At 43.1% G+C, this 57671-nt stretch carries 58 protein-coding genes, 1 pseudogene, 1 riboswitch and 1 other annotated feature (2 of these 61 only partly in view); of the genes and pseudogenes, 27 read left to right on the top strand and 32 right to left on the bottom strand.

Annotated elements, in window-relative coordinates; translation table 11 throughout:
- The 5 genes from cmoB to OCU28_RS04750 all read left to right on the top strand — a co-directional run.
- A protein-coding gene (cmoB, locus tag OCU28_RS04770; protein WP_261817197.1) for a tRNA 5-methoxyuridine(34)/uridine 5-oxyacetic acid(34) synthase CmoB crosses the window boundary here: on the top strand, positions 1-192 show its end. The gene continues 783 nt to the left of window position 1, outside the view; 192 of the gene's 975 nt are visible here — the last part of the coding sequence; its start codon lies off the left edge, out of view; its stop codon occupies positions 190-192.
- 171 nt (positions 193-363) lie between these two features.
- A complete protein-coding gene (locus OCU28_RS04765; RefSeq protein WP_261817196.1) occupies positions 364-1119 on the top strand; it encodes an ATP-dependent zinc protease family protein in 756 nt (251 codons plus the stop codon).
- A 32-nt stretch (positions 1120-1151) separates the two neighbouring features.
- Positions 1152-2657, top strand: a complete 1506-nt coding sequence (locus OCU28_RS04760) for an inactive transglutaminase family protein (protein WP_261817195.1) — start codon at positions 1152-1154, stop codon at positions 2655-2657.
- Positions 2658-2660: 3 nt separating this feature from the next.
- Positions 2661-3626, top strand: a complete 966-nt coding sequence (locus tag OCU28_RS04755) for an alpha-L-glutamate ligase-like protein (RefSeq protein ID WP_261817194.1) — start codon at positions 2661-2663, stop codon at positions 3624-3626.
- A gap of 161 nt (positions 3627-3787) precedes the next feature.
- Positions 3788-4678, top strand: a complete 891-nt coding sequence (locus OCU28_RS04750) for a PA4780 family RIO1-like protein kinase (protein WP_315972401.1) — start codon at positions 3788-3790, stop codon at positions 4676-4678.
- A 112-nt stretch (positions 4679-4790) separates the two neighbouring features.
- Here OCU28_RS04750 and OCU28_RS04745 read toward each other — a convergent pair whose 3' ends face one another.
- The 6 genes and pseudogenes from OCU28_RS04745 to cysS form a co-directional block, all read right to left on the bottom strand.
- Entirely contained in the window at positions 4791-5141 is a 351-nt protein-coding gene (locus OCU28_RS04745) for a hypothetical protein (protein WP_261817193.1), read from the bottom strand.
- Between the two features lie 112 nt (positions 5142-5253).
- Positions 5254-5535, bottom strand: a complete 282-nt coding sequence (locus tag OCU28_RS04740) for a putative quinol monooxygenase (RefSeq protein WP_261817192.1) — start codon at positions 5533-5535, stop codon at positions 5254-5256.
- Positions 5536-5563: 28 nt separating this feature from the next.
- A pseudogene (locus OCU28_RS04735) lies at positions 5564-5729 on the bottom strand (GFA family protein); the annotation flags it as partial.
- A gap of 55 nt (positions 5730-5784) precedes the next feature.
- Positions 5785-6168, bottom strand: coding sequence for a nuclear transport factor 2 family protein (locus OCU28_RS04730; protein WP_261817191.1), 384 nt, complete (start codon positions 6166-6168; stop codon positions 5785-5787).
- A 260-nt stretch (positions 6169-6428) separates the two neighbouring features.
- Positions 6429-7007, bottom strand: coding sequence for a thymidine kinase (locus OCU28_RS04725; RefSeq protein ID WP_261817190.1), 579 nt, complete (start codon positions 7005-7007; stop codon positions 6429-6431).
- 74 nt (positions 7008-7081) lie between these two features.
- The gene (cysS, locus tag OCU28_RS04720) at positions 7082-8461 is read right to left on the bottom strand and encodes a cysteine--tRNA ligase (protein ID WP_261817189.1); all 1380 of its coding nucleotides are present in this window, start codon (positions 8459-8461) and stop codon (positions 7082-7084) included.
- Positions 8462-8602: 141 nt separating this feature from the next.
- On the opposite strand from cysS, the gene OCU28_RS04715 reads away from it, so the two are divergent.
- The 4 genes from OCU28_RS04715 to OCU28_RS04700 all read left to right on the top strand — a co-directional run bounded on the left by OCU28_RS04715 (position 8603) and on the right by OCU28_RS04700 (position 11317).
- Positions 8603-9094 (top strand): peptidylprolyl isomerase, encoded by a 492-nt coding sequence (locus OCU28_RS04715; protein ID WP_261817188.1) that lies wholly within the window; start codon positions 8603-8605, stop codon positions 9092-9094.
- Positions 9095-9178: 84 nt separating this feature from the next.
- Positions 9179-9892 carry a UDP-2,3-diacylglucosamine diphosphatase gene (lpxH, locus tag OCU28_RS04710; protein WP_261817187.1) on the top strand — a complete coding sequence of 238 codons (714 nt, stop codon included), beginning with the start codon at positions 9179-9181 and terminating at the stop codon, positions 9890-9892.
- Between the two features lie 135 nt (positions 9893-10027).
- Positions 10028-10774 carry an EAL and HDOD domain-containing protein gene (locus tag OCU28_RS04705; protein ID WP_261817186.1) on the top strand — a complete coding sequence of 249 codons (747 nt, stop codon included), beginning with the start codon at positions 10028-10030 and terminating at the stop codon, positions 10772-10774.
- A 48-nt stretch (positions 10775-10822) separates the two neighbouring features.
- Entirely contained in the window at positions 10823-11317 is a 495-nt protein-coding gene (locus tag OCU28_RS04700; RefSeq protein WP_261817185.1) for a YchJ family protein, read from the top strand.
- Between the two features lie 61 nt (positions 11318-11378).
- On the opposite strand, the gene hisIE is transcribed toward OCU28_RS04700, so the two are convergent.
- From hisIE to OCU28_RS04655, 9 genes are all read right to left on the bottom strand, one after another.
- Positions 11379-12026, bottom strand: a complete 648-nt coding sequence (hisIE, locus tag OCU28_RS04695) for a bifunctional phosphoribosyl-AMP cyclohydrolase/phosphoribosyl-ATP diphosphatase HisIE (RefSeq protein ID WP_261817184.1) — start codon at positions 12024-12026, stop codon at positions 11379-11381.
- Positions 12023-12796 carry an imidazole glycerol phosphate synthase subunit HisF gene (gene hisF, locus OCU28_RS04690; protein WP_261817183.1) on the bottom strand — a complete coding sequence of 258 codons (774 nt, stop codon included), beginning with the start codon at positions 12794-12796 and terminating at the stop codon, positions 12023-12025. The genes hisIE and hisF overlap by 4 nt, the downstream gene beginning before the upstream one ends.
- Positions 12778-13515 (bottom strand): 1-(5-phosphoribosyl)-5-[(5-phosphoribosylamino)methylideneamino]imidazole-4-carboxamide isomerase, encoded by a 738-nt coding sequence (hisA, locus tag OCU28_RS04685; protein ID WP_261817182.1) that lies wholly within the window; start codon positions 13513-13515, stop codon positions 12778-12780. Before hisA ends, hisF begins: the two co-directional genes overlap by 19 nt.
- On the bottom strand, positions 13515-14129 hold the full coding sequence (gene hisH / locus OCU28_RS04680) for an imidazole glycerol phosphate synthase subunit HisH (RefSeq protein ID WP_261817181.1): 615 nt from the start codon (positions 14127-14129) through the stop codon (positions 13515-13517). The genes hisA and hisH overlap by 1 nt, the downstream gene beginning before the upstream one ends.
- A gap of 11 nt (positions 14130-14140) precedes the next feature.
- A complete protein-coding gene (gene hisB / locus OCU28_RS04675) occupies positions 14141-15214 on the bottom strand; it encodes a bifunctional histidinol-phosphatase/imidazoleglycerol-phosphate dehydratase HisB (protein WP_261817180.1) in 1074 nt (357 codons plus the stop codon).
- Between the two features lie 24 nt (positions 15215-15238).
- Complete coding sequence (gene hisC, locus OCU28_RS04670) at positions 15239-16288, bottom strand: histidinol-phosphate transaminase (protein ID WP_261817179.1); 1050 nt, start codon at positions 16286-16288, stop codon at positions 15239-15241.
- Positions 16289-16299: 11 nt separating this feature from the next.
- Positions 16300-17592, bottom strand: coding sequence for a histidinol dehydrogenase (hisD, locus tag OCU28_RS04665; RefSeq protein WP_261817178.1), 1293 nt, complete (start codon positions 17590-17592; stop codon positions 16300-16302).
- A gap of 3 nt (positions 17593-17595) precedes the next feature.
- Complete coding sequence (gene hisG, locus OCU28_RS04660) at positions 17596-18492, bottom strand: ATP phosphoribosyltransferase (protein ID WP_261817177.1); 897 nt, start codon at positions 18490-18492, stop codon at positions 17596-17598.
- A gap of 48 nt (positions 18493-18540) precedes the next feature.
- Positions 18541-18669 (bottom strand) — a sequence feature (His leader region).
- 155 nt (positions 18670-18824) lie between these two features.
- Positions 18825-20414 (bottom strand): Na+/H+ antiporter NhaC family protein, encoded by a 1590-nt coding sequence (locus tag OCU28_RS04655; RefSeq protein ID WP_261817176.1) that lies wholly within the window; start codon positions 20412-20414, stop codon positions 18825-18827.
- A gap of 88 nt (positions 20415-20502) precedes the next feature.
- Positions 20503-20685, bottom strand: a riboswitch (Lysine riboswitch).
- 374 nt (positions 20686-21059) lie between these two features.
- Between OCU28_RS04655 and OCU28_RS04650 the strand changes: the two genes are divergently transcribed.
- Complete coding sequence (locus tag OCU28_RS04650) at positions 21060-21476, top strand: H-NS family histone-like protein (RefSeq protein ID WP_261817175.1); 417 nt, start codon at positions 21060-21062, stop codon at positions 21474-21476.
- Between the two features lie 64 nt (positions 21477-21540).
- Here the strand turns inward: OCU28_RS04650 and OCU28_RS04645 are convergent, their stop codons facing one another.
- Positions 21541-22842, bottom strand: coding sequence for an inosine/guanosine kinase (locus OCU28_RS04645; RefSeq protein WP_261817174.1), 1302 nt, complete (start codon positions 22840-22842; stop codon positions 21541-21543).
- Between the two features lie 174 nt (positions 22843-23016).
- Positions 23017-25644, bottom strand: a complete 2628-nt coding sequence (gene topA / locus OCU28_RS04640) for a type I DNA topoisomerase (RefSeq protein ID WP_261817173.1) — start codon at positions 25642-25644, stop codon at positions 23017-23019.
- A gap of 268 nt (positions 25645-25912) precedes the next feature.
- Between topA and OCU28_RS04635 the strand changes: the two genes are divergently transcribed.
- Together OCU28_RS04635 and OCU28_RS04630 are read left to right on the top strand one after the other, a co-directional pair.
- Positions 25913-26164, top strand: coding sequence for a YciN family protein (locus OCU28_RS04635; protein ID WP_261817172.1), 252 nt, complete (start codon positions 25913-25915; stop codon positions 26162-26164).
- Between the two features lie 228 nt (positions 26165-26392).
- Positions 26393-27157, top strand: a complete 765-nt coding sequence (locus OCU28_RS04630) for a glucosaminidase domain-containing protein (RefSeq protein WP_261817171.1) — start codon at positions 26393-26395, stop codon at positions 27155-27157.
- Between the two features lie 81 nt (positions 27158-27238).
- Here OCU28_RS04630 and aroA read toward each other — a convergent pair whose 3' ends face one another.
- Both aroA and OCU28_RS04620 read right to left on the bottom strand, forming a co-directional pair.
- The gene (gene aroA, locus OCU28_RS04625; protein ID WP_261817170.1) at positions 27239-28522 is read right to left on the bottom strand and encodes a 3-phosphoshikimate 1-carboxyvinyltransferase; all 1284 of its coding nucleotides are present in this window, start codon (positions 28520-28522) and stop codon (positions 27239-27241) included.
- A gap of 133 nt (positions 28523-28655) precedes the next feature.
- A complete protein-coding gene (locus tag OCU28_RS04620) occupies positions 28656-29111 on the bottom strand; it encodes an outer membrane lipoprotein (RefSeq protein ID WP_261817169.1) in 456 nt (151 codons plus the stop codon).
- A 12-nt stretch (positions 29112-29123) separates the two neighbouring features.
- Here OCU28_RS04620 and aat point away from each other — a divergent pair, with 12 nt between their 5' ends.
- The 3 genes from aat (at position 29124) to infA (ending at position 30848) form a co-directional block, all read left to right on the top strand.
- Entirely contained in the window at positions 29124-29822 is a 699-nt protein-coding gene (aat, locus tag OCU28_RS04615; RefSeq protein ID WP_261817168.1) for a leucyl/phenylalanyl-tRNA--protein transferase, read from the top strand.
- Positions 29823-29829: 7 nt separating this feature from the next.
- Positions 29830-30528 (top strand): arginyltransferase, encoded by a 699-nt coding sequence (locus tag OCU28_RS04610; protein WP_261817167.1) that lies wholly within the window; start codon positions 29830-29832, stop codon positions 30526-30528.
- Positions 30529-30629: 101 nt separating this feature from the next.
- A complete protein-coding gene (gene infA / locus OCU28_RS04605; RefSeq protein ID WP_005600159.1) occupies positions 30630-30848 on the top strand; it encodes a translation initiation factor IF-1 in 219 nt (72 codons plus the stop codon).
- A 109-nt stretch (positions 30849-30957) separates the two neighbouring features.
- Here infA and clpA read toward each other — a convergent pair whose 3' ends face one another.
- Entirely contained in the window at positions 30958-33222 is a 2265-nt protein-coding gene (gene clpA / locus OCU28_RS04600; protein ID WP_261817166.1) for an ATP-dependent Clp protease ATP-binding subunit ClpA, read from the bottom strand.
- A gap of 58 nt (positions 33223-33280) precedes the next feature.
- Positions 33281-33601: an ATP-dependent Clp protease adapter ClpS gene (gene clpS / locus OCU28_RS04595; protein WP_261817165.1), complete on the bottom strand. Its 321-nt coding sequence runs from the start codon at positions 33599-33601 to the stop codon at positions 33281-33283.
- Between the two features lie 362 nt (positions 33602-33963).
- Between clpS and cspD the strand changes: the two genes are divergently transcribed.
- A complete protein-coding gene (cspD, locus tag OCU28_RS04590) occupies positions 33964-34185 on the top strand; it encodes a cold shock domain-containing protein CspD (protein ID WP_261817164.1) in 222 nt (73 codons plus the stop codon).
- 70 nt (positions 34186-34255) lie between these two features.
- Here cspD and OCU28_RS04585 read toward each other — a convergent pair whose 3' ends face one another.
- A complete protein-coding gene (locus OCU28_RS04585; protein ID WP_261817163.1) occupies positions 34256-35053 on the bottom strand; it encodes an alpha/beta fold hydrolase in 798 nt (265 codons plus the stop codon).
- Between the two features lie 336 nt (positions 35054-35389).
- Here OCU28_RS04585 and OCU28_RS04580 point away from each other — a divergent pair, with 336 nt between their 5' ends.
- A complete protein-coding gene (locus OCU28_RS04580; RefSeq protein WP_261817162.1) occupies positions 35390-36814 on the top strand; it encodes a basic amino acid/polyamine antiporter in 1425 nt (474 codons plus the stop codon).
- Between the two features lie 51 nt (positions 36815-36865).
- On the opposite strand, the gene OCU28_RS04575 is transcribed toward OCU28_RS04580, so the two are convergent.
- Together OCU28_RS04575 and OCU28_RS04570 are read right to left on the bottom strand one after the other, a co-directional pair.
- Complete coding sequence (locus OCU28_RS04575; protein ID WP_261817161.1) at positions 36866-37168, bottom strand: hypothetical protein; 303 nt, start codon at positions 37166-37168, stop codon at positions 36866-36868.
- Between the two features lie 193 nt (positions 37169-37361).
- Complete coding sequence (locus tag OCU28_RS04570; RefSeq protein ID WP_261817160.1) at positions 37362-39593, bottom strand: NADP-dependent isocitrate dehydrogenase; 2232 nt, start codon at positions 39591-39593, stop codon at positions 37362-37364.
- Positions 39594-39908: 315 nt separating this feature from the next.
- Here OCU28_RS04570 and OCU28_RS04565 point away from each other — a divergent pair, with 315 nt between their 5' ends.
- A complete protein-coding gene (locus OCU28_RS04565; protein WP_261817159.1) occupies positions 39909-40565 on the top strand; it encodes a pseudouridine synthase in 657 nt (218 codons plus the stop codon).
- Positions 40566-40764: 199 nt separating this feature from the next.
- On the opposite strand, the gene OCU28_RS04560 is transcribed toward OCU28_RS04565, so the two are convergent.
- The gene (locus OCU28_RS04560) at positions 40765-41028 is read right to left on the bottom strand and encodes a hypothetical protein (RefSeq protein ID WP_261817158.1); all 264 of its coding nucleotides are present in this window, start codon (positions 41026-41028) and stop codon (positions 40765-40767) included.
- A 167-nt stretch (positions 41029-41195) separates the two neighbouring features.
- Between OCU28_RS04560 and mnmA the strand changes: the two genes are divergently transcribed.
- The 3 genes from mnmA to purB all read left to right on the top strand — a co-directional run bounded on the left by mnmA (position 41196) and on the right by purB (position 44467).
- Positions 41196-42320 carry a tRNA 2-thiouridine(34) synthase MnmA gene (gene mnmA / locus OCU28_RS04555; protein WP_261817157.1) on the top strand — a complete coding sequence of 375 codons (1125 nt, stop codon included), beginning with the start codon at positions 41196-41198 and terminating at the stop codon, positions 42318-42320.
- A gap of 19 nt (positions 42321-42339) precedes the next feature.
- Positions 42340-42957 carry a high frequency lysogenization protein HflD gene (gene hflD, locus OCU28_RS04550; protein ID WP_261817156.1) on the top strand — a complete coding sequence of 206 codons (618 nt, stop codon included), beginning with the start codon at positions 42340-42342 and terminating at the stop codon, positions 42955-42957.
- Positions 42958-43096: 139 nt separating this feature from the next.
- Complete coding sequence (gene purB / locus OCU28_RS04545; RefSeq protein WP_261817155.1) at positions 43097-44467, top strand: adenylosuccinate lyase; 1371 nt, start codon at positions 43097-43099, stop codon at positions 44465-44467.
- A 49-nt stretch (positions 44468-44516) separates the two neighbouring features.
- Here purB and OCU28_RS04540 read toward each other — a convergent pair whose 3' ends face one another.
- From OCU28_RS04540 to OCU28_RS04530, 3 genes are all read right to left on the bottom strand, one after another.
- Positions 44517-45374 (bottom strand): CPBP family intramembrane glutamic endopeptidase, encoded by an 858-nt coding sequence (locus OCU28_RS04540; RefSeq protein WP_261817154.1) that lies wholly within the window; start codon positions 45372-45374, stop codon positions 44517-44519.
- A gap of 134 nt (positions 45375-45508) precedes the next feature.
- The gene (gene glgA / locus OCU28_RS04535) at positions 45509-46957 is read right to left on the bottom strand and encodes a glycogen synthase GlgA (RefSeq protein WP_261817153.1); all 1449 of its coding nucleotides are present in this window, start codon (positions 46955-46957) and stop codon (positions 45509-45511) included.
- 319 nt (positions 46958-47276) lie between these two features.
- Positions 47277-48326: a porin gene (locus tag OCU28_RS04530; RefSeq protein ID WP_261817152.1), complete on the bottom strand. Its 1050-nt coding sequence runs from the start codon at positions 48324-48326 to the stop codon at positions 47277-47279.
- Positions 48327-48833: 507 nt separating this feature from the next.
- Between OCU28_RS04530 and dinG the strand changes: the two genes are divergently transcribed.
- The 5 genes from dinG (at position 48834) to xthA (ending at position 53316) form a co-directional block, all read left to right on the top strand.
- Positions 48834-50903, top strand: coding sequence for an ATP-dependent DNA helicase DinG (gene dinG / locus OCU28_RS04525; protein ID WP_261817151.1), 2070 nt, complete (start codon positions 48834-48836; stop codon positions 50901-50903).
- An 18-nt stretch (positions 50904-50921) separates the two neighbouring features.
- On the top strand, positions 50922-51701 hold the full coding sequence (locus OCU28_RS04520; RefSeq protein ID WP_261817150.1) for a sulfite exporter TauE/SafE family protein: 780 nt from the start codon (positions 50922-50924) through the stop codon (positions 51699-51701).
- Between the two features lie 9 nt (positions 51702-51710).
- Positions 51711-52259 carry a primosomal replication protein gene (locus OCU28_RS04515; RefSeq protein ID WP_261817149.1) on the top strand — a complete coding sequence of 183 codons (549 nt, stop codon included), beginning with the start codon at positions 51711-51713 and terminating at the stop codon, positions 52257-52259.
- Positions 52259-52432: a pleiotropic regulatory protein RsmS gene (rsmS, locus tag OCU28_RS04510; RefSeq protein ID WP_390623797.1), complete on the top strand. Its 174-nt coding sequence runs from the start codon at positions 52259-52261 to the stop codon at positions 52430-52432. The genes OCU28_RS04515 and rsmS overlap by 1 nt, the downstream gene beginning before the upstream one ends.
- 77 nt (positions 52433-52509) lie before the next feature.
- Positions 52510-53316, top strand: coding sequence for an exodeoxyribonuclease III (xthA, locus tag OCU28_RS04505; protein ID WP_261817148.1), 807 nt, complete (start codon positions 52510-52512; stop codon positions 53314-53316).
- A gap of 62 nt (positions 53317-53378) precedes the next feature.
- Here the strand turns inward: xthA and OCU28_RS04500 are convergent, their stop codons facing one another.
- The 4 genes from OCU28_RS04500 to OCU28_RS04485 form a co-directional block, all read right to left on the bottom strand.
- Positions 53379-54062, bottom strand: a complete 684-nt coding sequence (locus OCU28_RS04500) for an ABC transporter permease (RefSeq protein ID WP_261817147.1) — start codon at positions 54060-54062, stop codon at positions 53379-53381.
- A gap of 2 nt (positions 54063-54064) precedes the next feature.
- Complete coding sequence (locus OCU28_RS04495; protein ID WP_261817146.1) at positions 54065-54805, bottom strand: ABC transporter permease; 741 nt, start codon at positions 54803-54805, stop codon at positions 54065-54067.
- Between the two features lie 146 nt (positions 54806-54951).
- Complete coding sequence (locus OCU28_RS04490) at positions 54952-55725, bottom strand: ABC transporter substrate-binding protein (RefSeq protein ID WP_261817145.1); 774 nt, start codon at positions 55723-55725, stop codon at positions 54952-54954.
- A gap of 63 nt (positions 55726-55788) precedes the next feature.
- The gene (locus OCU28_RS04485) at positions 55789-56559 is read right to left on the bottom strand and encodes an ABC transporter ATP-binding protein (RefSeq protein ID WP_261817144.1); all 771 of its coding nucleotides are present in this window, start codon (positions 56557-56559) and stop codon (positions 55789-55791) included.
- Between the two features lie 581 nt (positions 56560-57140).
- On the opposite strand from OCU28_RS04485, the gene OCU28_RS04480 reads away from it, so the two are divergent.
- On the top strand, positions 57141-57671 hold the start of the coding sequence (locus tag OCU28_RS04480; protein WP_261817143.1) for a DUF3360 domain-containing protein. The gene runs 1005 nt beyond the window's last position; the window shows 531 of its 1536 coding nt (coding positions 1-531); it begins with the start codon at positions 57141-57143; the stop codon falls past the right edge of the window.

Raw genomic sequence — 57671 nt, 5'->3', positions numbered from 1 at the left:
ATGGAAAAATGTGGACTAGTGAACGTGCGAATTGTCGATGAGAACGTTACATCCTTAGGTGAACAGCGCAGCACAGATTGGATGACGCACAACTCTCTTCCTGAATACTTAGATCCGACAGATCCAAGTAAAACAGTTGAAGGGTATCCGGCTCCAAGAAGGGCAATATTGATTGGCGAAAACCCTCAATAGTTCAACCAACCCTCAAACGAAAAAATGAGTTATTTGTGATATAACACGTTGATACTTCACGAAGAATTCAATATAGGCTACACTCGAACAAGAAGACTAGAAAAGCCACTGGTTGCATAAAATCTAGTAACTTGGCGATTATAAAATATAACTAATAGGTATAAGTTCATAATGCTCAAGTATATTGTCACTTTATCCGGCGCTTTGTTACTTTCCGGATGTGTCACCTCCAAGCAAGCGCAAGAGGAAGAACGACAATTTAGACAGGAGTCAATACAAGCGGTTGAGCAATCAGAGCAAAATATAAACACCCAAATTGCTGCTCTAAGAGCCACCATTGAGACTCAAAACTCAACGATTAAGAAGCTGCACACTAATGTGGGTAGGCTTTCATACCGAGTTGATAACCTTGCAAAACAGAACGCTAGACAACTACTCGCAAAAACTGAGGAAGCACCGAAACCTATTATCATCCCATCTAAGCCTATTGCAGATACTCAGACCGTATTAGGTGCCATTGAGACCGTGGAGTTTGAACAAAACAAGATCAGTTTTGAGGCGCGCATTGATACTGGAGCTGAAACCTCATCGCTCAATGCAAAACAGGTTCAAATGTTCGAACGAAATGGCAAAAAATGGGTTCGCTTTGATGTATCAAACGACAGCAGTGACAACGCTGAACCGGTATGGATGGAGGCCAAATTTGTGCGTTATGCCAAGGTTCGCCAATCCAATACCGATAAGGCCCTACGCCGCCCAGTAATTAAGCTTTGGATTACCGTTGGTAACATACGACAGGACACCCTGTTTACATTAGCCGACCGTACCCATATGGATCATGATGTTCTTTTAGGAAGGGAATTTATCAAAGACATCGCATTAGTAGATGTAAGTAAAACTTACGTTCAAACCAAACCACTAAAGTGACATTTTAGGTCGCATCGAGAATAAGGATTGTTATGACTTCACGAGTGCCGTTTTATATATTTATTGCCTTGTTGGTTGTCGCGGGTGCAACATTAATGTACATGCGACACGACTCTTACGGGGTACCTTGGACCCCAGGTGATAGTCGTGAATTATGGGATGTAGAAGCACGAGTCGAGCTCGTTGCGCAGGGTGAACCAGTTACGGTTTCTTTAGCCGCTCCTAGTACACAAAATGGTTATACCTTAGTAGATGAATCCACCTCATCTCCAGGTTATGGGGTCGCATTTGTGTCCTCTGACATAGGCAGACGAGCAGAGTGGAGTGTACGCCACGCACAAGGCCCACAAACCATCTATTATAAGGCTCAATTTCTTGTAGACCCTCAAGCTAAGGTGAAACAAATCGCTCCCGATGGCGATATTGTACCTCCAACATTTGATGGGCCTCAAGAGGCTGCGGCACAGGCTATTATTTCACAGGCAACTGAGCGCAGTGCTAACGATGAAACCCTTGCTCGTGAGATTATTCGCAAACTTAATGATGAGAATAGCCAAAACGCAGCACTACTATTGAATCAGTACACTAAGCCTGAGGCATTAGCTGCCCTGCTCTCTTACGCTAAAGTACCCAATAAAACCGTTGGCGTAATTCAATTAGAAGATGGACGCCGCCGCCAAACAATACAGCCTATGGTTGATGTTTGGAACGGAGATCATTGGTCACTATTTAATGCAGAAACCGGCGAACAAGGACAAGACGCAAATACCCTGATCTGGGATGAGTCGAACGTATCACTGCTCGACGTTACGGGAGGACGTAATAGCCAAGTACTGTTCTCTATGATTGCGCAAGATATAACCCCACGTGCCGCGACCAATAGCAAGGTTCGCTCTGACGACCTGCTGAACTTTTCAATCCACAGCTTACCCCTAGAAGAGCAATCGATGTTTAAGACCATCATGCTAATTCCTATTGGGGCATTTATCGTGGTGTTCTTAAGAATACTTATTGGCCTGAAAACATCTGGTACCTTCATGCCAGTGTTAATTGCGGTTGCCTTTGTTCAAACTCAATTATTAACCGGCATCGTCGGCTTCCTATTGATTGTAGGTACAGGTCTGGTAATTCGAAGTTATCTATCCAAACTCAACCTGTTACTGGTAGCACGAATATCCGCGGTGATAATAACCGTAATACTGATTATCTCAGTATTTACCATAGTGGCATTTAACATCGGCTTAATTGAGGGACTTTCAATCACCTTCTTCCCTATGATTATCCTGTCTTGGACTATCGAACGTATGTCGATACTGTGGGAAGAGGAAGGTGCCAAAGAAGTTATGCTACAAGGTGGTGGTTCACTGCTTACCGCGGTACTTGTTTACCTAGCAATGACCAACATCTATATCCAGCACCTAACGTTTAACTTTATTGGTGTTCAGCTGATTGTATTGGCGATGATTCTGATGCTAGGCAACTATACAGGCTATCGCCTAACCGAACTGCGTCGCTTCAAGCCTTTAGCGGAGGACTAGATTATGTTTAGTCAATTTACTTCGCCATCGAAGATCCGCTCCAAAGGCATTATGGGGATGAATCAACGCAATCACAGTTATATCAGTAAGTATAATGATCGCAGTAAATTCCCATTAGTTGATGACAAACTAAAGACTAAGGAAATCGCAAAGTTACACGGTGCCACAACGCCAGCGCTTATTGGGGTAATTAGCCAACAAGCTGAAGTAAAGCGCATCCATAACATGGTGAAAAACTGGCCTGGCTTTTGTATAAAGCCGGCGCAAGGTAGTGGCGGTAAGGGTATTTTAGTTATCCTTTCTCACAAAGATGGCGTCTATACCAAGCCATCTGGCGATACGGTAAATGAACAAGATGTTGAGCGGCATATCAGTAATACCCTCGCTGGGTTGTTCTCTCTTGGGGGGAAAAATGATGTCGCTGTAGTAGAAAACCTCATCAAGTTTGATGACTGCTTTAAAGGCTTCAGTTATGAAGGGGTTCCCGATGTACGGATTATCGTATTTAAGGGCTACCCAGTGATGGCAATGATGCGTTTATCGACCTCCAACTCAGACGGCAAAGCCAACCTTCACCAAGGCGCGGTTGGGGTCGGTATAGACATTGCGACAGGTAAGGCAGTAAGAGCGGTACAATATGACCTACCCGTCACTCACCACCCTGATACAGGTAAAGATCTTATGTCTTTGCAAGTACCGCACTGGGAAAGGTTACTTACCCTCGCCTCTAGTGCTTGGGAAATGACTGGGCTTGGCTATATGGGTACAGATATGGTTCTAGACCAAGAAGAAGGGCCTATGGTATTAGAGCTTAATGCTAGACCAGGGCTGGCAATACAAATAGCCAATGGGGCTGGGTTGCTACCTCGTCTTCATCATATAGAAAATTTAGCAACACCAATAGAATATCCAAAACCAGCAGAGCGCGTTGCCTACGCAGCTAAGCAATTTGGGACGGCATTTAAGTAATTTACTAACACTATCTTAGTCATGATGGATCTTAAGCCAGTAACGAAAGTTGCTGGCTTTTTTACATCATCGCCAATAGTTGCTTGTATACGCCTTACACCATGGCACATATTTTCCTGATTAATATTTCATCTGCAACACAACTAATGTATAAAGACGCTATGAAGATACCTAAAAGAATACAACCCTTAGTTGACGATGGTTTAGTTGACGAAGTGCAAAGCCAATTAATGAGTGGCAAAGAAGCCTCGGTGTACATTGTACGCTGCGGGGAAGAGACCCGTTGCGCCAAAGTCTACAAGGAAATAAATCAACGTAACTTTAAAAAGGCCGTCGCCTATCGAGAAGGCCGAAAAGTACGTAATAGCCGCCGCGCTAGAGCAATGGAAAAAGGCTCTGGCTTTGGTCGAGACCAGCAAGAAAAGGTGTGGCAAAGTGCTGAAGTTGATGCCTTGTATAAGCTTGCACAAGCAGGCGTTAGAGTACCAAAGCCTTTTGGTTGCTTTGATGGCGTGCTACTCATGGAGCTTGTCACCGATGAAGAAGGTTACGTTGCTCCACGGCTAAATGACGTGGTAATGAACCAGCAACAAGCTATTAAAGACCATCAAGTAATGATGGGCTATGTAGTTAAAATGCTGTGCGCGGGCATAATCCATGGTGATTTATCTGAATTCAACGTGCTAGTTGATGAATACGGCCCGGTAATTATTGACTTACCACAAGCGGTAAATGCAGCGGCCAATAATAATGCACAATGGATGCTCGCTCGTGATATCAACAATATTCGCGACTATTATGGTCAATTTGCCCCTGAGCTTCTTTCCACTGAATACGCTAAGGAAATCTGGTCCATCTATGAGAAAGGTGATTTAAAACCTGACACTGAGTTGACTGGACAATTTGAAGACGATAACTCGTTGGCGGATCTTGACTCAATAATGCAAGAGATCGATGCGGCTCGAATTGAAGAGCAAAATCGCAAAGAGCGCATTAAGGAACAAAAAGAAGGTATCGACGAAAGCAAGTTTAATTGGGCTGACACCCAATAGTTAACCCCCTAGCAAAGCTCACGCTTTACGTGATGAAAGTGGCATCCACTTGTGGTGCTATCTAGTACACAGTGCAAGCCACTTTCAATCACAAGGGTCAGTAAACTGCTATCTACAATCCAAAACCTATTTTTGGTAATTTACGCACCGAACGAACGCCCCAAGGTGATAAATCAGGTTTAGGCTGACCGGTAAAGTCACCTAGGCAAATATACCCTTTGGCTAAGTAACGATATAGAAAATCACCACCATTTAGAGACGCTGTTTTATCATCACCAACCGGCAACTTAATCCGCTCAACACGCAGATCGCGAGCAGTTTTAAACGCAGGGTAAACTGAAGATTTAATTGGATGAGAGTTAAGGTCTTGAAGAAGTGCCTTATCTGACATTTTTGCTGTTGTACGACTAAAGATCATAATAAGTCGCTTTTGTTGCTCTGATGAAACGATGAGCATTTCCATTACTGACTGTCCTTTGAAACAAACAAGTATATAGTAAGCCTGTCACTAACACGACCTAACTATTGAACAAAGGGAGAAACGCCTTTGTCACGCCTCCCCATTAACTATCAAATTATTGTTCCTCAACGATTTGATAGAACCTTTGTACATTTTTAGATACAGATCCCCAATGTGAGATAGCAACGCGCTGTTGATGGTAGTCGAATGCCGCCCTATTGATGAACTCTTCATAAACCTCAAATCGAGCTACTTCAGCAGCGCTCTGCGTTACCTCAAAAACAATACAGCCTTGCTCTTTAAGGGTGAGATTTTTATGTATTTCAAGCTCTTTAAGTATTATTGAAAGTTCACGCTCTGGAACAACAATGTGTCCTTTTAATATAACTTTGCACATAATTTCCTAAAATTCCTCATGTTTTAACTTACCTATCAGCCGGGTGGTTTACGCCATCATTGATAACCACATCCCAATTTCAAACGGATTTACACCATCAGATAACCCACATTAAAACCATATTCATTCGGACTAGAGCGCCTGAGGTGATGGGTATAAATACCGAAAATGGAACAAAAGTAATGCTTCGCTGTTTCCTAGAATGAATCTGGTGTTGTCCATCGCTATGGAATTTCGACTGTATTAAATTTAAAACATCGAGTTATTATTGGCTGACTCGTTAGGCACTAATTGAATTGAGTCCCAGTGCTCAACTATTTTTCCGTTTACATCGAAACGGAAAAAATCCATGGTGACGTACTCATCACCCTCAGGCCAGGTTTGCCTTGTATGCAAAGCGACAAGATCACCTTCAGCTATGACTCGTAAGAACTCAATATCCTTTTTTGGGTACTGTTGTGACATCTGGGTAAAATACTCAATAAAACCTTGCTTGCCATCAGCAACCATCGGGTTGTGCTGAACGTAATCATCACCCACATACAGCTCAACCGCTTTTGTCGGCTCACCCATATATGCTGTACGATAAAAAGCTATCGCGTTTTGTTTGTTCGCTTTACGTTGATTTGTCATCGTAGCCTCTTAAAATCGAAATAGATAACCCAAGCTTAATCTAGAACCATACTATGTAGCAAAAGATTGATATTGTGCAGCTAACTACTAGGTAAATGCATACTGCTCACCATTAATTTTTCGAAGGGCTATTCCCTGTAATAGTTAGCTACTTGCCATACGTATGGTAACCGCTGTTCTATCAAAGGAGCATTCTCGGTTGCTATAGTGAGTAATGTAGCGACAGGATCTAAAAGGGCTCCTATCTAGGAGCCCTTGGGTTATTTATTGAGTGCTTGTTTGTAGTGAACGCGGCATACCGAAACGTACTTATCATTACCACCGATGGCGACTTGATCCCCCTCTGAGATAGGGTTTCCATGCTCATCGGTGCGCATCACCATATTCGCTTTGCGTCCGCAATGACAGATGGTCTTTAATTCAACCAGCTTATCTGCCCATGCGAGTAGATGCAGACTCCCTTCAAATAACTCACCCAAAAAGTCGGTACGCAGCCCATAACACAATACTGGGACGCCAAGCTTATCTACCACTTCTGTAAGTTGGTATACCTGCTCTTTGGTCAGAAACTGACACTCATCGACCAATACACAATGATATTTCTTGTCCTGACTAAAGGTCTCCATCATGGCATGCAAATCAGACTCAGTATCAAATAGATGAGCATCCGACTGTAACCCTATACGAGAGGTCACCTTCCCTACTCCATAACGATTATCCAAGGCCGCAGTAAATACGATGGGATTCATGCCACGCTCTTGATAGTTAAATGCTGATTGCAACAAAGTGGTTGATTTGCCTGCATTCATCGCCGAGTAGTAAAAGTAAAGTTGTGCCAAAACTAGGTCCTAAAAAAAGTAAAAACAAGGGGCTGAATATCAGCCCCGAGGTAATAGATTAAATATTCAATGTACTATTTGCGTCGCCAACTTGTGCCTTGGGCGCCATCTTCCAATTCAATACCCATTTCATTTAGCTTATCGCGAGCAAGATCGGCATTCGCCCAATCTTTAGCTGCGCGAGAATCATTACGCAGTTTAATAAGCGCTTCGATTTCTGCTACTTCATCATCCGCTTGGCCGCCTTGTAAGAAGGCCTCTGGGTCTTGGTGTAAAATACCAATCACCTCAGCTAGTTCGCGCATTAGGCTACCAAGTTGGCTCGCAGCTTCTAGGTCATTACCTTTAATACGGTTGATCTCACGGGCCATATCAAACAGTACTGAATAGGCTTCGGGGGTATTAAAATCATCGTTCATAGCCGCAGCAAAGCGAGATACATACTCCTCGCCACCAGCAGGCTCGGCACTCAAATCCAAACCGCGTAGAGAGGTATACAAACGCTCAAGTGAAGCACGCGCTTGATTGAGGTTTTCTTCGCTATAGTTTAATTGGCTGCGATAGTGACCGGACATCAAGAAGTAGCGTACCGTTTCAGCATCATAGTGGCCCAGCACATCACGGATCGTGAAGAAGTTACCAAGAGATTTAGACATTTTTTCACGGTCAACCATCACCATACCGCTGTGCATCCATGTATTTACATACTGGGTACTGTGCGCGCAGCAAGATTGAGCGATTTCATTTTCATGGTGTGGGAATTGAAGATCTGAACCACCACCGTGGATATCAAAGTGATCACCTAAGATAGAAGAGTTCATGGCAGAACACTCAATGTGCCAACCAGGGCGGCCATCCCCCCAAGGTGATTCCCAAGTCGGTTCACCCGGTTTAGACATCTTCCACAGTACAAAATCTAATGGGCTACGCTTAGCAGTCTCGATATCAACGCGAGCGCCGGCTTGCAGTTGCTCAAGGTCTTGGCCAGATAGCTTGCCATATTCATCAAACTTGCTCACTTCAAACATCACATCGCCATTATCAGCAACATAAGCGAAACCACGTTGAATGAGTCTTTCAACCAGCGCAATGATCTCATCAATAAACTGAGTTGCACGCGGTTCAACATCAGGACGCTTCATATTAAGTGCATCAAAATCGGCATGCATGTCACTAATAAGGCGCTCAGTTAAGGCCTCACAACTCTCACCATTTTCATTAGCACGCTTGATGATCTTGTCATCAATATCGGTAATATTACGCACAAATGTTAGGTCATAACCGAGGTAACGTAGATAACGCGACACCACATCAAAAGAAACAAAGGTACGACCATGGCCAATGTGGCATAGGTCATAAATGGTAACTCCACACACATACATGCCTATCTTTCCAGCATGAATTGGTTTGAATTCTTCTTTTTGACGAGTAAGTGTGTTGTATATCTTTAACATCGGCTCTGAGATTATTTTAATTAGGGAAATAGACCGCCATTATACGACATTAACTAACAGAAAACACCGATTACAGTTGAATGTCCTGAGAGTTTGGTTAGAATTTGGTTCGATTTATCCATCCAATTAAAGGACATACCTATGATCACCCTTCACACTAATCACGGTGATATTAAGATTGAACTGAATCACGAACAAGCACCTATCACAGCAGCTAACTTTGAGCAGTATTGTAAAGATGGCTTCTACGATAACACGCTATTCCACCGCGTCATTGATGGTTTCATGATTCAAGGCGGTGGTATGACATCTGGTCTTCGTGAAAAAGCAACACGCGATACCATCAAAAACGAAGCAAACAACGGCCTAAGTAATGAAGTTGGTACGCTCGCAATGGCGCGTACAATGGAACCGCACTCTGCAAGTTCTCAATTCTTCATTAACGTAAATAACAACACCTTCCTAGACTTCAAATCAGAAGATATGCAAGGCTGGGGTTACTGTGTATTTGCTAAAGTTGTTGAAGGCATGGACGTTGTAAACAAGATCAAGGGCGTTAGCACTGGTAGCATGGGCATGCACCAAGACGTTCCTCTAGAAGAAGTGATTATTACTAGCACAACTATCGCTTAATCTAGTCTATACCTTATATACCCAAGTTCATTGCCGTATACCCTGCGGTAATACTTGGGTATTTTTCCATTTTGAGACCATACCATGCGCACTCTATTTATATCCGATTTGCACCTGACCGCGGAACGTGAAGACATCACCCGAGCGTTCGACGCTTTTATGAGCCAAGATGCTCTTGGTGCTGATGCGGTTTATATCCTAGGAGACCTGTTTGAGTTTTGGGTAGGCGATGATGATAATTCCCCCTTCAATCAACAAGTCGTATCCATTATTCGTCGCTTAGTGGACTCTGGCGTTCCCTGTTTCTTTGTCCAGGGTAATCGCGATTTTCTGGTGGGTAAACGCTTTGTGAAAAAAACCGGCGCTATATTGCTTGGTGATGAAACCGTCATCGATCTCTATGGTAGAAAAACCCTCATTATGCACGGCGATACCTTGTGTACCGATGATGTAAAGTATCAGGAGTTTCGCGCTAAGGTACATCAACCATGGCTGCAATGGGTTTACAACCGCATTCCATTAGTATGGCGTCGAAAACTGGTAAAAAAAGTTCAAACCGGTGCCAGTAGTGAGAAAGAAACTAAATCCTCTCAGATCATGGATGTGAATCCAGACGCCGTAGCCGAGGCTATCACACGTAACGGTGTCGAACTGCTTATTCATGGTCATACCCACCGTCCTAATTTCCATCAACTTAATGATAATAAACAGCGCATCGTTCTAGGTGATTGGTATAGCCAAAGCTCTATTTTACAAGTGACTGAGCACGATATTGAGCTCATAAACCGACCACTTTAATCTTACAAATACCTTCATATACCCATGAATTTGGGTATATTTGTTCAATAATCAAACAAGTGTTGGCTATAACATATCAATCAATTCAATAGTGTCTATTATCTAATATAAGTATTTATTAGGAATAGCCATTTAATGATCAGTGACTTTATTACTCGCCAGCCCATTTTTAATCAAAATATGGTCATTAAAGCCTATGAGTTATTGTATCGTCACAATCACGTAAACCACTTTCCTGACATTTGCCAAGAGCATGCCACACGCTCAATTATTACCGATTTTCATCTAGATATTAAACAGCAGTTAGTCGGTGACACTAAGGCGTTTATTAATTTCACACAGCAAGCCATCATACAAGGTCTTCCATACGCCCTAGACCCAACTAAGGTTGTCATTGAGGTTCTCGAATCAACGACTCCAAGCTTAGGGCTTATTCAAGCGCTACAAAAGCTTCACCACAAGGGTTATACCCTAGCTCTTGATGACTATATCCCACATCAAAGTTGGGCGGAGTGCTACCCCTATATCTCATATATTAAATTTGACCTCCAACAGTTCTCGATCGCAGATGCGGGATATTTTATCTCACAACTTGAACATCAACATATTCAGTTTATTGCAGAAAAGATCGAAACTAAACGCGCTTATCTACAGGCTAAGCAACAAGGGTTTAACCTCTTCCAAGGCTACTATTTATCCCGACCGGAGTTATTATATAAATTACCTTTGAACCACAATTATCGGCATGCATTTATAGCCCACTATCAAACGTTAACATGCAACACATCTGCAACTCACAATCCCTTGCCAACTAGTCATAAAAACCCAGTAATTGGTTTTATGAGTGACCAGACAATGGTTAATCAAATTTGTGTAAAATAAGGGCTTCAGAATATAATAACTGATTACCCATAGAACCTATAAGTCCACATGAGCTTAATCACTACCCACGCCTGTCGCTGTCACAGCGGTAAGACTTATCAAGATTGCTGCTATCCGATACACCAAGACCCTAAACGAGCCCTTACCCCCGAGCAACTTATGCGTGCAAGATATTGCGCCCATGAATTAGAACTGGTTGATTTTGTAGTGAGTACCTATCACCCCAGTTGCAATGCACACCTTGAGCGTGATGCTATCGCAGAATCCATTGCCGGAGACTGGTGTTTATTGGAGGTGGTTGAATCTCAACAAGGTAGCTCTGATAGCGAGGGGTTTGTTACCTTTAATGCCTATTTCAACGAAGATAAAAGACGTTATAGCATGACTGAGAAGTCACGCTTTAAAAAAGAAGGTGGCTTATGGTATTACCTAGATGGTGAAATGTACGATTTTCCACTGCCTATCAAAAAGCCTCAGCTCGGGCGTAACGACCCTTGTGTTTGTGGTAGCGGTAAAAAATATAAGAAGTGCTGCGCCAAATAATGCTATCAGCAGAAAGTAAAAAAGGCCCGTAAGGGCCTTTTGGTTGTGAGAACCATTGAAATTATTTATGGCGCTCTTTTAGCTTGTCAATAACATCGCTAAGTGACAACCCTTGATCATTTAGAAGCACAAGCAAGTGATAAATCAGATCGGCAGATTCACAAACTAATTCCGCCTTATCGCCCGACGTCGCCGCAAGCGCGACTTCAACGCCTTCTTCGCCCACTTTCTGCGATATACGCTTGGTACCGCGAGCATATAAGCTTGCTGTGTAAGAAGAATCTGGGTCTGCATTTTTTCGTTCGGCTAAAAGGGTTTCAAGTTGAGACAGCCACACCAATTGTGACTCCTCGCTCGCATCGCCGTCCCAACAAGTCGTCGTTCCGGTGTGACAGGTTGGGCCAATCGGCAAAACCTTTACGAGCAGCGTATCTTGATCACAATCTAATGCGATACTTTTTAATCCCAGTGTATTTCCTGAGGTTTCGCCTTTAGTCCATAAGCGCTGCTTAGAGCGCGAGAAAAAGGTTACTAGTCCAGTTTTGGCTGTTTCTAATAGCGCATCTTGGTTCATGTATCCCATCATCAACACTTGGCTAGAGCTATAGTCTTGAATGATAGCTGGCACTAAGCCATCTATTTTTTGCCAATCAACGCGCTCAATTAACGCTTGAATATCTTCGGGTTGAGCACCTACTGAAAAGCTCATAGTCTGACCTCTATGGATTGAGATTTTAAATACTGTTTTAGTTCACCAATATTGATGACTTGCTTATGAAATACCGATGCCGCTAATGCACCATCGACATTGGTCTTTTGGAAGGCCTCTGCAAAGTGGGCCATTGCGCCTGCACCACCAGATGCGATCAATGGCACCTGACAAACCTCACGCACCATATTGAGCTGTGTAAGGTCATAGCCATTTCGAACACCATCTTGGTTCATCATATTAAGTACGATTTCACCAGCGCCACGCTTTTGAACCTCTTGTACCCAGTCACGAGTCTGCCATGAGGTCACTTTAGTGCGCGCTTCATCACCAGTAAACTGATGTACCTGATACAGGCCAGTTTGTTGGTCGAAGTACGAATCAATACCCACTACGATGCACTGTACGCCAAACTTATCAGCAAGACGGGTAATCAGGTCTGGATTGGCTAACGCTGGGGAGTTGATAGATACCTTATCTGCACCAAACTCAAGAATACGTGATGCATCTTCAGCCGATTTAATACCGCCAGCAACACAAAAAGGGATATCGATAACTTCAGCCACGCGAGCTACCCAGCTCTTATCGACTACACGACCATCACTAGATGCTGTAATATCGTAAAACACTAACTCATCAGCACCTTCTTGTGCATAACGCTGAGCTAGAGGAACAATATCGCCAATTATTTCATGGTTGCGAAACTGAACCCCTTTAACCACTTGCCCATCACGAACATCAAGGCAAGGTATTATGCGTTTTGCCAGCATGAGAAAGCCTCCTCAGCAGTGAATTTTCCATCCAGAAGTGCTCGGCCGACAATAACGCCTTTCACACCCGTATCCTTTAGAGCGCTGATATCGTCAAGGGAACCAATGCCGCCTGAAGACTGGAAGTGAACCTGTGGATACAGCTTACAAAGATCCGTATAAAGCTCGACATTAGAGCCAGTTAACGTGCCATCTTTGGAGATATCAGTACACAGTACATGCTTAAGACCAACGGTCAGAAAGTCCTCAATCAAGGCTTCAATCGTTACCCCTGAGTCTTCTTGCCAACCTGAGATAGCAACCTTACGATTGCCAAGCTCATCAATATTTACATCTAATGCCAATACGATATGCTCTGGCCCGTATTTAACCATCCACTCTTTAACCATGGCTGGGTTTTTAACCGCTGTGGAGCCAACAACTACGCGCTCGGCGCCTGCATTACGCAGGTCTTGTACGTCTTGCTCGGTGCGAACTCCGCCACCAATTTGAATGTTAGCCGGTGTGCTCGCAAGCAATTTGGCAATCAGGTCTAACTGGCGGGCATTAGTGTCTTTTGCTCCGGTCAGATCCACAAGGTGCAGCCAATTTGCGCCAGCTTGGTGATAGAGATTGAACTGCTGCGCTGGGTCTACTTTATATTCAGTTACTTGACCGTAGTCGCCTTGATACAAACGGACTACCTGTCCTTCTATTAAATCTAATGCTGGAATAATCACTACAGCTCCAGGAAATTTTTGATCAATTGAGAGCCCGCTTTTGACGAGCGTTCAGGGTGAAATTGCACCCCATAATAGTTGCCACTTTGCACGGCTGCACTAAAAGACGAGCCATAATCACAACTGGCAATGGTATAGCTGCCAACAGGCATAGCGAAGCTGTGTACGAAGTAAAAATACTCGTCACTCTCTATTCCTTTAAATAAAGGATGGCCAGCTTTGGCAGTTACGGTATTCCACCCCATATGTGGTAACGGATACTGCTTACTGTCCAGTTTGCGAACCTCGCCCTCACAAAGACCTAGGCAAGGCACGATTTCATCAGCCTTTTGCCCTTTCTCTTCGGAAAACTGACCGAGAAGCTGCATACCAAGGCAGATACCAAGTACCGGTTTCTCTATCTGTTTAACCAGTTCAATCAGGTTTCTCTGCTCAAGGTTTTGCATGGCTTCACTTGCCGTGCCTACCCCTGGTAGAAATAATTTATCAGCACCAAGCACCACCTCTGGCAGCTTAGATATAGTCACTGGGTAACCTAAGCGTTCGATGGCAAAGCGTACCGAAGAGACATTGGCACAGCCAGTATCAATAATTACTACATTTTTAGATGTCATCTATTGTTCCCTTACAACATGCCTTTGCTGCTTGGCAGTTCATTTCCTTCAACCTTTATCGCTTGACGCAAGGTACGACCAAATACCTTAAATAGGCTTTCGATGATATGGTGATCATTCTCACCTGTTGAGGAAAGGTGTAATGTGCAAGCTAGTGCATCGGTTAATGAGCGGAAGAAGTGCTCCACCATCTCAGTAGAGAACTCCCCTACAGTTTCACGCTGGAAGGTAGCATCAAATTTGAGATATGCACGACCAGATAAATCTAATCCGCACTGAGCAAGACATTCATCCATCGGCAACGAGAAGCCAAAACGGCCAATACCACGTTTATCACCCAATGCTTCTTTCAGGGCTTGGCCTAACGCTAGCGCTGTATCTTCAATTGAGTGATGGTCATCAATATGCAGGTCGCCTTTTACATCAACCTTCATTTGGAATCCGCCGTGGGTCGCTATCTGATCAAGCATATGATCAAAGAAGCCCATACCGGTATTGATCTCGTTTCCACCCGCTTCATCAAGGTTTACCGCAACTCGGATGTCGGTCTCTTTAGTGGTACGTATCACCTCGGCAACACGCGGATTGGTCGTCAGTTTTTTAACAATCGCCGGCCAATTCATAGTTTCAGGGTTATATTGAATCCCCTCGATAGCCATGTTTTCAGCGAGTTGCAGATCGGTAACTCTATCTCCAATAACCGCTGAGGTTTTGAAATCCACTTTGCCCTGCTGCAGATACGGTTTAACCAAACCTAATTTTGGCTTACGGCACGAGCAGTTATCTTCGTTAAAGTGTGGGCAAATCAGTACCTCATCAAATATCACACCTTGAGACTCAAAGATGTGCATCATCATGTTGTGCGGCGCGTCAAAATCCGCCTGAGGGTAGCTGTCAGTGCCTAAACCATCTTGGTTAGTTACCATCACTAAGCGATAACCTGCATCTTGTAGCTTTAATAGACTCGGTATAACCAATGGTTCAAATACCAATTTATCTAATCTATCAACTTGGAAATCAACCGGTGGCTCAACAATTAAGGTTCCATCACGGTCAATAAATAAAATCTTCTGTGGATTGCTCATCACTGTTCCTTTTTCTAGAGCGTCCTACGCAACCGTAGTGAACTGTTGCGTAATAAATTCAATCGTTTTACTGCATTCCGTCTCATCGCCAACGCTGATGCGCACGCAGTCTTGTATCGGCGAATTACGTAAAATAATACCTGCATCCCAAGCTGCTTTAAATAGCGCATCACCGTCTGGAAATTTTACTAGTAGGTAATTACCATAGCCGGGAAACACCTCAACGCCGGGTAAGGCCGCCAAAGCTTGCTCAAGCTTGGTACGACTTTGAGTGATATTCGTCACCTGTTTGGCAGCTCGCGCCAGTCCTGATGCGGAAAGTGCTTGGACTGCAATGTCTGATACTGGGATTGGCACAGGGTATGGCGCTATCACCTTCAACAGAACATTAATCAGCTCTTCATTAGCCAGGGTAAAACCGCAGCGCAAACCAGCTAAGGCAAATGCCTTAGATAAGGTACGCAAAATTGCCAAATTTGGGTACTCGGATAATAGGTCTACTGTCGACGCTTCTGGACAAAAATCGATATAGGCCTCATCCATCACCACGATAGCACGGTCTTTGGTCATTTCTAATAATGAAACAATGTCTTCACGCTTGATAAGGTTTCCAGTTGGGTTATTCGGTGAACAAACAAAAACCAGTTTTACGTTATCAAGATTTTGTGCAATCGAATCTAGATCAAGCTGCCACTGCGGCGTCAACGGAACCAGTTTCCGCTCTACCCCTATTGTCTCAGCACTAATAGAGTACATACCATAGGTTGGTGGGCAATAAAGAATCGCGTCTTCGCCCGGTTCGCAGAAGGCGCGAATCAACAGCTCAATGCCTTCGTCAGCGCCACGAGATGTTAGCACCTGTGATGGTGTCACTCCTGCATAACTGGCATATGCGTTAATTAACGCTTCTGGTTGGCACTCGCTATAGCGGTTAAGACGAGAGGCTTCAATTTGATATTGATTGTTAAATGGGGATTCATTGGCATTGAGCCATACATCCCCGCTCCCCCCAATACGGCGAGCAGAAAGATAAGGAGTCAATGCCTGAACTTGTTTACGAGCTAACTTTTCCATGTCAACACTCCTTACTTGGCTTGCAGTTTTTCAACACGGATAGTTACAGCACGTTTATGCGCATCTAACCCTTCGGCATCGGCCATAGTTACCACCGTTGGCGCTAACGTAGCAAGCCCTTGCGAACTCAGTTCTTGTACCGTCATACGCTTGCTAAAATCAGCCAGGCCTAAGCTCGAATAAGTGCGAGTGTAACCGTAGGTCGGCAACACATGGTTAGTACCTGATGCATAATCACCAGCAGACTCTGGAGACCATTCTCCCAAGAAAATAGAGCCCGCGTTATCTAATAGAGGCAGCAGTTCACGAGGGTTTTTAGTCTGAACAATCAAATGTTCCGGACCATAGTAGTTAGAGATAGAAACCGCTTGAGTTATGGACTCGGCTATTATGATTAGGCTAGATGCAAGTGCTTGCTGTGCAATCTCACTACGGGACAACTCTTTGAGCTGGCGCTGTACAGCGTCTGTTACTTGATCTGCAATCATCACTGACGGCGTCACTAATACCACTTGTGAATCAGGACCGTGCTCTGCTTGGCTTAAAAGGTCGGCCGCAACAAAATCTGCATCTGCCGTCTCATCAGCAATAACCAGCACCTCAGAAGGACCCGCAGGCATATCAATGGCAGCACCTTTAAAGTCATTACTAATTTGGCGCTTCGCCTCGGTTACATAAGCATTGCCTGGGCCAAAAATCTTATCGACTTTAGCAACGCTCTCGGTGCCATATGCCATAGCCGCAACCGCTTGACCACCACCAAGATTATATACTTCATCGATGTTACACAGCTTAGCCACATACAGAATTTCATCTGCAATAGGTGGTGGTGAACACAATACAACCTTGCGACAGCCCGCAATTTGTGCCGGAACACCCAGCATTAAAACGGTAGAAGGCAATGGCGCACTGCCACCTGGGATATAAAGACCAACCGTGTTAATCGGGCGCGTTACTTGCTCACACACGACCCCAGGTTGAGTTTCCACCATGAGTGGCGGCAATTTCTGCGCAGTATGGAAGGTCGAAATGTTGCGATAGGCCTGCTCAAGAGCATCTTTCATCTCTTGAGAAAGGCGCTGTGCAGCGGTATCGATTTCGGACTGAGATACGCGAATATTATCTAGCTCAACCCCGTCGAACTTAGCTGTTAGGGTTTTAAGCGCCGCATCACCGTCTTTTTTAACCAATCCAACGACATCTGAAACTGCAGCCGTAATATTTGCGCCTTCAGTAATCGCCGGGCGTTGCAAAACAGAATTCTGTTGCTCTTCACTTAATGTTTGCCATGTAACCGTTCTCATGACTTACTCCATCATTTTTTCAATCGGTAGTACAAGAATAGAGCTTGCACCTAACGCTTTAAGTTGCTCCATAGTTTCCCAAAACAGATTCTCTGAGCTCACTAGGTGTACGGCAACCTTTGAATCATCTGATGCTAAAGGAAGAACTGTTGGATCTTCTGCACCTGGAAGCAGTGACTTGACCGCTTCCAGCTTTTCAAGGGGCGCGTGCAACATGATGTATTTAGATTCTTTCGCTTGCTGAACGCCTTGGATACGTGTCAGCATCTTGTCGATAAGGTCTAATTTTTCTTGCTCTTGAATACCATCGCGTTGAATAAGCGTTGCTTTTGAACGGAAGATAACCTCGGCTTCTTTGAGGCCGTTTGCTTCTAAGGTCGCACCTGTAGAAACAAGATCAGCGATGCCATCAGCAAGACCTGCGCGCGGTGCTACTTCAACCGACCCAGCAAGCATACACGTACTAAACTCAATGCCTTGCTTATCCATATATGCTTTCAATAGCTGAGGGTAACTTGTGGCAATACGCTTACCAGCTAAGTCTTGAGGACCGTTATAATCCATCTCTTTATCAACAGCAATAGACAGGTGACATCCACCAAAGTCCAAGCGACGAAGCGCTTTAAAGCTGTTTGGCTGACCAATCGCCTTACGCTCCAAACGCACCTCTTCTAATTCATTTTCTCCGATAAAACCTAAGTCAACCACGCCATCCATGATTAGGCCGGGGATATCATCATCACGCACTAGTAGAAGATCGATTGGCGTATTTAAAGAATGAGCAACAAGGCGTTCGCCCATAATATTAAACTGTACACCGCACTTTTTAAGAAGTTGTTGGCACTCTTTACTTAAACGACCTTTCTTTTGAATTGCAATTCTTAAACGTTGTGTTTGCATTGTGATCTCCCTATTACAGAGGTTAGCAATTTATTACTTTAAATTAATACGAAAAAACCCTTGGGGCTAGGCTCCAAGGGTTTAAATCGTAAATTTTTTTGATTTAACCTCCGGGAGCTTGTCTCCCGGATATGCGTACATCGCCCGAAAGACTAGATTGGGTGATGATGATGGTGGTGATTAATACCAATTGTACGCATAATTGTGGTCTCAATTTGTTTTGTTAAATACACACTAACTAAGCCAGTTAAACTTTGCAATAGTTAAAACAGGAAAAATATCGATTCCTATAAATAAATATTCTTATTCGCTAAATGATAAGCAAACGCTACCTATGCAACTGGACACACCTTCATTTTGGCGCGTGACAACATTGATAGCACGACACATAACATTACAAATGCAATTGAGGTTGCTATAAATGAAAGCAATACTGAGGCTGTAATGCCCAATACAATAAATCCGATACAAGAAATACTTGCTACCGCCAATGCATATGGAAGTTGTGTTTGCACATGATCAATATGATTACAGCGCGCACCAGTTGATGACAAAATAGTTGTATCTGAGATCGGAGAACAATGATCACCAAATACCGAACCTGCTAATACAGCACTTAGCATAGGTAACATTAAGGCTATATCTGTCGCCCCAGCCATATCACCGGCAATCGGCAACATAATGCCAAATGTGCCCCATGATGTCCCGGTAGAGAATGCCATAAGTCCAGCTAGCAAGAATAATATAACGGGTAACCAAGAGGTATCAATATTACCTTGCACTAAGCTCGACAAATAAGTCCCCGTCTTCATATCACCAATAACGCTACCAATTGTCCATGCAAACACTAAAATAAGGATGGCACCGAACATAGATCTCGCACCAATCCACAAGGTGCGAATAATCTCCAGTGAGGCTATCTTTTGTTTAAATACGGTGGCGAGAGCAACAATGAGGCCGACACTCGCTCCATATATAAGTGATACCCCTACATCGGTATTCTCAAACGCTCCAAGCATAGTGAATGTTATTCCAGACCCAGATAATGCTTGTGCCCCGGTGTACATCATTGCAGCAACGGTTGCGATAATTAGTGACAATATAGGCAGTAGTAGATCCAACATATGCCCACTATCGCTTTCTACAATATTTAGCTCATCATGACTGGCACTATCATCGTCTGATTTTGTATCAAACCCATACCCTTGAGTCGCTTCAATTTCATGTCGACGCATGGAACCAATATCAATGCGAAACCAAGCCACCACAAACACCATCAACAGCGCAAACACCGCGTAAAAATTCATCGGGATAAGGCGAACATAGGCCCCCAATGGTGAGTACTCTGTAATCCCATGTGACACTAAAATGCCACTGACGATAGTCATTATATATGCGCCCCAACTCGAAGCCGGAGTTAATACGCACATAGGCGCAGCCGTGGAGTCTAAAATATATGCAAGCTTTGCTCGCGACACATAAAAGCGGTCAGTCACTGGACGCGATACTGCTCCAACCGCAAGGCTATTGAAATAATCATCGATAAAGATAAATACGCCTAAGAGCGCGGCTAATAACTGGGAACCACGCTTACTCTTTACCCGAGCTTGCGCCCAGATAGCAAACGCCTTTGTGCCGCCCGATAGAGTCAGCAAGGCTGTCATCATACCCAACAGCAATAAAAAGCCGACAATACTCATATTCCAGGTATTAATACCACCATCTTCAATAAAAACTGCCAGTCCTTTATTAAAGATATAACCCGTTGCGCCTGACGCGGAAAAATCAGCAAGAAGTAGAGCGCCAACAATAATACCTGCGCCTAGGGAAAGTAATACACGACGAGTAACGATCGCCATGCCCAATGCCAAAATGGCGGGTAATAGCGATATAGGAGATGATGCAAAATCAATTAAATTCATGATCTTCTTATAACCAAATTAATAAGAGATCTACTGCAGATAGTTATTAATATCTATATAAAAAAGCAATCAGGTCGGTTCCCGATTACCCCACAGTAGCGCTCCATAGTTTAACGACAATAGACTATGGCAGTGTTGCCCCTTTCGAAAACAACCCCAGCAAAAGAGTTAGATATCCTCTTTCACTTCGGCGACATGCCCTTTCACCACCAATTACAACGGCATCACCCTATTGATGGCTAATTATGCAAATCGCTCCTCTACCTCACCACAGCATAAATCACGATTGATTATGCAACGGCGAATCAGGTGCACGGATTTTACTGTAGGCATAGAAAAATGCAATGAAAGATTTACTATTTGCAGTACTTTGCGACGTAGCCTTTGAGCAATTAGTGAAGAAGCACAAATATTCTATTATTTAAACCAGCGTTTCAAAATAAAGACATTCAGCTATCTTATATAAAGATAAACTTATTATTAACACCATTATCATATTAATACGTATCATATTGATGGACAGTTACAAATTGAAATAACTAAATCTCATTTATATATTAAAAGATTTGCCATCCTATATCTTTTGTAATAAAGCTATCTTATACTCGCTATATAAAGACCATTTTCAATCAACAGGAATGTATAATGTCTGAACTAACAAAAACTCTTCTTAATATTCGTAGCCTTCGCGCATTTGGCCGTGAACTGACTCTTGAGCAATTAGAGGAAGCATTAGACAAACTGACTATCGTTGTAGAAGAACGCCGCGAAGCTGAAGCCGAAGAACGTGCGGTTCGTGAAGAGAAAGAAAAGAAACTTGCTGAATATGCTGCGCAAATCCGCGAACAAGGTATCGATTTAGAAGACCTAATTGCTGCTATGGCAGGTGAAGGCTCAACTAAAACTAACAAGCAAAAACAGAAACGCGCTCCTCGCCCAGCAAAATACAAATATGTAAATGAGCAAGGCGAAGAGAAAACTTGGACAGGTCAAGGTCGTACACCTTCAGCTATCCAAACTCAATTAGAAGCGGGTGCTCAATTAGAAGATTTCTTAATCTAACTCATCTAATTCCCGCAATAAATAAAAAGCTCCCTGGGGAGCTTTTTATTTAACTAGATATTTCCTAACGTTCCCAATAAGCCTCCTCAAGGCTATCTTCACGCTCTGGCAAACCTTTTGATAAGCGAGGAGAGTGTTGTACTAATACCTCATAACTCGCTCTATTAGCGTATCTGCACACCTGAGAAAAAGAAGAATAGGTCAAGAATTCATAATTGTGCTTGCTAGAATTAGGCACATTTAACTTATGATATCTATTTGCTGACAGATCATGCAATAACGCGGATAATGCCGCATCTCCAGCGCCGTTGGTATTTTTGATTTTTTCAGGGCCGCCCATATATGGTGCAATATGCGAAAAAGCCTTTACTGGGTTAACACAGTTTTGTCTAAGAGCAGGTCGACTAAATTCATAGCGATTAAATTCGGCGATTTCACCAGGCAATAAAGGCAGCGTCGTTTCACGCTTTGCGCTATCTTCTGTATAACCTGCCATAAACAAGCCAATCGGTCCGGTTGTGCACAGTACTACATCTGCCCAATCAAGGGTTTTATCCGTCGCTAACAGAGGATCAGATAAACCAGTAAGTGCCTCAGCTTCATCTTCATTCATCGCGACGATAGATACATGCTCTGCAATAAACTTTTGCCAAAAGTCTGGGCAATCTTGAATCACAAACTTGGTACCTAGTGTTAAAACCACCGGTACCTTATATTTTTTAGCGTACTCTATCGCCTGCATAGTCGCTTCAGGCATAGGCTCACCTTGCTTGCAACGCAACAAGTATGAGGTCAGAACTAACGCCGATGCCCCCTCAAAGATGCTTTCAGGCACGTTGCTGGCATCTAGTTGGTTCATTTGACCTTCGCTAATAGCAAAGGTACGTTCGCCATCGTCCGAGATCAAAGTAAAGCAGCGTCCTATCGCACCATTTACACCTTGTAGATGATTCAGATCAACGCGGCTTGAAGTATTACATAAATAGCGAAAACCGTAGCTACCGATCTTAATATCTTCACTCATGACACCCAATAAAATAGATTTGTCATCAGCCAGAACAGAATAGTTGTGCAAGGTATTGCCAATAGTACCGCCAGCATACTCATTGGAAATCAGCTGAGCCTGCTTTAATTCGTTGTATAAAGATTCCGCTGTATCGTCATCAATAACTAATGAGTGCCCCTTGCTCAGACCAAACTTTTGAATAAACTCGTCGCTCACCTTAGCTTCGATATCAACCAAGGTTTGGTCAATTCCAATTACATAGGTTTGCTTTGTGGTATTCGGTGTTGATTTTGCAACTAAGGGATCGCGACTATTAACGGGAAAGTAATGTTTAGACTTACGTTGGCCAGGAAATTTCATGCCACTATTACATTCAAAGGATTCGATTTGATAATAGTAGACTTAGAGTTTTCACAGAGCAATATATCAAAATAACGCAAACGGTTGGCTCGATAACTTAATCTATCAACTGGACACTAAATAAACAAAAACCGCGGCATAAGCCACGGTTTTGATTTACTGAACGCTATTTATTTAGGCCTTCGGCTTTTTGCGTTTATCGGTAATTTCCCATTTACCATCTATAAATAGACCGGTCCATCCCGTTGGCTTACCGTCATTTTCACTGCGCACATAGTTCTCTTTACTCTTACGACTAAAGCGAACAACCGCAGGACGACCATCAGGATCATGCGTTGGAGCATCGGCTAGATATTGGAATTTTGGTGAAATACGATCTTTAAACTTAGCTAATTCTTCAACCAATGGTGCCCGTGTTTCACGTGATTTCGGGAAGTTACTCGCTGCCATAAACAGACCAGAAGCACCATCACGCAACACAAAATACGCATCCGATTGAGTACAAGGCAGTTCAGGGAAATGTACTGGGTCCTCTTTAGGAGGCGCGACTTCACCGTTTCTTAATATCTTACGAGTGTTCTTACAATCGTCATTGGTGCAGTCCATATACTTACCAAAGCGACCATTTTTAAGCACCATATCTGAACCACACTTGTCGCATTCGACCAGTGGACCATCATAGCCTTTAACCTTAAACTCACCGTGTTCAATAACGTAACCATCACAATTAGGGTTGTTACCACACACGTGTAGCTTGCGTTTTTCATCAATAAGATACGCATCCATTGCGGTTTCGCACACTGGACAACGTTTCTTAGCGCGTAAGGCTGCTGTTTCAGGGTCTTCTTCAAGGATATTAATAATACCCTCTTCATCCCCTAAGTTAATGGTGGTTTTACAACGCTCTTTCGGTGGCAGTGCATAGCCTGAACAGCCTAAGAATACACCTGTTGAAGCGGTGCGTATCCCCATTGGGCGTGAACAGGTTGGACACTCAATATCGGTCATAACGATATGGTTTTGTTCCATACCGCCATGCTCTGAATCAAGCTCCGCCTTTTCCAATTCAGTCGTAAAGTCGTTGAAGAAGTTATCCAACACGTTAGTCCATGCCGCATCACCTTCAGCAACCTGATCTAATTTTTGTTCCATTCGAGCGGTAAAATCGTAGTTCATCAGATCGCTAAAACTGTTGTTTAATCGATCAGAAACAATCTCACCCATTTTCTCAGCATAGAAACGGCGTTGATCTATCTTCACATAGCCACGGTCTTGAATCGTTGAGATTATCGATGCGTACGTTGAAGGACGACCAATACCTTTTTTCTCCAATTCTTTAACCAAAGCCGCTTCAGTAAAGCGTGCCGGTGGCTTAGTGAAGTGCTGTTTAGGATCCAGTTGCTTAAGCGCTAATTTATCGCCCAGTTTTACTTCCGGTAAAATCTGGTCTTCATTTTTCCCCATTGGACGTTGAACGCGAGTCCAACCATCAAACTTAAGGATACGTCCTTTCGCTTTAAGGGTAAATTCATCGGCTTTTACGCTAATAGTGGTTGAATCATATTGAGCAGGTGTCATTTGACATGCCACAAATTGATTCCAAATCAGGGTATAGAGTTTATGCGCATCGGCATCCACGCCTACGAGATCTTCAGACTTAACTTCAACATTAGAAGGGCGAACCGCTTCGTGCGCCTCTTGAGCACCTTGCTTGCTACCATAAACCAGTGGTTTTGCTGGTAAATACGCTTCACCGTATTCACTACCTATATATCCACGGGCGGCCTCAACAGCTTCTTTACTTAGGTTAGTTGAGTCAGTACGCATGTAAGTGATGTAACCGGCCTCATATAAGCGCTGAGCTAGCATCATGGTCTTTTTCACCCCATAGCCTAAGCGCGTACTCGCCGCTTGCTGCAACGTTGAGGTGATGTAAGGTGCAGATGGTTTACTCTTAGTTGGACGATCTTCACGCTTACATACTTCATATTCGGCATTTTCAAGAATAGACAGCGCCGCTTTGGTGTCCGCTTCGTTGGTCGGTTTAAAGCTTGTCCCATTGTGCTGTGCAACCATCAAACGGAAGTCTGATGCCGATTGCGTCAGGGTATCAGCATGGATGTCCCAATACTCTTCTGGGATAAACGCTTTTATCTCACGTTCGCGCTCAACCACCAGCTTAACCGCGACTGACTGTACTCGCCCTGCTGACAAACCACGTGCCACTTTTTTCCATAGCAGCGGAGAGACCATAAAGCCTACTACGCGGTCAAGGAAACGTCGCGCTTGCTGAGCGTTAACGCCATCCATATTAAGCTCGCCAGGACTTTCAAAGGCTTGCTGAATTGCATTTTTAGTGATCTCGTTAAAGACCACTCGCTTATATCGCTTTTCATCGCCACCGATGATCTCACGAAGGTGCCAAGCGATGGCTTCTCCCTCGCGGTCTAAATCGGTTGCGAGATAGACATGATCAGCATCTTTGGCCAATTTCTGTAGTTCTGATACTACCTTCTCTTTACCAGGTAGGATTTTATAATTCGCTTCCCATTCATTATATGGATTGATACCCATTTTCTTGATCAAGGACTTGCGATCTTTTTCTTTTTTAAGTCGTGCTTTTTCTTCAGCACTCAGTCCTTTTGTGGAGATTGGTTTTGCTTTCTCACCACTGGACTGCCCAGCCGTCGGTAAATCACGAACGTGACCGACACTGGATTTTACGATGTAGTCTTTACCAAGATACTTATTAATAGTTTTCGCCTTGGCTGGTGACTCCACGATAACGAGAGACTTACCCATAACTGAATGCTTTGTCCTATATATTAGGCACGACCACGCCGTGCTCTACAAAATTCTTTTTTTACTATTGAGCGAGATTTTCTGAAAATCAACCCATTTTTAGTGTTTTATTTCTAATCGCATGGGATTTAGCCAACACAATTTGCCATTAAACCTAAGTTTTACTCGACTATTTTATGACAAATTACCGTGAGTTTATGATTTGGATCACATCCAAGACTAAGATAGACTATTGCGAAATCAGCAGTTAAATGACATCGAGTAAATTATGACCGACAAAAAAATCATCTCAGAGTTTGATCTACTTCTTATCGCAAATAACATTATTCAACAGCACGACAGTTATATTGAAGGAATGCGCGCAACCGCAGTCGAAGAAAAAGACGACATTCTGATCTTCAAGGGCGAATATTTTCTAGACGAAAAAGGACTTCCTACACCCAACACTACTGCCGTATTTAATATGTTTAAATTGTTAGCAATCGAGCTATCTAAACAATTCAGCCTTGAGAAGAAATAAAAGGCACTGGGTTCTGGGCTCTAAAGCCTAGAACCTTCATTGTAATATGAAAACTTAAAACCAGTTGACCTTTTTCTGACATTAACCGCTTACACTCCCGCCCAAGTCACGTGATCTACATCACGGTTTGACTCAAATTGAATCCTAGCTATTCAAGGTCTTTTCTAAGAAATAGCCCTTAATATCAGGCAAAAGAATACCAAAAATCTATACATTGAGGAGAGCTTGGTGAAGTCTATTACCAACAAAAAACCATTATTGATTGCCTTAGGCATTGTTACTTTACTTGTCGGATGCAGTGTCGCGCATATTGCTAAAAAGCAGCAGGTATCCCAAGCGGTACCGGATTTTAATAGCTACACTGATGTAAACCAAAAGAAACAAGCCTTCTTTGATTTTATTCGTCCTCACGTACAACACGAAAACCAAATCATTACAGAACAACGTAAAGAGTTATTAGATATCTCTAAAGGTTTTTCAGGTAAAACTCTTTCAGGTTCTGACCTTAGTGATGTTCAAGATATCGCTCAAAATTATCGCTATACGCCAAAACAATTTGGCCACAAAGAGCTAAAAGAACTGCTATCTCGCGTAGACACTATTCCAGAAAACCTAGTTCTAATTCAAGCCGCTAATGAAAGTGGCTGGGGTACATCTCGCTTTGCACGTACTGCCAATAACTTCTTTGGTGAGTGGTGCTTTACTAAAGGTTGTGGTGTTGTACCAAGCCGTCGTGCAAGCGGTAAAACCCATGAAGTGGCTAAGTTTGATAACGTTGGTGATTCTGTAGCATCTTATGTTAAGAACCTAAACACCAACTCAGCGTATGTTCACTTCAGACAGATCCGTGCTCAAGTTCGTGCTCAACATAAAGAACCAACTGCTGAGCAATTGATCCACGGTCTAGATAACTACTCTGAACGTGCCGACGCATATATCAACGATATTCTAGCTATGCTTCGTCACAATAAGAAATTTCTGACTAAAAGCTAATTTGACACTAAGTCACAGCAGCATAAAAAAGGCTCCATATTAATGGAGCCTTTTTACATTCAACCTTAGTAAAGCTTGAGCTTATTCACTGACTAGGCCTTGAAGCTTCTCAAAGTAATCAGGGAAGGTTTTAGATGTACACTTAGGGTCATTGATAGTCACAGGCGTATCGCTAAGTGCAACCAACGAGAAGCACATTGCCATACGGTGGTCATCATAGGTATCAATAGCCGCATGAGTAAGAGTCTCAGGTGGCGTAACCACAATGTAATCGTCACCCTCTTCAATTGTTGCGCCAACTTTACGCAGTTCAATCGCCATCGCAGCTAAGCGATCCGTCTCTTTCACACGCCAGTTGTAAACATTACGAATGGCAGTAGTGCCCTTAGCAAAAAGTGCGGTAGTCGCAATGGTCATAGCGGCATCTGGAATGTGATTGAAATCCATATCGATTGCTTTCAACTCTCCACCACGAGCGATAATGTAGTCTTTACCCCACTCTATCTCTGCGCCCATTTTTTCTAACGCTTCGGCAAATTGAACATCCCCTTGAATAGAATCTTTACCAATTCCCGTTACCTTAATCTCGCCACCACGAATGGCTGCGGCAGCAAGAAAGTAAGAAGCGGATGACGCATCGCCCTCTACCAGAAAATCTCCAGGGGCAATATATGTCTGGCCGCCTTTCACTAAGAAGCGTTGATAATCTTGGTTATCTACCTCAACACCGAATTTCTGCATAATATCCAGCGTGATATCGATATACGGCTTAGACACCAAGTCACCTTCGATATTAATAACGATATCACCTTCGGCCAGTGGCGCTATCATCAAGAACGCAGTTAAGAACTGACTCGATATTGAACCATCAATTGATACCGTTCCAGATTTAAGGCCTGTCCCTTTAATCTGTAGGGGTGGAAAACCGTCGTTCTCTAGATAGGTCACATCAGCCCCAGCCTCACGAAGTGCAGTAACTAAGTGGCCAATCGGACGTTCTTTCATGCGCGGTTCGCCGGTAAGAACAAACTCACCACGACTAGCACATAAAGCGGCCGCTAATGGGCGCATTGCAGTACCTGCATTACCCAAAAACAGCTCTAAGGTATCTTCGACATTAAACACGCCACCCAAGCCGTGGATTTCACACTCGGTTTTACTTTCAGATAGGTTAAACTTAACCCCCATAGATTGCAGGGCATTGAGCATATGACGAATATCGTCACTATCTAACAAGTTGGTAAGGCGGGTTGTTCCCGATGCAAGTGCCGCTAATAATAACGCACGGTTAGAAACACTTTTTGAGCCGGGTAGGTTTATAACACCATTTACCTTGGCTATTGGTTGAAGGGTAAGGCTTTCCACTGACTTAATTTCCTTGAAAGCTACTTGGCACACAGGCCAATAAATCAAACATAAAGTCAGACTATCGAAAATCCTCTAAGAAAAGAAGATCAGATCCCAATAAATCACATTAAATCTAGTAATTTCCACTCGTTTATAAGGCAATATCGACTCTTACACCGCGATCAAAATACAAGATACGCACCTCATCTTGAGCAGAAAACAGCATATTAGGGTCAACATCTTGAATCACATCAATTAACTTGCCTTTGTCTGTTTTGATTAACAACTCCACCAAGCGATGTTCAACACGGTAAGTTTGATGTCCATAATGTCGAGTTAAACCTGCACCGGCAACGGCACCAACCGCTGTCGCGACCTCTCTACCTGTTCCGTCACCAAATTGATTGCCTATTACTCCGCCAACAACAGCGCCAAGTAAGGTATGCCACCCTTTAGCTTCGGAATCGACAATTTCTTGCTGAGAAATATAGCGGACGGTCTCAACCTTGCCATAAACCACCTCGTTTACTGGCCTTGCTGTATTCCTTTGGTATCCAGCTTGTGCTAAAAATGGAACTATTAGTAGCAACAAAAATACGTTTCTCATTATCGCACCTCAATGACTCTATATTTACCGCAGCTAGATGCTGACAACCTTGAATTCCCTGATATCAGTTTAGCATTAGACGAGCCCAATGGCTTACTCGCCTTTGGCGGGGATCTCTCTAAAGAGCGCCTTATCATGGCATACCAGCAAGGGATTTTTCCTTGGTTTAGCCACAATGAGCCCATTCTTTGGTGGAGCCCTGCGCCTAGAGCAGTATTCGATCCTAAGACATTTAAACCAGCTAAAAGTTTACAAAAATTCCAGCGTAAGCATCAATACAAGATCAGCATTAACCACGCAACCGAGCAAATAATTAATCTGTGCGCAGATTCACGTTCAGAGTCTGAAACGTGGATCACAGCAGAAATGAAACAAGCCTATGTTGAACTGGCTAAATACGGCCGGTGCCACTCTGTTGAAGTGTGGGAGGATGATGCATTAATTGGTGGTCTATATGGTATAAGCGTTGGCACTGTTTTTTGCGGCGAATCAATGGTCTCGTTAAAAACCAACGCTTCTAAAGTCGCCCTTTGGCATTTTTGCCTACACTTTGTTAAGCACCACGGTACTTTGATCGATTGCCAAATTATGAATCCACACCTTGAGTCGCTCGGTGCAAGCGAGTTAAGCAGAGATGCATTCTTAGAGCACCTTGTCCAAGGCAGACAGCAGCAACTATCAACAAATTGTTTTCAACCGCAATGGCTTTAATATAAATATGCAACCAGACAATCAAGAGATTCGCGTGGGTTTTACTAAAAACCATCCCTGTAGCTACCTAAAAGACCAACAAGAGCGAGTAGCTGTTGCGTTGGACGACAACCTACAAGATGCAGATGGCTACGAGCTACTGCTTGCCAATGGGTTTAGACGCAGCGGTGACATCATCTACCGCCCCTATTGTGAAACCTGCCACAAATGCATTCCAATTCGCGTAGATGCACAAACTTTTACCGCATCTAAAAGCCAAAAACGGTTAATAAATAAAGGGAAGCATTTAACCTGGACCATCAGTAACACCATCGACCCAGATTGGTTTTCCATATATGAGCGTTACATCACCAAGCGACACAAAGATGGCAGCATGTACCCACCAAGCCAGCAAGACTTTACTAAATTCGTCAATTCATCCCATTTTGCCACATCGTATCTGCAAATATACGCTGACAATCAATTGATCTCAGTAGCAGTGACCGACCAAATGCAGGACGCAAATAGCGCCTTCTATACCTTTTATGACCCAGATATCAAACTTTCTATCGGGACTCTGTCTGTGTTATATCAACTAGAGTTAACCCGTAAACAAGGCAAAAGATGGCTCTATTTGGGGTATCAGATCGATGAATGTCCCGCAATGAGCTATAAAGTCCGCTTTGATTCGCATCAAAGGCTAGTAAATCACCGGTGGCAAGGGTAGAATACCGCCCAACGTTTAATTGGTTGCTCATACTACAAAAGATCATTTTGCAGTCAGACAAAACAGCACCTAATGAATTGTCCAATTTTAAAGAGGATTAAATGGCTAAAGAAGACGTAATTGAGCTGCAGGGCACTGTCCTAGACACTCTACCAAACACTATGTTCCGCGTAGAACTAGAAAACGGTCACGTTGTGACTGCGCACATCTCTGGAAAGATGCGTAAAAACTATATCCGTATCCTAACGGGTGACAAAGTGACTGTAGAGATGACTCCATACGATCTAAGCAAAGGTCGCATCGTCTTCCGCGCTCGTTAATAATCTCTAATTCAAGTTAGGCTTGAATTAATAATGAGCAAAAAAAACGGAGCCTTATGCTCCGTTTTTTTATATCTACCATTAGCGAGACACTTGGCCTCGCTCTTTATCAATGATTAAGCGCTTCTTCTTCCGTACCTAGATACTTAAATTTCAGCTGCTCTCCATCTAAGTTAACCACAACAGACCCACCATTTACCAAAGAACCAAATAACAGCTCATTTGCCAACGGCTTTTTCAATTTTTCTTGAATAACTCTAGACATTGGACGAGCGCCCATAGCCTTATCATAACCGCGCGTTGCTAACCAATGACGAGCATCTTCAGTTACCTCAAGAGAAACCCCACGCGAGTCCAACTGAGCTTGTAACTCAACAATGAACTTGTCGACAACCTGATGAATAACATGCTCATCAAGGCTGTTAAACCAAATCGTGTTATCTAACCTGTTTCTAAACTCAGGCGTAAATATCTTCTTAATCTCTGCCATTGCATCAGGAGCGTGATCTTGTTGGATTAGGCCAATAGAGTTCTTCTCAGTTTCAACAACACCTGCATTCGTTGTCATGACCAAAATCACATTACGGAAGTCAGCCTTGCGCCCATTGTTGTCCGTTAACGTACCGTTATCCATTACCTGCAACAGCAGGTTAAAGATATCTGGGTGCGCTTTCTCTATCTCATCAAGCAACACTACGGAATGGGGATGCTTAATAACAGAATCGGTCAGCAAGCCACCTTGATCATAGCCAACATAACCTGGAGGCGCACCAATAAGGCGTGAGATAGAGTGCCTTTCACCGTATTCAGACATATCAAAGCGAAGTAGCTCAATCCCCATTAATTTGGATAGTTGAACCGTCACCTCTGTTTTACCTACCCCAGTTGGGCCTGCAAACAAGAAAGAACCCACAGGCTTGTTCTCAGCACCAAGTCCAGCACGAGACAGCTTGATCGATTCACTCAATACATCAATCGCTTGGTCTTGTCCAAACACCAGCATCTTCATTTTGCTATCAAGCTTTTGCAAAATATCTTTATCAGAAGAGGATACCGACTTTTCAGGAATACGAGCCATCTTAGCCACCATGGCTTCGATATCCCCTACTCCAACGGTCTTCTTACGACGACTACTTGGAACCAAGCGGCTCTTCGCTCCCGCCTCATCAATCACATCAATGGCTTTATCAGGAAGATGACGCTCATTAATATATTTAGCGGATAACTCTACAGCTGCTCGTAGCGCTTTGTTGGTATAGCGTACCTCATGGTGCTGCTCGTACTTCGATTTCAGCCCCATCAAGATCTTAGTTGTATCATCCAATGAGGGCTCGATTACATCAATCTTTTGGAAGCGGCGAGACAAGGCGCGCTCTTTCTCAAAGATAGTGCTGTACTCTTGATATGTTGTGGAACCAATACAACGCAGTTTACCGCTACTCAGCAGAGGTTTGATCAGGTTTGCGGCATCCACCTGCCCACCAGAAGCTGCACCAGCACCGATAATCGTATGAATTTCATCGATAAATAGTACCGCATCATCCTCTTTCTCAAGCTGTTTTAAGATGTTTTTAAAGCGCTTTTCAAAATCGCCTCGATATTTAGTACCCGCAAGTAGGGAACCAATATCCAGAGAATATATAATGCTATTGGCAATCACTTCAGGGACATCACCCTCAACGATACGCCATGCAAGTCCTTCGGCAATTGCGGTTTTACCAACCCCGGCTTCACCTACCAATAATGGGTTGTTTTTACGGCGTCGACACAAAACCTGTATCGTGCGCTCCAGTTCTTGGTCACGGCCAATCAATGGGTCAATCTTGCCCGCGCGAGCGACTTGATTGAGGTTGGTTGCAAAGTTCTCTAGCTTATCTTCTTGATTTACGTCCTCGGCCGTTTCGCTACTGCCAAACAACTCAGAAGGTTCATCTTTAGATATTTTAGTGATTCCATGAGAAATGTAGTTAACAATATCAAGACGGCTAACGTCATTCTTCTTCAGAAGGTACGCGGCGTGTGATTCTTGCTCACTAAAAATAGCCACCAGCACGTTAGCACCAGAAACTTCGTTACGCCCTGAAGACTGCACATGAAATACTGCCCGCTGCAGTACACGTTGAAAGCTCAATGTTGGCTGCGTTTCACGAGTTGAGTCATCTACTGCAATTAGTGGCGTCGTCTGCTCAATAAATACATCCAAATCTTGACGAATGATATCAAGATTTGCGCCACAAGCTTTTAGTGCTTCTTGAGCGGATTGGTTATCTAGAAGCGCCAGCAACAAATGCTCGACGGTCATAAATTCGTGACGTTTGTCGCGTGCTTGCGCAAACGCGTTGTTCAAACTGGTTTCAAGTTCTTTATTTAGCATACAGGCCTCCCATAAACATCTAATACAGCCATGCCAATTTTTTACTCGTTGGCTATAGCTATGCTCTTTCCATAGTGCAAAGCAATGGATGCTCACATTCTTTTGCGTAAGCTGTCACCTGTACTACCTTGGTCTCTGCAACCTCAGCGGTGAAGGTGCCACAGCAAGCTTTCCCTTGATAGTGCACCTGTAGCATGGTTTGCGTCGCTTTGTCTTCGTCCATGCCAAAGAAACGCCCTAGGATCTCAATTACAAAATCCATCGGTGTGTAATCATCGTTATTCAACATAACGTGATATAAAGACGGCGGCTTCAACTCAGTTTTCTCTTTTTCCAAGAGATCGCTATCTGGAGTCACCCATTCAAAATTCTTACTCATTTTTACGACTTATAGTAGAAAAAACAATTACCTTAATAGCAGAAATCTTTCCTACTACTTAAGAGACTAATAGAGCAATTGTATCCCTGCAAATAAAAGATTGCTATCTGAATGATAGTTAATCAATTATGAAAAATCAGACCAGCCACACCACTTTGCTCTTTACATGATTCATATCAGCTTCTAGCTCAACTTAACCACCCCATAATGCATTTTTTATTGCTTATTTATTGACGAAAGCCGTTCTTTGTCTAAATTTGAAATTGTCTAATATGAAAATCTCGTCACTTTCTTATTAGACATCACGCCTGCGAGGCGACTAATACTCAGCGACACAATTTTTATGCAAAAGGATGTAAAGCATGGCAACAGGTACAGTTAAATGGTTTAACAATGCCAAAGGATTTGGGTTTATTTGCTCAGAAGATGAAGATTCAGATGTATTTGCACACTACTCAACAATCCAAATGGACGGGTATCGGACACTTAAAGCAGGTCAAACCGTAACCTATGAAGTTGAGCAAGGTCCTAAGGGCTACCACGCCAGTGCTATTACTCCATTAGAAGCCGACGCATCGAAATAACGTCGTACCATATAGAAATAGAGGCTAACGCCTCTTTTTTTATGTCCAAATTATATGCCCTCGACATCAACTAATGGACACTGTACGTTTCCGTTCCCTTATCCAGAAATTGACCATGAGATATATAGCGTGTAATGAGTTGCGTTACATGTGGATCGCTACGCAAACTATCATGCTTAACATCTACCTCAATAAAATCTTGCATGCCCTCCAACCTTGCCGATTTAACCGATACTAAACCATCATTTTCGTTATTGAACATATACTTAAGGATTGGATAACTGTGTATTCCCGCAATCACACCAAACTCATAGTTTGGTTTAGGAAGGGAGTTTGGCAAGCTATTGGGCTGACTCGTTAATGATTTTGCAGTATCGCCAGCCAAGGGTAACAGCCAAAACTTCGCAAAAAAATCCGCCACATCACTCCCATGATTGGGTGTACCAACAAACACCACTTTGCCCATCATTTTAGAGTTCACAAAATTAGGATGAGTTCCCAAATAATTACGGATCATCAATCCACCAAGTGAATGTCCCACAAAGTGGATCTCTCTTAATTGATGGGCTTGAGTGGGTTGCAGCTTAAATTGAGTGACACAATGTTCTATCTGAGCGGCGCTTTTCTCGAGAGTGGTTTCGACCGACATCACTAAAGTAGGGTAATCAACCACACAAACCTGATAACCCAGTTTCTTGATCATATTGGACATGGCTTGCATAGATTCACCGCTGCGAGCTAGACCGTGTACTAATACAACCTGTTGATTGTGATTACTCGGATCATAATTTAGCCCCATGTCTGGTTCTGATTTAGTACATCCGACGATAAACATACAAAGTGATAACGACAATATCCACTTAGCCATGGCGCGTTCCTAAAGTAGTGGTTAGACCACTCTAGCATTATTCTGCAATAAGTTGCACGAAACCTAACTTTTCATTTTGTATGAAAATCCAACAAGGGTATCGGGATATGCTAGTGAACCACGATTTACCCTAGCTGTGAAACTGATCATAATCGCAATGATAGATTGTTGAGCCACGCAATATTTATGCTAACTATAAGCAGTTATAATATCTGCTCTCAGTTGCGCATGTAATGAGCTTTAGCTCCATATTAGCGCGCTTGTATGGCTAGACGGATTTGGCCGAATTAAATTAAAAGCAAGCTAATTTGCTTTATTTACGGTTGAATTAAATCAATGAGTAAAAAAAACACTGTTGGCCTCATCGGCCTGATTGCTATCGTATTTAGCTCTATGATAGGAAGTGGTATCTTTAGCATTCCACAAAATATGGCAGAGCAAGCCTCAATTGGGGCGGTCGGCCTCGCTTGGCTCATAACCGGTATCGGCATGCTATTGTTGGTCCAAACATTTAAAATCCTTGCCCAGCATAAACCCCACCTTAACTCAGGCATTTTCTCTTATGCAAAGGCAGGCTTTGGTGAGTATATAGGCTTCCATTCTGCTTGGGGCTATTGGCTGATGACATGTATGGGCAACGTTGCCCTTGCGGTTATGCTCAACGATTCTCTTGGATTATTTTTCCCAATACTACTCAATCATGGTATTGAAACCGTGATTTTATGCTCTGTACTACTATGGGGTATGAACACCTTAGCGTTACGTGGAACCAACAGCTCATCTTTCGTAAACATCATATCAACAGTGGTGAAACTGATTGGTCTATTAGTGATTATTGGTATCGTTCTCTATAGCTATGATAGCAGTATGCTTTCAGTTGATGTATGGGGTAATGAAAACCAATTGGGTTCTGTTTTTGGACAGATTCAGAGTACCATGATGGTAACCCTGTGGTGTTTCGTTGGAATTGAGGGTGCGGTTGTATTATCTGGACGAGCGCGCAACAAATCAGATGTTGGCAAAGCGACTCTAATTGGGTTCTTAGTTGCAATTACTATGTATAGCCTGATTTCAATCCTATCTTTTGGCATCTTGCCACAAGCCGAATTAGCGCAACTCCCTAACCCTTCCGCAGCATCATTGCTAGAAGCTGCTATCGGTTCTAATGGTCGTCTACTGGTTAACCTTTGTGTGTTGGTTTCTGTATTTGGTGCTCTAGTTGCTTGGACTATATTGGTAGCAGAGGTTCCTTATGAAGCAGGCAAGACTGGCGAGTTTCCTAAAGTATTCGCTCGTACCAATAAAAATGACGCCCCAATCATAGCACTCAATGTATCAACCGCATTTATGCAATTGTGTGTATTAATGGTTGTGATGTTCGAAAACGTATACCTTGCAGCAATCAATATCGCTTCGGTTATTGTACTGCCTTGCTACCTACTTAGTTGCTTATATCTACTTAAGTTATCAATCAACTATAAAGAGCTTGGACTTAGTAAGCGTAACTATGGCTACGTAGCATTATCTGCTACCACTGCCCTATTTTGTTTATGGCTTATCACCGCCGCAGGACTTAATTATCAATTGCTGGCAACCATCTTATATGCCATTGGTATCCCATTTTTCCGTTTCACTCATAGAGCTCGGATGAAAGCAGGTGAAAAGGTTTACTCTAACCTAGATAAGTGTATTGAAGCTGCGCTTTTAATTTTAGCTGTAGTTTCGATATATCTATTGATAACAGGGCAAATGCAAGCATAACCTGTTTAATACAGAACCAAAAAGGCCGCTCAGTGAGCGGCCTTTTTATTTTTAATCTTGAACATATTGGACAATCGAATCATCCAATAAACCATTCTTATCTATGGCATCTAAATCCACAAGCGCCCCTAGTAGAAGCGCGGTCTTTACCGCAATGGTGGCGACAGTTATCACCACAATAAAACGGTTCATACTTAACTTGGCAAGCTGCTTACGGGTTTCCTCTTCCCCCCCTTCTGTTTTTTGAGTTATGGCAATCAACCTAATAAGTGAGTTTTTTGCACGTAGTAGTGCCACTGCCAAGATGACCAATAATATAATACTTAACAGATCTGAAACGACAGCCCAAGACAAACGCAATACCTAATATCACTCAAAAAACGAAATGGGATTATAATAATACAAATATAACTAAACTATGGTTCAACTCACATTTTTTGTAGAACACAAGCAAAATAAGCCATCAAATATCGTGATACTGTTCGTTAAAGAAAAAAAACCCTGATTATAAAATCAGGGCTTAATCTCATGTGGCAACCTTAATACTTTATAGCGAGTCGTTTATAATCGCATTCAGGGTTTTGCTCGGGCGCATTAACTTTTCCGTTTTTTCAGTATCAAGAAGATAATACCCGCCTAATTCTCCAGCAACGCCTTGAGCCTCATTTAACTCAGCAACAATTGCACTTTCATTTGCTTGAAGTTGCTTAGCGATAGATTCAAAGTGTGCTGCCAGTTCTGAATCTTTATTCTGCAATGACAAGGCCTCAGCCCAGTAGCTTGCAAGATAATAATGGCTACCACGATTATCAAGCTCCCCAACACGTCGCGAAGGGGATTTATTTTCATCCAAGAAACGTCCAGTTGCGGCATCTAGTGTCGTAGCCAGTACTTTCGCTTTCGTATTGCCTGTAACTTCGCTTAAATGTTCAAGTGATGCTGCAAGCGCCAAGAACTCACCCAATGAATCCCAACGTAGGTGATTCTCTTTCTCTACTTGCTGAACATGTTTTGGAGCAGAGCCACCAGCACCGGTTTCAAACAAGCCACCACCGTTCATCAGCGGTACAATAGATAGCATCTTCGCCGATGTACCCAACTCCAAAATAGGGAATAAGTCCGTCAAATAATCACGTAGCACATTGCCCGTAACTGAGATGGTATCTTCTCCTTTGGCAATGCGCTCTAATGAAAACAGGGTCGCATCCACTGGAGATAATATTTGGATGTCTAGGCCAGCAGTATCATGCTCAGCTAAGTAAACTTCTACTTTTTTGATAAGCTCAGCATCATGAGCTCGATTGCTGTCTAACCAAAATACCGCTGGGGTATTTGATAAGCGAGCGCGGTTTACGGCCAGTTTCACCCAATCTTGGATCGGAGCGTCTTTTACCTGACACATACGGAAAATATCACCCTCTTCAACTGACTGCTCAAGAACAACAGTTCCGTTGGCATCAGTAACGACTACACTACCCGCCTTGGATATAACGAAGGTTTTATCGTGCGAACCGTACTCTTCTGCCTTTTGCGCCATCAAGCCTACGTTAGGCACACTTCCCATTGTTGTCGGGTCAAATGCACCATGCTGTTTACAAAAGCTGATAACCGCTTGGTAAACCTCAGAATAACAACGATCTGGGATCATTGCTTTGGTATCTTTTTGCTTACCGTCAGGTCCCCACATTTGACCAGAAGAGCGAATCATAGCAGGCATTGATGCATCCACAATCACATCTGAAGGTACATGCAAGTTAGTAATACCGCGATCAGAATCAACCATAGCAAGGGCTGGACGGGTATTATAGACCGCGTCTAAATCATCTAAAATTTGTTGTTTTTGCTGTTCTGGTAAGGTTTCTATCTTGGCATATACATCACCAATACCGTTATTTACATCAACACCCAGCTGTTCAAATACTTGTGAATGCTTATCAAATACAGCTTTGTAGTATACCTTAACCGCAATACCAAAAATGACAGGGTCTGACACCTTCATCATGGTTGCTTTCATATGCAGAGAAAGCAAAACGTCATTCTGCTTAGCATCTTCAATCTGCTGTTCAAAGAACTGCACTAATGACGCCTTATTCATTACCGCAGTATCTATGATCTCTTTATCAAGCAGTGGGAGTTCTGATTTTAGGGTCTTGACGCTACCATCAGCTGCGCGTAATTCAATTTTAACTTGCTTGTCGCCCTCAACAGTCGTCGATGTCTCACTGCCAAAGAAGTCACCACTTTGCATACTAGAGACATGAGTTTTAGAGCTCGTTTCCCATTTGCCCATAGAATGGGGGTTTTTCTTAGCGTAATTTTTAACTGAGGTTGGCGCTCTGCGATCTGAATTGCCCTCACGAAGCACTGGGTTTACGGCGCTCCCTTTGATTTTATCGTAGATTGCCTGAACCACTTTTTCTTCGTCTGTGCTTGGCTCTTCTGGATAGTCAGGTAAAGCGTATCCCTTGGCTTGCAATTCAGCGATAGCAACCTTTAACTGGGGAACAGAAGCGGAAATATTTGGCAGTTTAATAATGTTCGCTTCTGGTTTTTTGGCTAACTCACCAAGCTCAGAAAGTGCATCATTAATTCGCTGTTCAGGTTTTACGTATTCAGAAAAGTTAGCAAGGATACGCCCTGCTAGAGAGATATCCCGTGTATCTACGGCAATACCAGACGAAGCAGTGAACGCTTGAATCATAGGCAATAACGAGTATGTTGCTAGTGCTGGCGCTTCATCAGTAATGGTATAAATAATCGTGGGCTTTTGTACAGACATGAAATTTCCCTATTTTTATAATTTTTCTGTCTCTTCACTGCTGTGAATAGAAGATCAATTGCTTACAATATTAATAAATCGCTTCATGCGATAATCTTGCTTGGTGTGGCTCAATATGCAATTCGACGCACTAAAGTGCGGATTCATAGGCCACTTTTTTATAAAATGCCACCCTAACCTAACAAAAAGTGGCGCATAATATCAATCTATTACGATATTGATTAAAATAACCAGTGCAGTGCGCATCATAAAACAATTCTTAATCCATTAGAAATTACTCGCACAGTTTGTTTACAATTTTGCAAGGTAGTTAACATGTCTCAAAGGCCACGCCATTTTTCTCATCCCAAAAGTAAGCCATCGGGCACGCCAGTGGCAAAATCTAAAGGTCGTACATCCTATAGCAATAGATCAAAACCAAGGGTGTCACCCGAGGATAGAAAGGTGATCTTGTTCAATAAACCATTTGACGTACTCAGCCAGTTTACTGATGGCGACGGTCGGCAAACCCTAGCGGACTTCGTTAAAGTGAAAGATGTTTACGCGGCTGGTCGTTTAGACCGAGACAGTGAGGGATTACTCCTGCTTACGAACGATGGGATATTGCAAGCGAGATTAACTCAACCCAACTCTAAATCACCTAAAACCTATTGGGCTCAAGTTGAAGGGACACCAAGTGAAAGTGACCTAGATAAGTTGCGTCAAGGTGTAAAGTTAAAAGATGGTATGACACTCCCTGCCACGATAGAAGTCATCGCTGAACCGCACCTATGGGACAGAACCCCTCCAGTACGATTTCGCGCAGCCATCCCAACAACTTGGTTGTCCATTACCATAATCGAAGGGCGTAATAGGCAAGTAAGGCGCATGACGGCCAATATCGGATATCCCACCCTTAGGTTAATTCGTTACTCGGTTGGTAAATATACCTTAGGCGATTTACCAAATGGTGAATGGAGAGAAGCGGAGTAACGAGGTTCGGCGGTAAAAGATTGGCTATTAGACACCGGATGTAGCCAATTTTTCGTACCTGCGCCGGTGGGATCTGTACATACTCAGCTATTGATTGGGTTTGCGATATGAAATTGACGCCAGGCATTGCAACTGGCCCCGGTTCAAAAAGCTACCGGGGCGAGCGATTGCCCTGTTTTAGTCGCTTATGGTAGCGCCCTTACTCCCCTTCCATAAATCCAATATCGGGTAAGCGATCTAAATGTTCACTATAACGCTTTAGATTAAACTCAGCGCCATTGTTAACCACATCAAATAGCTCAATACCTAATGCGCACCCAATCAACGCCATGGCATCTTCGCGACTATTGCCTGTCATCATAAGGCGCATCAGTGTTTCAGTGACCTTTTTAGGTTCACCTGACTCAATTTGATTAGCGACAATTTCTAGGATCTGTTGCTCAGTTTCGTTTTGTTCGGTCATAGTCTTAATAACTTGTGTAAATGTAGCCGCTATTATTGATCACAATGCATGGATTGTTCACCACACTTTTTACGATAGATTGAAGTGTGATTTATCTCTCGGAACTGTCACAGTCAATTTGTTTCTGTTAGAATTCGTCTCCGTGTTTATTCAGTGGTGTAATTTGGATGTCAAACAATAGCCAAAAGAAAGTTATCGTCGGTATGTCAGGCGGTGTGGACTCATCAGTATCAGCTTATCTACTTCAGCAGCAGGGTTACCAAGTTGAAGGCCTGTTCATGAAGAACTGGGAAGAAGATGATAACGAAGAGTACTGCACAGCAGCTGATGACCTTGCCGATGCACAAGCGGTGTGTGACAAACTTGGCATTCATCTCCATAAGATCAACTTTGCTGCTGAATACTGGGACAATGTTTTTGAATACTTCCTCGAAGAATACAAAGCAGGTCGCACTCCTAACCCAGATATCTTGTGCAACAAAGAGATCAAGTTTAAGGCATTCCTAGAGTTTGCCGATGAGGTTTTGGATGCTGACTATATTGCTATGGGTCACTACGTGCGTCGCACTTTCCCTACAGCACAGCAACAAGCGGACGGTGAATTGCCTAAAATGCTACGTGGTTTAGACAGCAATAAGGACCAAAGCTATTTTCTCTATACATTGAGCCATGAGCAAGTCGCTCGTAGCCTGTTCCCAGTTGGTGATCTAGAAAAGCCAGAGGTGCGCCGCATCGCCGAAGAGCAAGATTTAATTACAGCTAAGAAAAAAGATTCAACCGGTATCTGTTTTATTGGTGAGCGCAAATTTACGGACTTCCTTTCTCGCTATTTGCCCGCTCAACCGGGTAAAATTGAAACGCCTGAAGGTAAAGAAATTGGCGAACATATGGGTCTAATGTACCATACCCTTGGACAACGCAAAGGCTTGCACATCGGTGGCCAAAAAGGCGGCGGTGGTAACGAAGACCCATGGTATGTTGCAGAAAAAGACCTAAAGCGTAACGTACTCATTGCGGTACAAGGTGGTGATCATCCACTACTGAAATCAGAGGGATTACTGGCATCGCAATTACATTGGGTAGATCGCACCCCAATTCGTGAGCCAATGACATGTACTGTTAAAACACGCTATCGCCAACAAGATATTGCATGTACCATTATTCCGATGGATGATGACAACATCAAAGTTATCTTCGATGAAGCGCAAGTTGCTGTTACACCAGGGCAATCCGCGGTATTTTATAAAGATGATGTATGCCTAGGTGGCGGCATCATAGAGAAACGAATCTAACCTAATTAGGAGTTTTTACGTGGCAAACACAAATTACGACCGTACCATCGCTTTTGCCGGCATCTGCCAAGCCGTCGCTCTAGTACAGAAGGTGGCGCAAACCGGACAATGTGACTCAGCTGCGTATGAAACCTCTGTTAGTTCAATTATCAATATGTCCCCTGCTAATACCCTTGCTGTTTTCGGTCACGAGCGTGACCTGCAGCTTGGATTAGAAACCTTAAGTCGTAATATTGATAGCTCGGCAACTGGCAACGACCTAACTCGCTACATCATCAGTTTAATGGCTTTAGAGCGTAAGCTCAGCCAACGTCCTGACGCTATGGCGCAACTGGGCGATCGCATTCAACTAGCTGATCGTCAAGCGGGTCACTTTGATCTATTTAATGACCAAATGGTATCCAATCTTGCCAGCATTTACCTGGATGTTGTTAGCCCTATTGGGCCACGCATTCAGGTTACCGGCAACCCAAGCATGCTGCAACAAACCAGCGTTCAAAATAAGGTAAGAGCCCTACTACTTTCTGGTATTCGTAGTGCTGTTCTATGGCGTCAGGTTGGCGGAAAACGTCGTCATCTTATCTTCAGTCGCAAGAAGATGGTAGAGCAAGCTGAAATCCTATTAGCTCGAATCTAATTGATTGGCTCGCTGTTTTTGCGGGCCACTATTTACCACCAATAAATTTAACGCAAACGATTGCGCAATATTAGTGACAACGCTCGCTGTTACTGGTATAAACCTCACAAAATTTGAAAACTCAATTCAGGAGAAAATCATGGAACTGTCAGCATTAACTGCTGTTTCACCAGTAGACGGCCGTTACGGAAGCAAAACCATTGCCCTACGTAGCATCTTTAGTGAATATGGTCTCCTAAAGTACCGTACTATCGTTGAAATCCGTTGGTTGCAAAAACTAGCGGCAACTGCGGAAATCGCAGAAGTACCTGCATTTAGCGCTGAAGCGAATCAATTTCTAGATAACCTTGCTGCAAACTTCAATGAAGAAGACGCTGCCCGTATTAAAGAAATCGAACGCACCACTAACCATGACGTTAAAGCGGTTGAGTATTTCCTAAAAGAGAAAGTAGCCGATGTTACTGAGCTTCATGCAGTAAATGAATTTATTCACTTCGCATGTACCTCTGAAGATATCAACAATACCTCTCACGCACTGATGCTTAAAGAAGCCCGTGAGACTGTGATTCTTCCTGAGATCAAGAATATCATTGATGCTCTAAAAGCACTTTCTGTTGAATACCGTGATATTCCACTTCTATCTCGTACACACGGACAACCAGCTTCTCCATCCACTATGGGTAAAGAAATGGCAAACGTAGCGTACCGTATGGAGCGTCAATACAAGCAGATCGAAGCGGTTGAGATTCTAGGTAAAGTGAATGGTGCAGTAGGTAACTACAACGCTCACCTATCCGCTTACCCTGAAGTAGATTGGCATCAATTCGCTGAAGAGTTCATCACTGAGTCTCTTGGTGTTACGTGGAACCCTTACACAACTCAAATCGAACCACACGATTACATTGCAGAGCTATTTGATGCAATTGCACGTTTCAACACTATCTTGATCGATTTCGATCGCGATATCTGGGGTTACATTGCACTAGGTCACTTCAAACAGAAGACGATTGCCGGTGAAATTGGTTCTTCAACCATGCCACACAAGGTTAACCCAATCGACTTTGAAAACTCGGAAGGTAACCTAGGTCTAGCGAACGCTGTATTTAGCCACCTAGCACAAAAACTGCCTGTCTCTCGCTGGCAGCGTGACCTGACCGACTCTACAGTACTTCGTAACCTAGGTGTTGGTGTTGGCTATGCAATCATTGCTTATACTTCAACCCTTAAAGGTATTAGCAAGCTTGAGATCAACAACGAGGCGCTACTTGCTGAGCTAGATAAAAACTGGGAAGTACTAGCTGAACCGGTACAAACCGTTATGCGTCGTTACGGCATTGAGAAGCCTTATGAGAAGCTAAAAGAGCTTACTCGTGGTAAGCGCGTGGATGGTGAAGCAATGCGCAACTTTATCGACGGCCTAGAGCTTCCTGAAGCAGAAAAAGTACGTCTTAAACAGATGACACCTGCTAACTATATCGGGCAAGCAGTTGAGCTAACTGACAAATTATAATCATACCCTTATAAAAACGGCTACCTATTAGGTAGCCGTTTTTTTATATCTATATCGAGTAAATCGGTGGCAATCTGCGTTTCATCAATCGCGGAATAAACCAAAGCAGAAATAGCGAACCTAGCACGACGCCTGCGACCCCTTCCCCGTTAATTACCAATATGTCACCATCAATAATACCGTGTCGATTATTGTAAATACTCCCCAATATTAATGGATTGTAATAGTTCCATATAAAGTGGAGCAGTATCGGCGGCACTATGCTGCCTGACTTAAAGTAGCAATAAGCAAACGGCAGTGAAAATACGAACATTGCGCATATTTGTACGCCAACTAGGGTAAATACGTTGCCAACTTGAGTGAGCTTGGCTACAAACAAAATAGCGGGTACATGCCATACTGCCCATACAACCCCAACCACTATGGTTGCGGATAGCTCTCCATAACATTTAGCTAAATTAGGGAGTAAAAATCCGCGCCATCCATACTCTTCGGCGCAAACAATCAACAAGCCAGTAACTACGACCGATAGTGACGGGAACCACTGTAAGGTTTCTAGCCTTTGATAATCGATAGTTCCTATCAAACACAGCACATCTAATACAGCCAACACAGTAATGAAAAGCACCGGATAAACCACAGAGAAACCGATGATTTGTCTCGATATAGGTTTATTAAAAGGCGATATCACACCCTGTATATTTTGATAGCGTATAAGATTCAACAAAACCGCCACAACCCCTGGAATAATCATACTCAACGTATACATATCCAGATGATTCTGGTTTTCAAATATATAATAATTAAATCCCCAAGTTATACCGATAACTAGGGTAATAAATAGCAATGCATAGCGCTTTGACCAATCCATATCTTGCACCTCCATGCATAGGGTAAGTTTATGCACGCTATTTCCCAAACACTTTACTGCCTATTTGGGTTAAAAGTTAAATCCCATTTTTGTGGTCTTATATATAAATAAAGCCTAGTTCAGAAAAAATCCGAACTAGGCTTTGATAAAATTATTGATTATTCAGTTAATTATAAAGCGCTGCGATACATCTCTACATAACGTTCAGCGGCAATATTCCATCCGAAATCTTGCTTCATAGCGCGTAGCTGCAAATTAGCAAACTCCGCTGGGTCTTGCAGGTACAGGATCAATGCACGCTGCATAATAGCTAACAAATCACTCGCTTGCGGCTCATCAAATGCAAATCCAGTCGCTGTTTGGGGGTCGCTATCATAATCATTAACCGTGTCTTTTAGTCCACCAACCGCGCGTACAATAGGTAAGGTGCCATAAGCCATAGAATAGATTTGATTTAGTCCACACGCTTCGAATTCTGAAGGCATAAGGAAGAAGTCAGCCCCCGCCTCTACAAGGTGAGCGAGTTTGTTATCGTATGCTTCAACAAAGGCAAATTTATCACCAAATTGCTCAGATACAGCATGAAGTTGAGCTGCAATCTCAGGGTCACCAGTACCCACAATCACCAACTGAACATCATTGTGTAATACCTTCTCTAATATCGGTAGTAAATAGTGAAAGCCTTTTTGATGGGTTAAACGACACACCATGCCATACATAGGAACCTTAGCAGCAGGCAATTGCACTAGCTCTTGCAAAGCCGCTTTATTGGCCGCTTTGCCCGTTTTAAGGCTGGCTTTGGTTGCTTTGTATTTCTTAGCCAAATATGGGTCTGCTGACGGGGACCATTCACTATAGTCACAACCATTAACAATGCCACAGAAGTCTTCAGAGCGAGCTACAAAGTCGTGAACCAAACCATGTGAGCCCAGTGGAGTCTTTAACTCTTGTGCATAATTTGGGCTTACGGCATTCACTTTATCAGCATAGTGAATACCTGCTCGCAGGGTACTAATACCGTTGTACCCATAGCCTACCTTATCCGCTGGTGCGTCACGAAGTTCAGGGATGTTATTCACCTCATCTAAAGAGAAGTTCCCTTTAAACAACGCATTATGGATAGTAATTACACTCTTGGTTGCACTAAAAAAGTCGTCATGAACAAAGCGCGTTTTAAGCAAGAACGGTACTAAACCAGTATGCCAATCATTAGCATGAATAATGTCTGGTTGGAAACCCAGTTTAGGTAACGCATCTAGGCTTGCCGCAGCAAAAAAAGCAAAGCGTTCGCCATTGTCCGCATACGCTTGATTTCGCTCGGCATACATTTCTGGACGATTAAAATATTGCGCACATTCGAATGCGTACACAGCGACACCATCTAGCTCTAGTTTACGAACCGCGTACGGTGTATGTGGCCAATGTTCAAGTGCTGTTTCTAAGATAACCGGGCTATTAGCAAGATTAGGCAATTTGGCATAACCTGGGATCGCAATCGCAACCTCTGAACCTGCATTTTGTAGTGCTTTTGGCAATGCCTTACCTACATCAGCCAAGCCACCACTTTTTACCAGTCCTTCAGCTTCGGAAACTGTAAACCAAACTTTTAATTGTGACATTTTGGGGAAATCCTGTTTTTCATTAGAGCTGTTGACAGCTTCTGTTTTTGATAGATTTGACTCGCGTCATTTCTAGGCGATTTTAACATAAAAAACAAACGATTGCGCTAGTGCTTCACGGCATTAGTCAGCCAGCTAAAAACTCGTATCTTGATAAATGTTCTCAGGCTTCAATTCAAGTTATAAGCCACTGTTTTAAAGGGGGTAATACGAAGATAAAAAAAGGTAAAAAACATTTTTAGGCGGGATTTTATGTCTTCAGAAATGAAAATGCCCAGCACTGAGGCTGGGCATTGAAGTACTTATGTTTTACTAGTGATTACCAGTAGAAACGTGCGCCAATTGCGAAATTGCTTTCTGCATCAGCCGTTGTTGGTGCAACTTGAGCGTCTTGACCTTGGTTGTGGAAACCTAGAGTAGTACCGTCGCCGTAACCGTATTCACCGTATACACGTGCCCAAGAGTTAAACTTGTGCGCGATACCAACGTATGCAACTGTACCATCTTCGTCGAAATCGAAGTCGTTAGCTTTTTGCATTGTGTATTCAACACCACCGTAAAGTGCTGTTTTTTCCATCATCTGGAAAATACCTGCAAGAGAAAGACCGTTTTCATCGATAGTATGGCCGTTGGCTTCATTTTCTAACGTTGCCCAGTAGTAAGTGAAACCAATTAGGCTATCACCAAGGCCGTACTCTGCAGTAAACTCTGCATAAGTGTTTGAAAGATCAGCATTTAGAGTTGTTGGGTTATCTGGATCTGTAACATTATCAACCAGTTCAGTATTGCGATCGCGGTTGTAACCAGCACCTACGTGCAATGCCAAATCACCGAAAGATGTACCCACAAACAATTCGTAAAGATCTTGGTTCGAGTCACCTTCGTTTAGACCCCAACCACCTTTAACCCAGAAGTTTTCGCCATCAAAAGAGTATTTGATTTGTGAGTCGTGTAGAGCGCCTGAAAGTGTTGCGTGACGTAGTGCAGAACCACCGAAGAAGTAAGAGTAATCAGCGCCGTACACGTCATCCGAAGTAATCCACTGCTTACCAAATTTGATTGTACCGAAGTCACCAGCGAAACCAACATAGTGCTGACGTACGTTAACGTCAGTGTTGTCGCGAATGCCTAGCTCAACAAGGCCTACTACATCTACGCTATCTGTGATTGCGTATTGACCCTTAACACCTGTACGAGAAGAACCAGAGCTCAATGTTGCATCGTGGTCATTTTTCTCTTCAAAACGAAGTTCTTGACGTAGTTGACCGTAAAAGTCTACTGAACCGTCGTCTGACTTGTAGATTTCTGCTGCGTTTACAGAAGTTGCAGCTAGAGATGCTACAGCTAGGGCTAATAGTGTTTTTTTCATGTTAACTCACATCCTTTATTTGTAACTCGAATCTAAAATGGTTGACTCGGAAAAATTGTAATTTTTATTAGAATTCAAAAATCAGTGTTTGAGATTTGTAATGTTCTGAACCCGCAGACACATTGCGAAATTTATAAAACATTGTCAAATCCATGAGTTATATGTTTTTATAAAAATAAAACACTTTAAATACAATGACTTATATAAAATAAATAAATAGCGATCACATAAATGCGACCAAATGAAACAAAAGTAAAACATACCTAAACCAATCATTAACTCGATATAAAAAATATAAAAATACATAAAATACAGACTAATACTCCAAAAGTGACGCAATTGAGCGCATATAAAGACTGAATATTTTGCGACACTGCAATTTAAAAAAAATTCCTAGTTTTGATGCTTACGCACCACTTATTGATCAAAATGTGATTTAACGCACATTTACAACCACATTGTTAAGCTGTGGTATAATCAATTTTGTCACTTATCAATAGCCTAGCCATGAACCGAAAAATCCAAGATGCCATTCGTGGCAGTTATAAAAACTTGCATGCTCAACTCGACAATTTCATTCCGCGTCGTGCGCAAAATTATCTAGTGGCAGAAATAGCAAAAACCCTAACCGGCGAATACCATAAATCTCGACGTACTATTGTGGCTGAAGCTGGAACAGGCATAGGTAAGTCTTTGGCTTACTTAATGGCAACTATCCCTGTAGCAAAGTTCAATAACCGCAAAGTGGTCATCTCAACCGCTACCGTTGCACTACAAGAGCAGTTAATTAATAAAGACTTGCCCTTATATCGAAGGTTGGTCGACTTTGAATTTTCATTCATATTGGCAAAAGGGAGACAACGCTATTGCTGCGCCGAAAAATTAGCCATTGCCGCCGGCGCTGAAGACTCCCAAATAGCGATGTTTGAAACAAAACCAAACAAGAGTGATATCGACCTGTTACAGCGTCTATATAAGGCACTATCTGACAACAAATGGGATGGCGATAGAGACTCCTGGCCAAAACCAATCAAGGACTCAGTTTGGCAAAGTATCGTCAGCGACAAGCACAGCTGTAATAATGGGCTACCCGCTCACCGCAACTGCCCTTTCCAAAAATCGCGCTCAGAGCTCGACAAGGCAGATGTTGTAATTGCAAATCATAGTCTGGTGATGGCCGACCTTGACCTTGGTGGTGGCGTTATTCTGTTTGAACCAGAACAAACCATTTATGTTTTTGACGAAGCCCATCACCTTCCTCGGGTAGCACGTGATCACGCCTCGGCATCGGCAAGCCTAAAAGGCGTCGCAGCTTGGTTAGAAACCCTAAATAAAAACTCATCTAAAATAAGTACTCTGGCCGAAGCATCGCGGGTCGACCGCTTTTTATCTGAGTTGCAGTCATCAATTGCCGATACCATCCCTAACCTATTGCAGGTGGCACGCACCCTTAACCCAGAGCAATTCAAGGATGGGGTCTATCGCTTTGAAAATGGCGAGCTTCCCGACTGGCTAACTAATGTAAGTAAAGAGCTCAAAACGACCACCCACAAAGCCAGCTTGGCGTTAGCCAAGGTTATCGAACTCATTAGCGAACGAGTCAAAGACGGCGAACTCTCGGCCAAGCTTGCTGAACCCGCATTAGCGGAAAGTGGCTTCTTCTTACAACGACTGGAAAATCTTGCCAAGGTATGGTCTTTAATGGCAGAGCCGATTAAAGAAAAAGGTGCGCCTTTAGCGCGCTGGTTTGAGATAAGCAAAGAACGAGAGAATGACTTCACGGTAAGTGTCTCACCGCTGGAAGTAGGCCGCGTTTTAGAAAAACAACTGTGGCAAAAATGTGTCGGTGCAGTGGCAGTATCCGCCACCCTACGCGCACTCAATTCATTCCAATATTTTTGTTTTGAAAGTGGGATCTCTATGGACAGAGAAGACGCTACCCAGTTTTTGGCTCTAGCTTCACCATTTGACTATCAAAATAACGCTGAGCTTATTATCCCAAAACTTAAATACGAACCGGCCGCGCCTCAGTTTACCGATTATCTTGCAGAGCAGCTTATTGACTGGCTAGAAGCCGACAAAGCCAATCTGGTACTTTTTGCCTCTTATTGGCAGATGAATCAAGTAGCGCAAAAGCTAGAACCTAAACTGCAAAAAAAAGGATGGTACCTTCAAGTTCAAGGTGATGCGTCCCGCATGGAGATCATCAGCAACCATAAAAAGATGATCAATAAAGGAAAAACAAGTATTTTATTTGGTACTGGCAGTTTTTCTGAAGGCTTAGACTTGCCCGGTAAGCTTCTAGAAAACCTAGTGATTACCAAGATACCATTCGCAGTTCCCACCTCACCGGTGGAAGAGGCACACGCAGAATATATAGAACAAAGGGGAGGAAATCCGTTTATGCAGATATCTGTCCCAGAGGCGAGTAAAAAATTGATTCAATCTGTAGGGCGCCTACTGCGAAAAGAGAACGATTCTGGTAGAGTCGTAATCTTCGACCGTCGTTTAGTATCAAAGCGCTATGGTAAAGCCCTACTCGACTCATTACCTCCCTTTAAACGACGAATTGAATAAATAGGCAGCATTATACAGATGGAATATTTGGAACCGTCCATGTTACTACTATTGGGCGTAGTCGCTTTTGTGGCAGGATTTATTGATGCAGTTGCCGGCGGTGGCGGCATGCTAACTGTGCCAACATTACTGTCAATGGGGCTTCCCCCTCATATAGCTTTAGGTACCAATAAGCTCGCAGCCAGTTTTGCTTCATCTACTGCCGCGCTTACGTATTACAAGAAAAAGCTCTTTAAGCCAAAGTTGTGGTTACCGTGTTTTATTGCCACCTTAATTGGCGCAACCATCGGCACCTTGGTTGTCGATGCCATTTCAACCGAGTGGCTCGATAAAGCGCTGCCTCTTATCATTTTGGCAGCGGCACTGTATACCATCTTTCATAAAACGCCTCATGCCAACACCAACAATATGCCAGAGCCAACGACTAAGCATACCTATACTCAGATAGGACAGGGTCTTAGCCTAGGATTCTATGATGGGGTCGCAGGACCTGGTACTGGCGCCTTTTGGACCGTGAGTAGTATGGCGTTACATCGCCTCAATATCTTATTGGCATCCGGTCTTTCAAAAGCGATGAACTTTACCAGTAATGTTACCTCGTTAATAACCTTCGCATTACTCGGACACATCAATTGGATGTTGGGGTTAACTATGGGTGTATGCCTGATGCTAGGCGCCTTTATCGGTGCGCATTCAGCGATACGATTTGGAGCGAAATTTATACGTCCTGTCTTCATCACCGTTGTCACTATACTTGCAGTTAAATTGGCTATCGAAGCGTGGTTTGTTACCTTATAAGGACACCTAATGGCGGATTTTTCAAGGCTTTCAGAGAAGCTCACTCAACTAAAACACTATGCCGCACAATTGGATAAAAAGAGAGGAGAGCACCATCTCCCTTTATTTGATAGTGGGCTTTTTCAATGTCGCGCAAAACTTCTGGTACCGTGCGTAGATGAAGCTAGCCGCACCTTTGAATCAATATGCTCTGAACAACGACACCAGCGACTTACGACCCCTCGCGCCCAATACCTTACTGAAAGACTTGTATCTCAGATAAGCGCCCTACAACGAGAGATTTCTACCTCCCATTTTCGTAAAGATGAGCCCAAACACTCAAGCTACTATCGAAAGCCAATAAATCAGCTCTATCAAGAATTGGCGCAACACAAAGAGTGGGAACGTAGGCTACAAGAATTAGTTATCGATAAAAATAACGCTTTGGAGCAAGCGAGCGGTTTTAATCGCAGCCATGCCCAACAAGAAGTACTAAAGACAGACCAGCGCTTAGAACGATGTAAGCAGGCAATCGTCAAACTTGAAAAACAGATCACCTACCGAGAGCAACATCAATAATGGCTGACAACAACTCCCCTTTAGATAACGCACCGTCCGATGTTAAGTTAGCGGTAGACCTGATCTATCTTCTAGAGAGTAATGACATCTCTCCAGAGATCGCACTATCTGCGCTTGAGATAGTAAAACAAGATCTACAGCGCAAAAAACAAGCAAACGATAGCCAAAGATGAAAATTGTTATCAACTGACATACTCGATACCCTCGCTTATGGTTACAATGGATGTAAGGTAACCAAACTGGGAAAAACATGAAGGTAATTAGCTTCAATATTAATGGCTTACGTGCCAGATTACATCAACTGCAAGCCATCATCGATAAACATCAACCGGACGTTATTGGCCTGCAAGAGATCAAGGTTCATGACGAAGCCTTTCCATTGCAAGACGTTGAGGCTATGGGCTACAAGGTGTTTCATCACGGACAAAAAGCGCACTACGGCGTGGCTATGTTATGCAAGAAACAACCCATCAGTGTTGTTAAAGGCTTTCCAACGGATAACGAAGATCACCAAAAGCGTATGATTATGGTCACAGTTGAGGATGAGCAAGGTCAGCCGGTTACTATTCTCAACGGCTACTTCCCGCAAGGTGATAACATTAGTCATGAGACCAAGTACCCATATAAACGTCAGTTTTATAAAGATTTGATGGGCTATCTCAATACTCACCATAGCAATGATGAACAAGTGATTGTAATGGGTGATATCAATATTAGCCCAACAGATGATGATATTGGGATTGGTGAACCTAATCGCAAGCGTTGGTTAAAGAGCGGAAAATGTTCATTTCAACCAGAAGAGCGGGAATGGCTTAAAACCCTTACAGATTGGGGCTTTGAGGACACCTTTCGCAAACTTCATCCGCAGGTAAATGATCGTTTTTCTTGGTTTGATTATCGCTCTAAGGGCTTCCCTGACAACCGAGGATTACGCATCGATGTGATTCTTGCCACCCCAAGTCTAGCCGCTAAGTGTGTAGAATCAGACGTTGACTATGAATTGCGCGCAATAGAAAAGCCTTCCGACCACGCTCCAATTTGGAGCTCATTCAAATAGCAGGAATGCATGCTCTTAGTACCTATATAAAAAATGCCGACATCTGTCGGCATTTTGTTTTCTTATTTCGACTCTAGAGGTCTCATATAGGCTAGGAAGCGTTTCTCTGCCCTCTTGAATAACCAGATCACAGTAAAGGTTAAACACATATAAAACAGTCCAGCAGTCAAAAATGACTCGAACGGAGCGTAATAACGTGAATTCACCAAACGAGCGGCACCCGTAATATCCATGATGGTAATTATACCTGCTACTGCTGAGCCATGAATCATGAAAATCACTTCGTTACTATATGCAGGCAATGCTCGGCGCAGCGCACTCGGTAGAATAATACGCTTGTAAGTCAAAAATGGACTCATACCGTACGCTTTTGCCGCCTCAATCTCACCTTTTGATAACCCATTAATTGCGCCACGAATAATTTCGGAAGTATAGGCACAGGTGTTAAGAGCAAACGCGACTAAAGCACAGAACCAAGCGTGCTCCCATAAGGTATCTTTAACCGGAATAAACTGATCCATACCATAGTAAATAAGATACAGCTGAACCAGAAGTGGTGTCCCTCTAAAGAAATAAATAAACGACCAAGTCGGGGCGACCAATAACCAGTTCTTACTGTTACGCGCAATCGCAATCGGAATCGCAAACGCTAAGCCAATAATCAGTGCTGCCGCAACCAACCATAATGTGGTGTATAAGCCATCAATGTAGATATCCAAGCTCTCGCCTATGATAGAAAAATCCATGACTACCTCGCTTGAATGCTAAATTTACGTTCCACAAGCTTCAAAATGCCTGTCGATACCGCAGTGAAGAAAAGGAAGATAATAGAAACCGCCATATAAAAAGTGAATGGCATCTTAGTAGTACCCGCGGCTAATGAACCAACACGCACCATATCTTCCAGTCCGATCAGGGATACAAGTGCCGTTGTTTTAAGCAACACTAGCCAATTGTTACCAAACCCTGGCAGGGCATGGCGAATCATTTGCGGAAATAACACCCGTTTGAATGCTAGAACTGGGCTCATGCCATACGCCTTAGCGGCTTCCATTTCGCCGACATCAACGGCCATAATTGCACCACGAAAAGTCTCTGCCATATAGGCACCAAAGATGAAACCAATGGTCAAAATACCTGCTGCATAGGGGCTTATATCAATATAATCAGGAAGATAAGATACCCATTCATGATTAGGATCGCTGGAGGTGAAATAATTATTTAACCATTCATTAATGCCGTATAGGCTATTGTTCAATAATATCTGGCCACCGAAGAAGATCAGCATCATTAAAACAAGGTCAGGGATCCCGCGAATTATTGTGGTATATAGTGTTGCTATCCCCTTAGCTATATAAGAATTGGATAACTTCGCTAATGCACCAAGCATACCTAAGACCATAGCTAGCAGTAATGATAGCAGTGCCACCTGTACGGTAAGCCAAGCACCATTAAGTATCGTGGCTTCGTATCCCTGTAAATCAAACATAATATTTTCCCAACATTGCCTATAAGGTTATAGACGTTACTTCGCTATTGGTTTGTAGATGCGGAAATAACCGCAATAAAAACAGTGCCTCTGCGATGACAGCAGAGGCACTACTAATCAGGCCAAACGGGCCTATTTAAACTCGATTAATCACCGTAAACGTCATAATCAAAGTATTTTTTCGCTATTTGTTGATAGATACCTTTTTCACGAATCGAATCAATCGCTTTGTTTAGCTGCTCAGTCAGGTCTTTGTCTTGCTTACGTGTCGCAATCCCCATACCTTCACCAAACCATTTGGCATCTGTTAACGATGGCCCAACAAGCTCATACTGATCGCCACCTTTTGCATTGAGTACGCCTTCTTCTAATGAAGATGCTTCACCCATGACCGCCGATACGCGCCCATTGGCAAGGTCTAAATATGCTTCGTCAAACGATCCGTAGCGAACAATCTCTGCCGTTTTATAATTGTCAGAGATGTATTTATCATGCGTTGTTGCACGCTGAACACCAATCTTAACCCCGTTTAGACCTGCTTTAGAAAAGTCCAGGTTTGCGCCCTTCTTCGCCACAAAGGTACTTGGGATCTGCGCGTATTTATGAGTAAAATCTACACGCTTTTGACGCTCAGGGGTAATCGACATTGCCGCAATAATACCGTCAAACTTACGTGCGAGCAGTGAAGGAATCATACCATCCCAATCTTGGGCAACTAATACGCACTTAGCATCCATTTCTTTACAAAGCGCATTAGCAATGTCGACATCAAAACCACTAAGAGTGCCATCAGCTTCCGTTTTGTTAAATGGAGGGTACGCACCCTCAATACCAAAGCGTACTGTCTTCCATTCTTTAGCTTGTGCTACACCTGACAATGCGGTGACAGCAATTGTTGCTGCAACTAACCACTTTTTCATATCCATACTCCTGTGATCTACGGTTTTATGTTGTGTTGTGTGAGTGCTTTAAGAGCACTTCGGTTAATAAATAGATGAGATAAATTGTTTGAGTCGCTCGGACTCCGGATCGGTGAACAGCTTCGAAGGATTACCTTGCTCTTCAACTAAGCCTTGATGCAAAAACATTACATGATTAGAAACATCTCTTGCAAAGGCCATTTCGTGGGTAACAACTAGCATGGTTCGCCCTTCTTCGGCCAAATCACGCATTACCCCCAATACTTCTCCAACCAGTTCAGGGTCAAGTGCCGATGTTGGCTCATCGAACAACATAACCTCAGGGTCGACCGCCAACGCTCGGGCAATAGCGGCGCGTTGCTGCTGACCACCGGAAAGGTGACCTGGATAGTAATCTTTACGATCGTACAGACCCACTTTCTTTAATATCAGTTCTGCATTTTCAATAGCTTGTGATTTTGGTACACCTAACACATGTATTGGAGCTTCAACGACATTCTCCAAAACAGTCATATGCGACCACAAATTAAATCCTTGAAATACCATCGCCAGGCGAGAACGAATACGCTGAACCTGTTTTGCATTTGCTGGCTCGGCGATACCCTTGCGCCCATTTTTCATCTGAATCAGCTCACCGTTAACCCAAATTTCGCCCGCAGTCGGCGTTTCTAAAAGGTTGATACAGCGCAAAAAGGTACTTTTGCCTGAGCCAGAGCTACCGATAATGGAGATAACGTCTCCCTTATGAGCATCTAAAGAGATCCCTTTTAATACTTCGTTTTGTCCAAAGGTTTTATGCAAATTTTTTATCTGCAATGCGGGTACATCTTTCATCCGCTCAATACTCCTTGTTATGGGCTCTAGGCGTAATTTTCCATAGGTAGCCGGTCAAATTACCATTATGAATTTCGAATATCAACGCTTACAAATCACTAATTAATAACCATAAATACCAATAAACTGTGACTATTTATTTCTATAAACGAATAACATTCAATTTAACCACATAAATAACGAAATTAGACTCAACTTATACAAACCCTTTGTATCACAAAACACCTCGCAATAACAATTAAGTAACATCGAGATCTACCCCACACTTTTGAATCTTGAACATTTACCTTAGATATGACATTTGCTGGTGTTTTCCGGTTTTATTTGCAAAATAAAATTGTATTTTTATTTCAGTAATTTCTTTACCTGATCAAGATCAAGAGAAATCGGGTAACAACTTGTTAAACTCGCACACTAGATTCAAATATGAATAGTAATTTTCAAATTTTAGTTTAAGCGGAGTTGTGGTGTGTACCTCAAAAAATCGTTTTGTCACGGTATTTTGAGCTTCTCACCCTTTTGGCTTGCGTATTTTTGAAACGTAACTATCTTTCATTTTTACATTAATTTAACGAGGATTTATGTCCGACGCAGTGAATAAGGCACAGTCAGAAGAAAAAAGTTATTCTGAACTACATCGCCCTGCATCAGAGTTTTCTAGCCGCTCTGAATATCTAGACCATGAACTACAAATCATGAAGCCACGCCGTTTTGGCTTAAACCTACCTGGCCGTGACTTCCGCTTCGAACTTGAAGACCTAGTGCCAGCACTAGCAGGTACCATTGGCATTATCGCGATGTACTCAGCGGTGATGATGTCGTGGGCCGACGGATTAACCCAAGCATATGACCATGTTCACCTAGGTAAAGACTTCGCTATTGAAGTTGCTCGTGTTGAGATGTTAATCCCTGCATTATTGTTCTGTGTTTTAGCTTCTGGATTTTTTAACCCTCGAGCAAACCTTGCTGGTAACCACGGCCCAATGATTCCACTTATTGGCTCTATCGCATTAGCGGGTGCTCACCCTCTTGCATTGGCTGTGTTACTTGGTGTTTTCGGCCTGCTATTAAGTTACTTTAAAGGTGGCTCAAAGCTGGTGAACCTCACATCC

Source organism: Vibrio gallicus, from assembly GCF_024346875.1.
Lineage (GTDB): Bacteria > Pseudomonadota > Gammaproteobacteria > Enterobacterales > Vibrionaceae > Vibrio > Vibrio gallicus.
This window is presented reverse-complemented; position numbering and strand designations above follow the sequence as displayed.

Excerpts from the sequence above, each read along its gene's own strand:
- OCU28_RS04560 (WP_261817158.1), bottom strand. The coding sequence starts at position 41,028 with ATGACCGAACAAAACGAAACTGAGCAACAGATCCTAGAAATTGTCGCT.
- OCU28_RS04490 (WP_261817145.1), bottom strand. The coding sequence starts at position 55,725 with ATGAAAAAGTGGTTAGTTGCAGCAACAATTGCTGTCACCGCATTGTCA.
- OCU28_RS04645 (WP_261817174.1), bottom strand. The coding sequence starts at position 22,842 with ATGAAATTTCCTGGCCAACGTAAGTCTAAACATTACTTTCCCGTTAAT.
- OCU28_RS04530 (WP_261817152.1), bottom strand. The coding sequence starts at position 48,326 with ATGAAAAAAACACTATTAGCCCTAGCTGTAGCATCTCTAGCTGCAACT.
- OCU28_RS04765 (WP_261817196.1), top strand. The coding sequence starts at position 364 with ATGCTCAAGTATATTGTCACTTTATCCGGCGCTTTGTTACTTTCCGGA.
- OCU28_RS04745 (WP_261817193.1), bottom strand. The coding sequence starts at position 5,141 with ATGGAAATGCTCATCGTTTCATCAGAGCAACAAAAGCGACTTATTATG.
- xthA (WP_261817148.1), top strand. The coding sequence starts at position 52,510 with ATGAAGGTAATTAGCTTCAATATTAATGGCTTACGTGCCAGATTACAT.
- hisF (WP_261817183.1), bottom strand. The coding sequence starts at position 12,796 with ATGCTGGCAAAACGCATAATACCTTGCCTTGATGTTCGTGATGGGCAA.
- OCU28_RS04520 (WP_261817150.1), top strand. The coding sequence starts at position 50,922 with ATGGAATATTTGGAACCGTCCATGTTACTACTATTGGGCGTAGTCGCT.
- hisIE (WP_261817184.1), bottom strand. The coding sequence starts at position 12,026 with ATGAGCTTTTCAGTAGGTGCTCAACCCGAAGATATTCAAGCGTTAATT.
- OCU28_RS04585 (WP_261817163.1), bottom strand. The coding sequence starts at position 35,053 with ATGGCTAAGTGGATATTGTCGTTATCACTTTGTATGTTTATCGTCGGA.
- clpA (WP_261817166.1), bottom strand. The coding sequence starts at position 33,222 with ATGCTAAATAAAGAACTTGAAACCAGTTTGAACAACGCGTTTGCGCAA.
- OCU28_RS04495 (WP_261817146.1), bottom strand. The coding sequence starts at position 54,805 with ATGTTTGATTTACAGGGATACGAAGCCACGATACTTAATGGTGCTTGG.
- OCU28_RS04565 (WP_261817159.1), top strand. The coding sequence starts at position 39,909 with ATGTCTCAAAGGCCACGCCATTTTTCTCATCCCAAAAGTAAGCCATCG.
- OCU28_RS04750 (WP_315972401.1), top strand. The coding sequence starts at position 3,788 with ATGAAGATACCTAAAAGAATACAACCCTTAGTTGACGATGGTTTAGTT.
- mnmA (WP_261817157.1), top strand. The coding sequence starts at position 41,196 with ATGTCAAACAATAGCCAAAAGAAAGTTATCGTCGGTATGTCAGGCGGT.
- OCU28_RS04655 (WP_261817176.1), bottom strand. The coding sequence starts at position 20,414 with ATGAATTTAATTGATTTTGCATCATCTCCTATATCGCTATTACCCGCC.
- lpxH (WP_261817187.1), top strand. The coding sequence starts at position 9,179 with ATGCGCACTCTATTTATATCCGATTTGCACCTGACCGCGGAACGTGAA.
- hisB (WP_261817180.1), bottom strand. The coding sequence starts at position 15,214 with ATGAGCAATCCACAGAAGATTTTATTTATTGACCGTGATGGAACCTTA.
- hisD (WP_261817178.1), bottom strand. The coding sequence starts at position 17,592 with ATGAGAACGGTTACATGGCAAACATTAAGTGAAGAGCAACAGAATTCT.
- clpS (WP_261817165.1), bottom strand. The coding sequence starts at position 33,601 with ATGAGTAAGAATTTTGAATGGGTGACTCCAGATAGCGATCTCTTGGAA.
- cspD (WP_261817164.1), top strand. The coding sequence starts at position 33,964 with ATGGCAACAGGTACAGTTAAATGGTTTAACAATGCCAAAGGATTTGGG.
- cysS (WP_261817189.1), bottom strand. The coding sequence starts at position 8,461 with ATGTTAAAGATATACAACACACTTACTCGTCAAAAAGAAGAATTCAAA.
- OCU28_RS04635 (WP_261817172.1), top strand. The coding sequence starts at position 25,913 with ATGACCGACAAAAAAATCATCTCAGAGTTTGATCTACTTCTTATCGCA.
- OCU28_RS04730 (WP_261817191.1), bottom strand. The coding sequence starts at position 6,168 with ATGACAAATCAACGTAAAGCGAACAAACAAAACGCGATAGCTTTTTAT.
- hisG (WP_261817177.1), bottom strand. The coding sequence starts at position 18,492 with ATGCAAACACAACGTTTAAGAATTGCAATTCAAAAGAAAGGTCGTTTA.
- OCU28_RS04650 (WP_261817175.1), top strand. The coding sequence starts at position 21,060 with ATGTCTGAACTAACAAAAACTCTTCTTAATATTCGTAGCCTTCGCGCA.
- OCU28_RS04740 (WP_261817192.1), bottom strand. The coding sequence starts at position 5,535 with ATGTGCAAAGTTATATTAAAAGGACACATTGTTGTTCCAGAGCGTGAA.
- infA (WP_005600159.1), top strand. The coding sequence starts at position 30,630 with ATGGCTAAAGAAGACGTAATTGAGCTGCAGGGCACTGTCCTAGACACT.
- OCU28_RS04755 (WP_261817194.1), top strand. The coding sequence starts at position 2,661 with ATGTTTAGTCAATTTACTTCGCCATCGAAGATCCGCTCCAAAGGCATT.
- dinG (WP_261817151.1), top strand. The coding sequence starts at position 48,834 with ATGAACCGAAAAATCCAAGATGCCATTCGTGGCAGTTATAAAAACTTG.
- purB (WP_261817155.1), top strand. The coding sequence starts at position 43,097 with ATGGAACTGTCAGCATTAACTGCTGTTTCACCAGTAGACGGCCGTTAC.
- rsmS (WP_390623797.1), top strand. The coding sequence starts at position 52,259 with ATGGCTGACAACAACTCCCCTTTAGATAACGCACCGTCCGATGTTAAG.
- hisH (WP_261817181.1), bottom strand. The coding sequence starts at position 14,129 with ATGACATCTAAAAATGTAGTAATTATTGATACTGGCTGTGCCAATGTC.
- OCU28_RS04515 (WP_261817149.1), top strand. The coding sequence starts at position 51,711 with ATGGCGGATTTTTCAAGGCTTTCAGAGAAGCTCACTCAACTAAAACAC.
- OCU28_RS04705 (WP_261817186.1), top strand. The coding sequence starts at position 10,028 with ATGATCAGTGACTTTATTACTCGCCAGCCCATTTTTAATCAAAATATG.
- OCU28_RS04715 (WP_261817188.1), top strand. The coding sequence starts at position 8,603 with ATGATCACCCTTCACACTAATCACGGTGATATTAAGATTGAACTGAAT.
- glgA (WP_261817153.1), bottom strand. The coding sequence starts at position 46,957 with ATGTCACAATTAAAAGTTTGGTTTACAGTTTCCGAAGCTGAAGGACTG.
- OCU28_RS04485 (WP_261817144.1), bottom strand. The coding sequence starts at position 56,559 with ATGAAAGATGTACCCGCATTGCAGATAAAAAATTTGCATAAAACCTTT.
- OCU28_RS04580 (WP_261817162.1), top strand. The coding sequence starts at position 35,390 with ATGAGTAAAAAAAACACTGTTGGCCTCATCGGCCTGATTGCTATCGTA.
- OCU28_RS04620 (WP_261817169.1), bottom strand. The coding sequence starts at position 29,111 with ATGAGAAACGTATTTTTGTTGCTACTAATAGTTCCATTTTTAGCACAA.
- OCU28_RS04570 (WP_261817160.1), bottom strand. The coding sequence starts at position 39,593 with ATGTCTGTACAAAAGCCCACGATTATTTATACCATTACTGATGAAGCG.
- OCU28_RS04760 (WP_261817195.1), top strand. The coding sequence starts at position 1,152 with ATGACTTCACGAGTGCCGTTTTATATATTTATTGCCTTGTTGGTTGTC.
- hisC (WP_261817179.1), bottom strand. The coding sequence starts at position 16,288 with ATGGAAAAGTTAGCTCGTAAACAAGTTCAGGCATTGACTCCTTATCTT.
- OCU28_RS04700 (WP_261817185.1), top strand. The coding sequence starts at position 10,823 with ATGAGCTTAATCACTACCCACGCCTGTCGCTGTCACAGCGGTAAGACT.
- aat (WP_261817168.1), top strand. The coding sequence starts at position 29,124 with ATGACTCTATATTTACCGCAGCTAGATGCTGACAACCTTGAATTCCCT.
- OCU28_RS04500 (WP_261817147.1), bottom strand. The coding sequence starts at position 54,062 with ATGGATTTTTCTATCATAGGCGAGAGCTTGGATATCTACATTGATGGC.
- topA (WP_261817173.1), bottom strand. The coding sequence starts at position 25,644 with ATGGGTAAGTCTCTCGTTATCGTGGAGTCACCAGCCAAGGCGAAAACT.
- OCU28_RS04610 (WP_261817167.1), top strand. The coding sequence starts at position 29,830 with ATGCAACCAGACAATCAAGAGATTCGCGTGGGTTTTACTAAAAACCAT.